The organism is Pseudomonas sp. R4-84, from assembly GCF_054130985.1.
Genome location: NZ_CP096390.1, coordinates 5,538,158 through 5,594,605 on the forward strand (window position 1 = coordinate 5,538,158; position 56,448 = coordinate 5,594,605).

General features: G+C 60.4%; 52 protein-coding genes (1 of these 52 running past the window's edge). 27 read left to right on the forward strand and 25 right to left on the reverse strand.

All coding sequences use genetic code 11. The annotated features are described in order from the left end of the window. From trkA to def, 4 genes are all read right to left on the reverse strand, one after another. Positions 1 to 356, reverse strand: partial view of a Trk system potassium transporter TrkA gene (trkA, locus tag M1D68_RS24995; protein ID WP_420765993.1) — the beginning only. 1,018 nt of this gene lie to the left of the window's left edge; the window shows 356 of its 1,374 coding nt (coding positions 1-356); its start codon is at positions 354 to 356; the stop codon falls past the left edge of the window. A 24-nt stretch (positions 357 to 380) separates the two neighbouring features. Then, positions 381 to 1,691 (reverse strand): 16S rRNA (cytosine(967)-C(5))-methyltransferase RsmB, encoded by a 1,311-nt coding sequence (rsmB, locus tag M1D68_RS25000; RefSeq protein ID WP_434561416.1) that lies wholly within the window; start codon positions 1,689 to 1,691, stop codon positions 381 to 383. Continuing rightward, entirely contained in the window at positions 1,688 to 2,647 is a 960-nt protein-coding gene (gene fmt, locus M1D68_RS25005; protein ID WP_457968787.1) for a methionyl-tRNA formyltransferase, read from the reverse strand. The genes rsmB and fmt overlap by 4 nt, the downstream gene beginning before the upstream one ends. 71 nt (positions 2,648 to 2,718) lie before the next feature. After that, on the reverse strand, positions 2,719 to 3,225 hold the full coding sequence (def, locus tag M1D68_RS25010; RefSeq protein ID WP_053126951.1) for a peptide deformylase: 507 nt from the start codon (positions 3,223 to 3,225) through the stop codon (positions 2,719 to 2,721). Positions 3,226 to 3,380: 155 nt separating this feature from the next. Between def and M1D68_RS25015 the strand changes: the two genes are divergently transcribed. The 3 genes from M1D68_RS25015 to M1D68_RS25025 all read left to right on the forward strand — a co-directional run bounded on the left by M1D68_RS25015 (position 3,381) and on the right by M1D68_RS25025 (position 6,199). After that, positions 3,381 to 4,406 carry a LysM peptidoglycan-binding domain-containing protein gene (locus tag M1D68_RS25015; protein ID WP_434608623.1) on the forward strand — a complete coding sequence of 342 codons (1,026 nt, stop codon included), beginning with the start codon at positions 3,381 to 3,383 and terminating at the stop codon, positions 4,404 to 4,406. Between the two features lie 80 nt (positions 4,407 to 4,486). After that, on the forward strand, positions 4,487 to 5,581 hold the full coding sequence (dprA, locus tag M1D68_RS25020; RefSeq protein ID WP_457968789.1) for a DNA-processing protein DprA: 1,095 nt from the start codon (positions 4,487 to 4,489) through the stop codon (positions 5,579 to 5,581). 60 nt (positions 5,582 to 5,641) lie between these two features. Continuing rightward, positions 5,642 to 6,199 (forward strand): L-threonylcarbamoyladenylate synthase, encoded by a 558-nt coding sequence (locus tag M1D68_RS25025; RefSeq protein ID WP_457968791.1) that lies wholly within the window; start codon positions 5,642 to 5,644, stop codon positions 6,197 to 6,199. A 267-nt stretch (positions 6,200 to 6,466) separates the two neighbouring features. Here M1D68_RS25025 and M1D68_RS25030 read toward each other — a convergent pair whose 3' ends face one another. Continuing rightward, positions 6,467 to 7,444 carry an NADPH:quinone reductase gene (locus M1D68_RS25030; RefSeq protein WP_434608628.1) on the reverse strand — a complete coding sequence of 326 codons (978 nt, stop codon included), beginning with the start codon at positions 7,442 to 7,444 and terminating at the stop codon, positions 6,467 to 6,469. A 162-nt stretch (positions 7,445 to 7,606) separates the two neighbouring features. Here M1D68_RS25030 and hemF point away from each other — a divergent pair, with 162 nt between their 5' ends. Both hemF and aroE read left to right on the forward strand, forming a co-directional pair. Then, on the forward strand, positions 7,607 to 8,521 hold the full coding sequence (gene hemF / locus M1D68_RS25035) for an oxygen-dependent coproporphyrinogen oxidase (protein ID WP_434608630.1): 915 nt from the start codon (positions 7,607 to 7,609) through the stop codon (positions 8,519 to 8,521). A 13-nt stretch (positions 8,522 to 8,534) separates the two neighbouring features. Further along, positions 8,535 to 9,356, forward strand: coding sequence for a shikimate dehydrogenase (gene aroE, locus M1D68_RS25040; protein WP_457968793.1), 822 nt, complete (start codon positions 8,535 to 8,537; stop codon positions 9,354 to 9,356). A gap of 79 nt (positions 9,357 to 9,435) precedes the next feature. On the opposite strand, the gene M1D68_RS25045 is transcribed toward aroE, so the two are convergent. The 3 genes from M1D68_RS25045 to betC all read right to left on the reverse strand — a co-directional run bounded on the left by M1D68_RS25045 (position 9,436) and on the right by betC (position 13,669). Then, entirely contained in the window at positions 9,436 to 11,004 is a 1,569-nt protein-coding gene (locus M1D68_RS25045; protein ID WP_434608635.1) for a SulP family inorganic anion transporter, read from the reverse strand. A 212-nt stretch (positions 11,005 to 11,216) separates the two neighbouring features. Beyond that, a complete protein-coding gene (gene choX / locus M1D68_RS25050; RefSeq protein ID WP_457968795.1) occupies positions 11,217 to 12,137 on the reverse strand; it encodes a choline ABC transporter substrate-binding protein in 921 nt (306 codons plus the stop codon). Positions 12,138 to 12,160: 23 nt separating this feature from the next. Next, positions 12,161 to 13,669 (reverse strand): choline-sulfatase, encoded by a 1,509-nt coding sequence (betC, locus tag M1D68_RS25055; protein WP_457968797.1) that lies wholly within the window; start codon positions 13,667 to 13,669, stop codon positions 12,161 to 12,163. Positions 13,670 to 13,783: 114 nt separating this feature from the next. On the opposite strand from betC, the gene M1D68_RS25060 reads away from it, so the two are divergent. Next, entirely contained in the window at positions 13,784 to 14,734 is a 951-nt protein-coding gene (locus M1D68_RS25060; protein ID WP_420766005.1) for a choline sulfate utilization transcriptional regulator, read from the forward strand. Between the two features lie 5 nt (positions 14,735 to 14,739). Here the strand turns inward: M1D68_RS25060 and M1D68_RS25065 are convergent, their stop codons facing one another. Next, on the reverse strand, positions 14,740 to 15,399 hold the full coding sequence (locus tag M1D68_RS25065) for an NAD(P)-dependent oxidoreductase (RefSeq protein ID WP_420766006.1): 660 nt from the start codon (positions 15,397 to 15,399) through the stop codon (positions 14,740 to 14,742). 563 nt (positions 15,400 to 15,962) lie between these two features. Between M1D68_RS25065 and M1D68_RS25070 the strand changes: the two genes are divergently transcribed. The 5 genes from M1D68_RS25070 to M1D68_RS25090 all read left to right on the forward strand — a co-directional run bounded on the left by M1D68_RS25070 (position 15,963) and on the right by M1D68_RS25090 (position 22,635). Continuing rightward, positions 15,963 to 17,270 (forward strand): CitMHS family transporter, encoded by a 1,308-nt coding sequence (locus M1D68_RS25070; RefSeq protein WP_039593443.1) that lies wholly within the window; start codon positions 15,963 to 15,965, stop codon positions 17,268 to 17,270. 77 nt (positions 17,271 to 17,347) lie between these two features. Continuing rightward, complete coding sequence (locus M1D68_RS25075) at positions 17,348 to 18,115, forward strand: TerC family protein (RefSeq protein ID WP_420766007.1); 768 nt, start codon at positions 17,348 to 17,350, stop codon at positions 18,113 to 18,115. A gap of 336 nt (positions 18,116 to 18,451) precedes the next feature. Beyond that, the gene (locus M1D68_RS25080; protein ID WP_420766008.1) at positions 18,452 to 20,110 is read left to right on the forward strand and encodes a Na/Pi cotransporter family protein; all 1,659 of its coding nucleotides are present in this window, start codon (positions 18,452 to 18,454) and stop codon (positions 20,108 to 20,110) included. Between the two features lie 72 nt (positions 20,111 to 20,182). After that, the gene (locus M1D68_RS25085) at positions 20,183 to 21,571 is read left to right on the forward strand and encodes a M16 family metallopeptidase (RefSeq protein ID WP_457968800.1); all 1,389 of its coding nucleotides are present in this window, start codon (positions 20,183 to 20,185) and stop codon (positions 21,569 to 21,571) included. Positions 21,572 to 21,627: 56 nt separating this feature from the next. Then, the gene (locus M1D68_RS25090) at positions 21,628 to 22,635 is read left to right on the forward strand and encodes a DUF5924 family protein (RefSeq protein ID WP_420766010.1); all 1,008 of its coding nucleotides are present in this window, start codon (positions 21,628 to 21,630) and stop codon (positions 22,633 to 22,635) included. Positions 22,636 to 22,678: 43 nt separating this feature from the next. On the opposite strand, the gene M1D68_RS25095 is transcribed toward M1D68_RS25090, so the two are convergent. The 5 genes from M1D68_RS25095 to M1D68_RS25115 form a co-directional block, all read right to left on the reverse strand. Further along, positions 22,679 to 23,908: a nucleoside recognition domain-containing protein gene (locus M1D68_RS25095; protein ID WP_420766011.1), complete on the reverse strand. Its 1,230-nt coding sequence runs from the start codon at positions 23,906 to 23,908 to the stop codon at positions 22,679 to 22,681. Positions 23,909 to 24,098: 190 nt separating this feature from the next. Beyond that, the gene (gene gltP / locus M1D68_RS25100; RefSeq protein ID WP_420766012.1) at positions 24,099 to 25,430 is read right to left on the reverse strand and encodes a glutamate/aspartate:proton symporter GltP; all 1,332 of its coding nucleotides are present in this window, start codon (positions 25,428 to 25,430) and stop codon (positions 24,099 to 24,101) included. A gap of 692 nt (positions 25,431 to 26,122) precedes the next feature. Beyond that, entirely contained in the window at positions 26,123 to 26,587 is a 465-nt protein-coding gene (locus M1D68_RS25105) for an inhibitor of vertebrate lysozyme family protein (protein WP_434608645.1), read from the reverse strand. 1 nt (position 26,588) lies between these two features. After that, entirely contained in the window at positions 26,589 to 26,753 is a 165-nt protein-coding gene (locus tag M1D68_RS25110) for a DUF1328 domain-containing protein (protein ID WP_003177151.1), read from the reverse strand. A gap of 78 nt (positions 26,754 to 26,831) precedes the next feature. Continuing rightward, complete coding sequence (locus tag M1D68_RS25115; protein ID WP_420766014.1) at positions 26,832 to 27,119, reverse strand: hypothetical protein; 288 nt, start codon at positions 27,117 to 27,119, stop codon at positions 26,832 to 26,834. Between the two features lie 437 nt (positions 27,120 to 27,556). Here M1D68_RS25115 and algB point away from each other — a divergent pair, with 437 nt between their 5' ends. Together algB and M1D68_RS25125 are read left to right on the forward strand one after the other, a co-directional pair. Beyond that, a complete protein-coding gene (gene algB / locus M1D68_RS25120; protein ID WP_420766015.1) occupies positions 27,557 to 28,903 on the forward strand; it encodes a sigma-54-dependent response regulator transcription factor AlgB in 1,347 nt (448 codons plus the stop codon). A gap of 10 nt (positions 28,904 to 28,913) precedes the next feature. Continuing rightward, positions 28,914 to 30,704, forward strand: a complete 1,791-nt coding sequence (locus M1D68_RS25125) for an ATP-binding protein (protein ID WP_434649474.1) — start codon at positions 28,914 to 28,916, stop codon at positions 30,702 to 30,704. A gap of 7 nt (positions 30,705 to 30,711) precedes the next feature. Here the strand turns inward: M1D68_RS25125 and M1D68_RS25130 are convergent, their stop codons facing one another. The 7 genes from M1D68_RS25130 to M1D68_RS25160 all read right to left on the reverse strand — a co-directional run bounded on the left by M1D68_RS25130 (position 30,712) and on the right by M1D68_RS25160 (position 37,971). Continuing rightward, entirely contained in the window at positions 30,712 to 32,325 is a 1,614-nt protein-coding gene (locus tag M1D68_RS25130; protein ID WP_420766122.1) for an EAL domain-containing protein, read from the reverse strand. 75 nt (positions 32,326 to 32,400) lie between these two features. Beyond that, a complete protein-coding gene (locus M1D68_RS25135) occupies positions 32,401 to 33,180 on the reverse strand; it encodes an N-acetylmuramoyl-L-alanine amidase (RefSeq protein WP_434561450.1) in 780 nt (259 codons plus the stop codon). 90 nt (positions 33,181 to 33,270) lie between these two features. Further along, the gene (locus M1D68_RS25140) at positions 33,271 to 35,304 is read right to left on the reverse strand and encodes a diguanylate cyclase (protein WP_457968806.1); all 2,034 of its coding nucleotides are present in this window, start codon (positions 35,302 to 35,304) and stop codon (positions 33,271 to 33,273) included. Next, entirely contained in the window at positions 35,301 to 36,179 is an 879-nt protein-coding gene (locus M1D68_RS25145) for an endonuclease/exonuclease/phosphatase family protein (RefSeq protein ID WP_457968808.1), read from the reverse strand. Before M1D68_RS25145 ends, M1D68_RS25140 begins: the two co-directional genes overlap by 4 nt. A gap of 15 nt (positions 36,180 to 36,194) precedes the next feature. Next, positions 36,195 to 36,836 carry a thiol:disulfide interchange protein DsbA/DsbL gene (locus tag M1D68_RS25150; RefSeq protein ID WP_420766020.1) on the reverse strand — a complete coding sequence of 214 codons (642 nt, stop codon included), beginning with the start codon at positions 36,834 to 36,836 and terminating at the stop codon, positions 36,195 to 36,197. 187 nt (positions 36,837 to 37,023) lie between these two features. Next, positions 37,024 to 37,635 carry a c-type cytochrome gene (locus tag M1D68_RS25155; RefSeq protein ID WP_420766021.1) on the reverse strand — a complete coding sequence of 204 codons (612 nt, stop codon included), beginning with the start codon at positions 37,633 to 37,635 and terminating at the stop codon, positions 37,024 to 37,026. Between the two features lie 45 nt (positions 37,636 to 37,680). Continuing rightward, on the reverse strand, positions 37,681 to 37,971 hold the full coding sequence (locus tag M1D68_RS25160) for a c-type cytochrome (protein ID WP_420766022.1): 291 nt from the start codon (positions 37,969 to 37,971) through the stop codon (positions 37,681 to 37,683). Between the two features lie 191 nt (positions 37,972 to 38,162). Between M1D68_RS25160 and yihA the strand changes: the two genes are divergently transcribed. Then, positions 38,163 to 38,804: a ribosome biogenesis GTP-binding protein YihA/YsxC gene (gene yihA, locus M1D68_RS25165; protein ID WP_420766023.1), complete on the forward strand. Its 642-nt coding sequence runs from the start codon at positions 38,163 to 38,165 to the stop codon at positions 38,802 to 38,804. A 476-nt stretch (positions 38,805 to 39,280) separates the two neighbouring features. Here yihA and polA read toward each other — a convergent pair whose 3' ends face one another. Next, entirely contained in the window at positions 39,281 to 42,049 is a 2,769-nt protein-coding gene (polA, locus tag M1D68_RS25170) for a DNA polymerase I (protein WP_420766024.1), read from the reverse strand. A gap of 74 nt (positions 42,050 to 42,123) precedes the next feature. Here polA and M1D68_RS25175 point away from each other — a divergent pair, with 74 nt between their 5' ends. Both M1D68_RS25175 and M1D68_RS25180 read left to right on the forward strand, forming a co-directional pair. Continuing rightward, positions 42,124 to 42,411, forward strand: a complete 288-nt coding sequence (locus M1D68_RS25175) for a DUF2782 domain-containing protein (protein ID WP_030138994.1) — start codon at positions 42,124 to 42,126, stop codon at positions 42,409 to 42,411. 59 nt (positions 42,412 to 42,470) lie between these two features. Next, positions 42,471 to 43,421 (forward strand): homoserine kinase, encoded by a 951-nt coding sequence (locus M1D68_RS25180; RefSeq protein ID WP_457968811.1) that lies wholly within the window; start codon positions 42,471 to 42,473, stop codon positions 43,419 to 43,421. A gap of 131 nt (positions 43,422 to 43,552) precedes the next feature. Here M1D68_RS25180 and znuA read toward each other — a convergent pair whose 3' ends face one another. After that, the gene (znuA, locus tag M1D68_RS25185) at positions 43,553 to 44,485 is read right to left on the reverse strand and encodes a zinc ABC transporter substrate-binding protein ZnuA (protein ID WP_457968813.1); all 933 of its coding nucleotides are present in this window, start codon (positions 44,483 to 44,485) and stop codon (positions 43,553 to 43,555) included. A 66-nt stretch (positions 44,486 to 44,551) separates the two neighbouring features. Here znuA and zur point away from each other — a divergent pair, with 66 nt between their 5' ends. The 4 genes from zur to M1D68_RS25205 are packed head-to-tail and all read left to right on the forward strand — an operon-like array spanning position 44,552 to position 47,345. Next, positions 44,552 to 45,034: a zinc uptake transcriptional repressor Zur gene (gene zur, locus M1D68_RS25190; protein WP_434649490.1), complete on the forward strand. Its 483-nt coding sequence runs from the start codon at positions 44,552 to 44,554 to the stop codon at positions 45,032 to 45,034. After that, positions 45,034 to 45,816: a zinc ABC transporter ATP-binding protein ZnuC gene (znuC, locus tag M1D68_RS25195; RefSeq protein ID WP_420766028.1), complete on the forward strand. Its 783-nt coding sequence runs from the start codon at positions 45,034 to 45,036 to the stop codon at positions 45,814 to 45,816. The genes zur and znuC overlap by 1 nt, the downstream gene beginning before the upstream one ends. Next, positions 45,809 to 46,597, forward strand: coding sequence for a zinc ABC transporter permease subunit ZnuB (gene znuB / locus M1D68_RS25200; RefSeq protein ID WP_420766029.1), 789 nt, complete (start codon positions 45,809 to 45,811; stop codon positions 46,595 to 46,597). Before znuC ends, znuB begins: the two co-directional genes overlap by 8 nt. A 37-nt stretch (positions 46,598 to 46,634) precedes the next feature. Further along, the gene (locus tag M1D68_RS25205) at positions 46,635 to 47,345 is read left to right on the forward strand and encodes a PA5502 family lipoprotein (RefSeq protein ID WP_434561462.1); all 711 of its coding nucleotides are present in this window, start codon (positions 46,635 to 46,637) and stop codon (positions 47,343 to 47,345) included. Between the two features lie 121 nt (positions 47,346 to 47,466). On the opposite strand, the gene katE is transcribed toward M1D68_RS25205, so the two are convergent. Further along, positions 47,467 to 49,602: a catalase HPII gene (gene katE / locus M1D68_RS25210; RefSeq protein ID WP_434649495.1), complete on the reverse strand. Its 2,136-nt coding sequence runs from the start codon at positions 49,600 to 49,602 to the stop codon at positions 47,467 to 47,469. 266 nt (positions 49,603 to 49,868) lie between these two features. On the opposite strand from katE, the gene M1D68_RS25215 reads away from it, so the two are divergent. From M1D68_RS25215 to M1D68_RS25245, 7 genes are all read left to right on the forward strand, one after another. Next, positions 49,869 to 50,876 (forward strand): methionine ABC transporter ATP-binding protein, encoded by a 1,008-nt coding sequence (locus M1D68_RS25215; RefSeq protein ID WP_457968815.1) that lies wholly within the window; start codon positions 49,869 to 49,871, stop codon positions 50,874 to 50,876. Next, entirely contained in the window at positions 50,876 to 51,550 is a 675-nt protein-coding gene (locus M1D68_RS25220) for a methionine ABC transporter permease (protein ID WP_420766034.1), read from the forward strand. Before M1D68_RS25215 ends, M1D68_RS25220 begins: the two co-directional genes overlap by 1 nt. Before the next feature lie 78 nt (positions 51,551 to 51,628). Next, positions 51,629 to 52,399, forward strand: a complete 771-nt coding sequence (locus M1D68_RS25225; protein ID WP_434675621.1) for a MetQ/NlpA family ABC transporter substrate-binding protein — start codon at positions 51,629 to 51,631, stop codon at positions 52,397 to 52,399. A 201-nt stretch (positions 52,400 to 52,600) separates the two neighbouring features. After that, a complete protein-coding gene (locus tag M1D68_RS25230) occupies positions 52,601 to 52,975 on the forward strand; it encodes a lysozyme inhibitor LprI family protein (protein ID WP_434561468.1) in 375 nt (124 codons plus the stop codon). 227 nt (positions 52,976 to 53,202) lie between these two features. After that, on the forward strand, positions 53,203 to 54,327 hold the full coding sequence (locus tag M1D68_RS25235; RefSeq protein WP_457968817.1) for a diguanylate cyclase: 1,125 nt from the start codon (positions 53,203 to 53,205) through the stop codon (positions 54,325 to 54,327). 365 nt (positions 54,328 to 54,692) lie between these two features. After that, the gene (locus M1D68_RS25240; RefSeq protein WP_030139009.1) at positions 54,693 to 55,112 is read left to right on the forward strand and encodes an organic hydroperoxide resistance protein; all 420 of its coding nucleotides are present in this window, start codon (positions 54,693 to 54,695) and stop codon (positions 55,110 to 55,112) included. A 32-nt stretch (positions 55,113 to 55,144) separates the two neighbouring features. Beyond that, on the forward strand, positions 55,145 to 55,357 hold the full coding sequence (locus tag M1D68_RS25245; RefSeq protein ID WP_434608674.1) for a hypothetical protein: 213 nt from the start codon (positions 55,145 to 55,147) through the stop codon (positions 55,355 to 55,357). Positions 55,358 to 55,466: 109 nt separating this feature from the next. Here M1D68_RS25245 and M1D68_RS25250 read toward each other — a convergent pair whose 3' ends face one another. Beyond that, positions 55,467 to 56,255: an SDR family NAD(P)-dependent oxidoreductase gene (locus M1D68_RS25250; RefSeq protein WP_457968819.1), complete on the reverse strand. Its 789-nt coding sequence runs from the start codon at positions 56,253 to 56,255 to the stop codon at positions 55,467 to 55,469. Between the last annotated feature and the right edge of the window lie 193 nt (positions 56,256 to 56,448).

Consider the following 56,448-nt stretch of genomic DNA (forward strand, 5'->3'; position numbering starts at 1 on the left):
TCCACCGGGATCGCTTCGTTGTCGAACAGGTCGGCGCGGGTCAGGTAGGCCCCTTCGCGCACCCGGGCGATTTTGGTCGGGGTGTGAAACAACGTGTGGGCGACCTGGCAGGCGACCATGTTGGTTTCGTCGCTGTTGGTCACCGCCACCAGCATGTCGGCGTCGTCGGCGCCGGCCTGGCGCAATACCGTCGGCAAGGAGCCGCGCCCTTGTACCGTACGAATGTCGAGACGGTCGCCGAGGTCGCGCAGGCGTTCGCCGTCGGTGTCGACCACGGTGATGTCGTTGGCCTCGCTGGCGAGGTGTTCCGCCAGCGAGCCGCCAACCTGCCCTGCACCCAGGATGATGATTTTCATCCAGTCACTCCTATCGAATCGGTTTTAACCGCGTGCGGCGGCGATTTTGATCAGCTTGGCGTAATAGAACCCGTCGTGCCCGCCTTCCTGGGCCAACAACTGCCGGCCATGGGGCTGCTTTATGCCAGCCTGGGTGGCAATGTCCAGCTCACGGGCACCCGGCGTGCGGGCGAGGAAGGCTTCGATCACTTCGGTGTTTTCCGTCGGCAAGGTCGAGCAGGTGGCGTAGAGCAGCATGCCGCCCACGTCCAGGGTCGACCACATGGCATCAAGCAGTTCGCCTTGCAACACGGCCAATGCGGCAATGTCGTCCGGCTGCCGGGTGAGCTTGATGTCCGGATGGCGACGGATCACGCCGGTGGCCGAGCAAGGTGCGTCCAACAGGATGCGCTGGAACGGCTTGCCGTCCCACCACGCAGCCGTGTCGCGACCGTCGGCGGCGAATAGTTCGGCGTCCAGGCCCAGGCGCTCAAGGTTTTCCTTCACTCGCACCAGGCGCTTGGCTTCCAGGTCCACGGCCACCACGCCGGCCAGTTTCGGCTCGGCCTCGAGGATGTGACAAGTCTTGCCACCCGGCGCGCAACAGGCGTCCAGCACCCGTTGGCCGGGCGCCAGCTCCAGCAGGTCGGCGGCCAATTGCGCGGCTTCGTCCTGGACGCTGATCCAGCCCTCGGCGAAGCCCGGCAGTGCACGCACATCGCCGGGAGTTTCCAGCACGATGCCGTCGCGGCTGTACTGGCACGGGATGGCCGGGATGCCCGCCTCGCCCAGCAACGCAAGGTAGGCATCGCGGGTATGGTGGCGACGGTTGACCCGCAGGATCATCGGCGGGTGGGCATTGTTCGCCGCGCAGATGGCTTCCCATTGCTCGGGCCAGAAGGCCTTGAGGGATTTCTGCAACCAGCGCGGGTGGGCGGTGCGCACCACCGGGTCGTGTTCCAGTTCACCCAGCAGGGTTTCGCTTTCCCGTTGGGCGCGGCGCAGCACGGCATTGAGCAGGGCCTTGGCCCAGGGCTTTTTCAGCTTGTCGGCGCAGCCCACGGTTTCGCCGATGGCGGCGTGGGCGGGGACGCGGGTGTAGAGCAGTTGATAGAGCCCCACCAGCAGCAGCGCTTCGACGTCGGCATCGGCGGCCTTGAACGGTTTCTGCAACAGCTTCGCCGCGAGGGCCGAGAGGCGCGGTTGCCAACGGGCGGTGCCGAACGCCAGGTCCTGGGTGAAGCCGCGATCGCGATCTTCGACCTTGTCCAGTTGGGTCGGCAGGGAACTGTTCAGCGAGGCTTTCCCGCTGAGTACCGCGGCAAGTGCCTTGGCGGCAGCCAGACGCGGGTTCATGAAGCGTCCGCCGCTTGGCCGAGGACGGTGCCGACGGCAAATTTCTCACGACGGCTGTTGAACAAGTCGCTGAAGCCCAGCGCCTTGCCGCCGGGCAATTGCAGACGTGTCAGACACAATGCTTGATCGCCACACGCGACAACGAGGCCGTCCTTGCTGGCACTGAGGATTTCTCCCGGTGCGCCCTTCCCTTCGGCGCAACTGGCCGCCAGCACTTTCAGGGCTTCGCCGTTCAAGGTGCTGTGGCAGATCGGCCAAGGGTTGAAGGCGCGCACCAGGCGTTCCAACTCAACGGCCGGGCGGCTCCAGTCGATGCGGGCTTCGTCCTTGTTCAGTTTGTGCGCATAAGTGGCGAGGCTGTCATCCTGCACTTCGCCTTCCAGCGTGCCGGCGGCCAGGCCGGCAATGGCCTGGACCACTGCTGGCGGGCCGATCAGCGCGAGGCGGTCGTGCAGGCTGCCACCGGTGTCGTCGGCGCCAATGGGGGTGCTGACCTTGAGCAGCATCGGTCCGGTGTCCAGGCCTGCTTCCATGCGCATGACGGTCACGCCGCTCTCGGCATCGCCCGCCTGCACGGCGCGCTGGATCGGCGCGGCACCGCGCCAGCGCGGCAGCAGCGAGGCGTGGCTGTTTATGCAACCCAGGCGCGGGATATCCAGCACCACTTGCGGCAGGATCAGGCCGTAGGCAACCACCACCATCAAATCCGGCTCCAGCGCCGCCAGTTCTGCTTGGGCCTGGGCATCGCGCAGGGTCGGCGGTTGCAGGACTTGCAAGCCGTGCTCCAAGGCAAGCTGCTTGACCGGGCTGGGCATCAGTTTCTGTCCGCGACCGGCAGGACGATCCGGCTGGGTATAGACCGCGCCAATTTCATGGGGGCTGGCCAGCAGGGCCTTGAGGTGTTCGGCGGCAAATTCGGGAGTGCCGGCAAAGACGATGCGCAGTGGCTCAGTCATGGGAAGCTCTCAGTTACAAAGCAGTCGCAAAAAGAAAAAGGCTTGCCGCGGCAAGCCTTTGAAGAGGGGCATCAAGCGTTCTGGCGATGGATCTTCTCCAGTTTTTTCTTGATCCGGTCACGCTTGAGATTAGACAGGTAATCGACGAACAGCTTGCCGTTGAGGTGGTCGCATTCATGCTGGATGCACACCGCCAGCAGGCCTTCGGCGATCAACTCGTAAGGCTGGCCGTCGCGGTCCAGGGCTTTGATCTTGACCTTCTGCGGACGGTCGACGTTTTCGTAGAAGCCCGGCACCGAAAGGCAGCCTTCCTGATACTGCTCCATCTCGTCGGTGAGCGTTTCGAACTCGGGGTTGATGAACACCCGGGGCTCGCTGCGGTCTTCGGAGAGGTCCATGACGACGATACGCTTGTGCACGTTGACCTGGGTCGCGGCGAGGCCGATGCCTGGCGCCTCATACATTGTTTCAAACATGTCATCGACCAGCTGACGCACTTCGTCGTCCACTACAGCCACCGGTTTGGCGATAGTGCGCAGGCGCGGGTCCGGAAATTCGAGAATGTTCAAAATGGCCATAAGCTTGATAAATGCACGTGTGAAGTAAAGTCGGGTGGCTTGCCTGGCGTGTATTGGGATGCAGGCTACCGTTGTAAAACGTTGCTCTTGAAACAGAGCGAGCCACGGGGGCTCTGGCGTTTTACGCGAACGCACATAATAAAGGGATTCACCGCATGAGGAAATCACTACTCGCCCTGCTGCTCCTGGCTTCGGCCGGTATCGCGCACGGGCAAGTGCAACTTCGGGAAGGTTTTCCCCAGCAATACACAGTGGTGACGGGGGACACGCTGTGGGACATTTCCGGCAAATACCTGCGCGAACCATGGAAATGGCCCGAGCTGTGGCAGGCCAACCCGCAGATCGAAAACCCCAACCTGATCTACCCCGGCGACACCCTGTCGCTGGTCTACATCAACGGCCAGCCGCGCCTGACCCTCAATCGCGGCACCTCACGCGGCACCATCAAGCTGTCGCCTCGCATTCGCAGTTCACCGGTGGCTGACGCGATCCCGAGCATCCCGCTGCAGGCCATTAACAGTTTTTTGCTGAGCAACCGCATCGTCGACACGGCGGAAGATTTCAACAAGGCACCCTACGTCGTTGCAGGCGACGCCGAACGAGTGCTCAGCGGCACCGGCGACCGGATCTTCGCCCGCGGCGACTTTGACACGAGCCAGCCGGCCTACGGCATCTTCCGCCAGGGTAAGGTCTACACCGATCCCGAGACCAAGGAGTTTCTGGGCATCAATGCCGATGACATCGGCAGCGGTGAAATCGTTGCCACCGAAGGCGATGTCACGACACTGGCCCTGCGACGGACCACGCAAGAGGTACGCCTGGGCGATCGCCTGTTCAGCGGCGAAGAGCGCTCGATCAATTCGACTTTCATGCCCAGCGCGCCGAAATCGGACATCCAGGGGCTCATCCTCGACGTACCCCGTGGCGTAACGCAGATCGGCGCGATGGACGTGGTGACGCTGAACAAGGGGCGGCGCGACGGGCTGGTTGAGGGCAACGTTCTGGCCGTGATGAAGACCGGCGAAACCGTGCGTGACCGTATTACCGGTGCACCGGTGAAAATCCCGGACGAACGCGCCGGCCTGCTGATGGTATTCCGCACCTACGACAAACTCAGTTATGGCCTGGTGCTGTACGCCTCGCGATCGCTGGCGATACTCGACAAGGTGCGCAATCCGTAACGTGTCTCACAAGTTACCAACAGAGTTATCCACAGCTTATTCCCGCTTGAACGGGGCTATAACGATCAAGGATTGATCACATGCCATTGCCTGAATCTGCTTCGGTTCCGCCTGCGGAACTGGAGGCCCGTCTGCGCTTGCATCGCTTGCCGGAACTGGGGCCTAAACGTTTCATGACCCTGATGGAGGCTTTTGGCTCAGCGTCCAAAGCCATCAGCGCACCGGCCAGCGCATGGCGGGCGCTGGGGTTGCCGGCCACGTGCGCCGAGGCCCGACGCGCCCCGCCAATACGCGACGGTGCCGCCCACGCACTGGCCTGGCTAGACGGTCCGGCCCAGCATTTATTGATGTGGGACCAGCCTGACTACCCCGCTTTGCTCGCTCAGATCAGCGACGCGCCCCCGCTGCTGATGGTCGCGGGCGACGCCTCGATCCTGGAAAAACCGCAGCTGGCCATGGTCGGCAGTCGCCGGGCATCCCGCCCGGGCATGGATACGGCGGCGGCATTTTCTCGAAGCCTGGCCGGCGCCGGTTTTGTCATTACCAGCGGCCTGGCCTTGGGCATCGACGCCGCTGCCCATCAAGCGGCACTGGATGTCGGCGGGCAAACCATCGGCGTGCTGGGCACCGGCCTCGAAAATTTTTATCCACAGCGCAATCGACGGCTGGCGGAGGCAATGATTGCCCAGGGAAGCGCGGTGATATCGGAGTTTCCGCTGGACGCAGCGCCCAACGCCGGCAACTTCCCGCGTCGAAACAGGATCATCAGCGGCTTATCCCTCGGCGTGCTCGTGGTCGAAGCCAGTGTCGCGAGCGGTTCGCTGATCACCGCCCGGCTGGCAGCGGAACAGGGTCGCGAGGTGTATGCCATTCCAGGGTCGATTCATCATCCTGGGGCCAGAGGTTGTCACCAACTGATCCGCGACGGGGCGGCGCTGGTGGAAACTGTCGAGCACATTCTCGAAGCATTGCGCGGTTGGCAGCGGCTGCCGCTGGCCGCCGAGCCTGTGCCCGTGACCCATCCGCTGCTGCGCCTGCTGCATGCCGCACCGCTGAGCAGCGAGGCGTTGGCCGACGCCAGCGGCTGGGGTCTGCCCAAGGTGCTGGCGGCGTTGACCGAGCTGGAAATGGAGGGACGCGCCATTTGTGACAACGGTCGTTGGTTCGCACGCTAGGTTTTATGGGGAAGATCGGTAAACTGCCCACAGCCTTATTTGCGTTGCGGAGAATGTTTCATGGTCAACAGTTGGCGTGTGCAACAAGCCGCGCGAGAAATTCGCGCCGGGGCGGTGATTGCCTATCCAACCGAAGCGGTCTGGGGCCTGGGTTGCGATCCGTGGAACGAGGATGCGGTGGAGCGTCTGTTGGCGATCAAGTCCCGAAGGCCCGACAAGGGCTTGATACTCGTGGCTGACAACATCCGCCAGTTCGACTTTCTGTTCGAAGACTTCCCCGAAACCTGGATGGACCGCATGGCCAGCACCTGGCCGGGGCCCAATACCTGGCTGGTGCCGCACCAGGATCTGTTGCCGGAGTGGATCACCGGCGTGCATGACACCGTTGCGCTGCGGGTCAGCGATCATCCAATCGTCCGTGACTTGTGCTCGTTGATCGGCCCGCTGGTCTCCACGTCGGCCAACCCACAAGGCCGGCCGGCGGCGCGCACGCGCATCCGCGTCGAACAGTATTTCCGCGGCCAGCTCGATCTGGTGCTGGGCGGTAACCTGGGCGGGCGCAAGAACCCGAGCGTGATTCGTGACCTGGCGACTGGCATGGTGGTGCGCCCGGACTGACTTTTTGTCAGCACACAATCAACTGTGGGAGCGAGCCTGCTCGCGAAGGCGTCAGGTCAACCAGCATCAATGTTGGCTGATACACCGCTTTCGCGAGCAGGCTCGCTCCCACAGGGTTTTGTGTTCACGCAGTATTTATGAACACCACAAAGCAACTGTGGGAGCGAGCTTGCTCGCGATGGCGTCAGGTCAGTCAGCATAGATGTTGACTGATACACCGCTATCGCGAGCAAGCTCGCTCTCACCGGTCTTTTAGCGACCACTGGATCAGGGCAGGAGGATCGTCGACCCCGTCGTCCGCCGCGCCGACAATTCGGTATGCGCCTTGGCCGCTTCAGCCAGCGGGAATCGCTGATTGATATCCACGCTGAGCTTGCCACTGGCGATCATCCCGAACAGCTCATCGGCCATGCGCTGCAGGTTTTCGGCATTGTTGGCGTAGGTCGCCAGGGTCGGGCGGGTGACGTACAGCGAGCCCTTGGCCGAGAGAATCCCCAGGTTCACGCCGTCCACCGCACCAGAAGCATTGCCGAAGCTCACCACCAGGCCACGCGGCGCCGTGCAATCCAACGACGTCAGCCAAGTGTCTTTGCCAACCCCGTCGTACACCACTGGGACTTTCTTGCCGTCAGTCAATTCCAGCACGCGCTGTACGACGTTTTCCTTGCTGTAGTCGATGACTTCCCAGGCGCCATGGGATCTGGCGATGGCGGCTTTTTCCGCCGAGCTGACAGTGCCGATCAGTTTTACGCCCAAAGCCTTGGCCCATTGGCAGGCCAAGGAGCCCACGCCACCGGCGGCGGCGTGGAACAGAACAGTCTCGCCGCCCTTGAGCTCGTAAGTCTGACGCAGCAGGTATTGCACGGTCAGGCCCTTGAGCATTACCCCGGCAGCCTGTTCGAAGCTGATGGCCTCGGGCAAGTGGACCAGATTGGCCTCGGGCAATACGTGGACATCGCTGTACGCCCCCAGCGGACCACTGCCGTAGGCGACGCGGTCACCGACCTTGAAACGCGTGACGTCCGAACCAACGGCCTCGACCACACCCGCGCCCTCCGCACCGAGCCCCGACGGCAAGGCCGGTGGCGGATAAAGGCCACTGCGGTAATAGGTGTCGATGAAGTTCAGGCCGATGGCCTTGTTGCTCACGCGGACCTGTTGCGGACCGGGCTCGGCGGGCTGGTAATCCACGAACTCAAGTACGTCTGGGCCGCCGTGGGAACTGAACTGGATGCGTTTGGCCATCTTCACTTTCTCCTTATCGTGGGACTTTTACCAAGCCTGCTATCGGACTCCTAAGCTTGATCCACGTCAACTGTGGTGTGGGCGGATGCGGTGTTATCCTGTGCGCCCATTTTGCCGGCGGCCTTGTACGCCGAGCAGCGTAGCCCTGATCAAGGTGATGTCATGACTACTCGCACCGAGGCCGTGAAAGCCTATCTGCTGGACCTGCAAGACCGCATCTGCGCGGCACTGGAAACCGAGGACGGTGGCACTCGCTTCGTCGAGGACGCCTGGACCCGGCCAGCCGGAGGTGGCGGTCGTACGCGAGTGATCGAAAACGGCACGGTGATCGAAAAGGGCGGCGTCAACTTTTCCCACGTCTTCGGCAGCGGTCTCCCACCGTCAGCCAGTGCCCACCGGCCTGAGCTGGCCGGGCGTGGCTTCGAAGCCCTGGGCGTGTCACTGGTTATTCACCCCCACAACCCCCATGTGCCGACGTCCCACGCCAACGTGCGCTTTTTCATCGCCGAAAAGGAAGGCGAGGAGCCGGTCTGGTGGTTTGGCGGTGGCTTCGACCTGACGCCTTATTACGGCGTGGAAGAAGATTGCGTGCATTGGCACCGCATCGCCCAGCAAGCCTGCGAACCGTTCGGCCCGGATATCTATTCGCGCTACAAGGCCTGGTGCGACAGCTATTTCCACATCAAGCACCGCAACGAGCCCCGGGGCATCGGCGGCCTGTTCTTCGATGACCTGAACGAGTGGGACTTCGACACCAGCTTCGCCTTCATGCGCGCCATTGGCGATGCCTACATCGATGCCTACCTGCCTATCGTGCGTCGTCGCAAGCACGACCCGTTCACGGCCAAGCAACGGGAATTCCAGGAGTTCCGCCGTGGACGCTACGTGGAATTCAACCTGGTCTATGACCGCGGCACGCTGTTCGGCCTGCAATCGGGCGGGCGTACCGAGTCGATCCTGATGTCCCTGCCGCCGCAGGTCCGCTGGAGTTATGACTGGAAAGCCGAACCGGGCAGCGAAGAGGCTCGCCTGACCGAGTACTTCCTGCAGGATCGCGATTGGCTGGCCACGGTCTGAACGGGGATTATCAATGGACCGCTACGTTGTAATGGGTAACCCGATCGGCCACAGCAAGTCGCCAATGATCCATCGCCTGTTTGCCGAGCAGACCGGGCAGGTGCTGGACTACAGCACGTTGCTGGCACCCTTGGAGGATTTTGCCGGTTGCGCCCGGGAATTTTTCCACGAGGGCCGTGGGGCGAACGTCACCGTGCCGTTCAAGGAAGACGCCTTCCGCCTGGCTGACAGCTTGACCGACCGGGCGCAGCGCGCCGGGGCGGTCAACACCTTGAGCAAACTGGCCGACGGCCGCCTCTTGGGCGACAACACCGACGGTGCGGGGCTGGTGCGGGACCTGACCGTCAACGCCGGTTTCAGCCTCAAGGGCAAGCGCATCCTCTTGCTCGGCGCCGGCGGTGCGGTGCGCGGCGCCTTGGAACCGCTGCTGGCCGAAGCACCGGCGTCGGTGATCATCGCCAATCGGACGGTGGAAAAAGCCGAATTGCTGGCTGAGCTGTTCGCCGACCTGGGCCCGGTCTCGGCCAGTGGTTTTGATTGGTTGAAGGAGCCGGTAGACCTGGTCATCAACGCCACGTCCGCCAGCCTGACGGGCGAGGTGCCACCGATTGCCGCAAGCCTGATCGAACCGGGCCAGACGTTCTGCTACGACATGATGTACAGCAAGGAGCCGACATCCTTCTGCCGCTGGGCCCGGGAACATGGCGCGGCGATGGCGATGGACGGCCTGGGCATGCTGGCCGAGCAGGCGGGCGAAGCGTTCTACCTGTGGCGCGGGGTACGCCCGGATACGGCGCCGGTGCTGGCCGAGTTGCGTCGTCAGTTGGCGCTATAAGACTGACAGACCCTCTAGGGCTGCTTTGCAGCCCAGCGGGAGCAAGCTCCCTCGCCACTGAGTATGTCTGCCTTGTGTCCTATTCTTCGAAGTGAATCGGGCACGCCTGCGCTCCTTCCAGTTTCAGCAGTTCCTCCACCACCTGCGGCCTTGCCCCACGCAAGGTCAGGCTACGCCCCTGGCCACGTAACCGCCGGGCTTCCTGATGGAGCATTTCCACGCCCGAATAATCGATGAAGTTGATCTGCTGGGCGTCGATCACCACCCGTTGCGCCTGCATACGCTGCAAACGCACCTGCAAATAATGACTGGCGCCGAAAAAGATCGAGCCGCCCACCCGCAAGATGTCCGCCTCGCCTTCGCGGCTATGGTGCACACGTGGCTGGGAGGTGCGCTTGAGGTAGAAAAACAGCGAGGCGAGCACGCCGGCGTAGATAGCGGTTTGCAATTCCAACAACAGCGTGGCCAGGCAGGTCAGGCCCATGACCAGGAATTCGGAGCGACTCACCCGGTACAACGCCCGGATGCCGCGATGGTCCACCAGGCCCCAGGCGATCAGCAGGATGCTGCCGGCCATGGCGGGAATCGGAATGTGCGCGATCAATTTCGCGCCGGCAACGGCAAACAGCGCTACCCACAATGCCGAAAACATCCCGGCCAGGGGCGAACAGGCGCCAGCCTCGTAGCTGAGGCCCGAGCGAGTGAAGGAACCGGCTGACAACGATCCTGCGAAAAATCCTCCAACAATATTGGAAAGACCCTGCGCCCTCACCTCCTGATTCGCATCGAGCAACTGCCCGGAGCGGACCGACAGCGACCGGGCAATGGACAGACTGGTCACCAGCCCGAGCATGCCCACCGCCACGGCACCGGGCAGCAGGCGCAAGATCAATTCCAGGTCCAGCGGCAGCGGTGTGAACGGCGGCAGGCGCCCGACAAAGGCGCTAACCAACGCCACATGCCCGAACATCGCCGGCCACACCCAGACCACCAGGCTGCTGATGACCAAAGTTATCAACAGGCTTGGCCAGCGTGGCAGCAAGCGCTTGAGCACAATGCCCAGCGCCAGGGTGCCCAGTCCCAACAACAGCGAAGGCTTATCCACAGCTGCGATGTGGTTGAACAACATAAGCAAGCTTTTCAACGCCGTGGCTTCGTTCGGCAGGTCCAGGCCCAGCAGGTTCGGCAGCTGCCCCAAGGCAATGACCACCGCTGCGCCCAAGGTGAAACCCAGCACCACCGAATGCGAGACAAAATTGACCAGCGCCCCGAACCGCAACAACCCGAGCAGCCATTGGAAAATACCCGCCAAGACCGTCAGCAAGAGGATCAGCGTGATGTAGTCCTGGGTTGCCGGAACGGCCAGGGGACTGACCGTGGCGTACAGGACAATGGAGATCGCCGCCGTAGGACCGCAGATCAAATGCCACGACGAACCCCACAGGCAGGCGATCAGCACCGGCACGATCGCCGCGTACAGTCCGTACTCGGGCGGCAATCCGGCAATCAGGGCGTAGGCAATGGACTGCGGCAGCGCGAGAATCGCACCGCTGAGGCCGACAACCAGGTCACGGCCGACACTGGCGCGCGTTTGCCGGGGTAGCCAGCTCAGGAATGGAAACAGCGAATGGCGCGTGGGGATTGCCATGGGGCCTCAAGGGTGCAGTTTGCGAACGAGGGTATCAGGACAAGGCACCCTTTCTCCTGTGGCGAGGGGATTTATCCCCGCTGGGTTGCGAAGCGACCCCGGACAGTTAAACACCGTTGTCCTGACACACCGAGGCTAAACAGTGGGGTCGCTTCGCAACCCAACGGGGATAAATCCCCTCGCCACAAGAGCCGCTCGCCACACCATTATGCCTAGAGCTTGGCCTTCACCGCCGCCAGCGCGTCCTTACCGTCAACGGTCTTCACGCCATCCAGCCATTTATCCAGCACCGCCGGATTAGCCTTGATCCAGGCCTTGGCCGCGTCGGCGTTGCTGACTTTCTTGGTCACCACCTCAGCCATGATGCTGTTTTCCATTTCCTGGGTGAAGCTCAGATTGGTCAGCAGTTTGCCAACGTTCGGGCAGGCCTGTGCATAACCTTTGCGCGTCAAGGTGTACACGCTGCCGGTATCGCCGAAATATTTCTCGCCGCCCTTGAGGTAGTGCATCTTCAGTTGCACGTTCATCGGGTGCGGGGTCCAGCCGAGGAAGGTCACGAACTTCTGTTTTTTCACCGCCCGGGAGACTTCCGCCAACATGGCCTGTTCGCTGGACTCCACCAGCTTCCATTCGCCCATGCCGAAATCGTTGGTCTTGATGATTTCTTTCAGGGAAAGGTTGGCCGGGGCACCGGACCCGATGCCGTAGATCTTCTTGTCGAACTTGTCCGCAAATTTGTTCAGGTCGGCAAAGTTATGCACGCCTGCGTCCCAGACATAATCGGGCACCGCCAGGGTGAATTCGGTGCCATCAAGGTTCTTGGCCAGTTGCGTAACATCACCGTTGGCGACGAATTTGTCATAGAAGCCCTGCTGCGCCGGCATCCAGTTACCCAGGAACACATCGACCTGACCATCTTTCAGGCCGCCAAACGTAATCGGCACGGCAAGCGTATCGACCTTGGGCTTGTAACCCATGCCTTCCAGCAGGAAACCGGTGATGGCGTTGGTCGCAGCGATGTCGCTCCAGCCCGGGTCAGCCATTTTGACCGTCTCGCAGCTTTGCTCGGCCCACGCCGAAACACTGCTCAACGCCATCAGCCCGGCGGCCAGTACTGTGGATAACTTTTGCATGTGCTTCCCCTTACGTTATTGGTTTATTGGCAGGGTTGTGGATAACGGGCCTTGCGCTCCAGATCGTCCAGATCGATGTGGTTGCGCATGTACTGCTGGCTGGCGTCCACCAGCGGCTGGTGATCCCAGCTCTTGAGTTTGCCCAGGGTCAGCGCATGGGCGACGAAACGTCGACGTCGCTGGCTGGCGAGTACCTGTTGATGAATCGTCGGAATGTCCCATTTGGCCCGCGCTTCGGCGAGAAAATCAGCAAACAGCGACTGATGTTCGGGCGATTGGCTGAGGTCTTGCTGCTCCTTGGGATCGTTGCGTAGATCGAACAGCAGGCATGGATCATCCTCGCTGTAGATGAATTTCCACGGGCCGCGACGGATCATCATCAACGGACTGATGGTGCCTTCAGCCATGTATTCGCCGAAGACCTCATCATGTCCGCCCTGCCCTTGCAGATGCGGCACCAGCGAACGGCCGTCCAGTGGCAGACCTGGCTCCAGCGTACCGCCGGCCAGTTCAACCAGGGTCGGCAGCAGGTCGGCGGTGGACACAGCCGCACCGACACGGCGATTGGCGAACTGCCCCGGGGCACTGATCAACAACGGTACCCGAGCGGCCATTTCGAACCAGTGCATTTTGTACCAAAGACCCTTTTCGCCGAGCATATCCCCATGATCGCCGGAGAAGACGACGATGGTGTCGTCGATCAGCCCGGTGTCCTCCAGGGTTTGCAGCAACTTGCCGACATTGCTGTCGATGTAGCTGCACGCCCCGAAATACGCTCGACGAGCATCGCGGATCTTATCCACAGGCAGCGGCTTATCCCAAAGATCATAGACCTTGAGCAGGCGCTGGGAATGCGGATCGAGTTCAGCCTGCGCCGGGGTTTGCGGCAGTGGGATCTCGTTGTCGTTATACAAATCCCAAAATGCCTTGGGAATCGTGTACGGATCGTGTGGGTGTGTCATCGATACCGTTAGGCAAAACGGCTGGTCGCCGTCCTCGCGGATGTGGTCGAACAAGTATTGCTGGGCCTTGAACACCACCTCTTCATCGAAGTCCAGCTGATTGGTCCGCACGCACGGGCCGGCCTGCAACACCGATGACATGTTGTGATACCAGCTCGGCCGCACATCCGGCTCATCCCAATTCACGGCCCAGCCGTAGTCGGCAGGATAGATGTCACTGGTCAGACGTTCTTCGTAGCCGTGCAGCTGGTCCGGTCCGCAAAAATGCATCTTGCCAGACAACGCCGTGCGGTAGCCGAGGCGGCGAAGGTAGTGGGCATACGTCGGAACGTCCCCTGGAAAATCCGCCGCGTTGTCGTAGGCGCCAATCTTGCTTGGCAACTGGCCGCTCACCAGGGTAAAGCGTGACGGCGCGCACAACGGACTGTTGCAATACGCGGCATCGAACACCACGCCCTGGTCGGCCAGGCGGGACAGGTTCGGCAACTTGATGGGCGACGGACCATAGATCGGCAACATTGGCGCGGCCATTTGATCGGCCATGATGAAAAGAATGTTCTTGCGCTTCATGTATTCGCGGCATTCCATAGTAGGCAGTTATGCGATAGTGCTGCGATTGAGCATGTAGCCCCTGAGTTTTGGGGTAAAGCCCATGCGAGACAATGACTAGGATAAGCACAGCTTATGTATGAAGCCTTGGGTGATCTCTCCCTGGACCTGTTCCGTGTCTTCGAATCAGCGGCTCGCCAGCAAAGCTTCACCGCGGCCGCGATCGAGCTGGGCACCACGCAGCCGGCCATCAGCCAGCAGATCAAACGGTTGGAAGAACAGCTGGGCACGCGGCTGTTTGACCGCATCTATCGAGGCATCGAGCTGACTGAAGCCGGCACGCTGCTGTTCGAGCAAGTCCAGGCCGGTTTGCAAAGCATCGATGCGGGTCTGAATGCGATCACCGCCCAGCACCAGCACGAAGTGCTGCAAGTGGCGACGGACTTTGCCTTTGCCGCTTATTGGCTGATGCCTCGGCTGCATCGGTTTCACGCCGCCAATCCCCAGGTGGATGTGAGCCTGGTGACCAGCGAGCGCAACCACAACATGCTCCGTACCGATATTGACGTTGCAGTGTTGTTCGGCGATGGTCGCTTCAAACAAGGCGAAAGTCGCTGGCTGTTCAGCGAAGAAGTTTTCCCCGTGTGCAGTCCGCTGCTGCTCGGAGAACGTCCCCTGCCCTTGCCCGCCCAGGCCTTGGCGGAATTCCCGTTGCTGCACCTGCGCGCGGGCAACAGCAGCAACTGGTTCGACTGGAGTGGTGTGTTTCGCGAATTAGGCATCAACTCGCCGCCAGCGCCCGGGCAGTTGCGCTTCGACAATTACACGCTGCTCATCCAGGCGGCGATCGGCGGCCAGGGCGTCGCCATCGGCTGGCGACACCTTGTGGATAACTTGCTGGCCCAAGGATTGTTGTGTCGTCCGATCGCCCAAACGGTGCTGTCCCGGCTGGGTTATTACGTGGTCTTGCCCCAGCGCAAGCGCCGCGGTGTTCTTATCAAGTTGTTCGTGGATTGGTTGATGGAAGAACAGGCCAACAGCGCCGAGTCGCTCACTGGCTTGCCGCTGCCTTCCATCGCCGTTTGATACGCCTACACGGCCGTGACAAAACTGACGTGCTCGCCCACATGCAGGTTCAAGCGCAGCTCATCGGCGATGCCGACGGCCACGCGGTTGAGCCGCTCCAGGGTTTCGGCCAGGCCCGGCTCGAGGCTGGTACTGACCTGGCTGAAGTGTTCGATGCCCAAGCCTGGCGCGGCATAGGGCGCGTTGATCAGGGTCCACTGCAGCGTGCTGTTCTTCAGAGCATCAAGCACTTCTTCGGCGGCATGGCGCTGCAAGTCGTCGTCGGCTTGTTCTTCGTCGAGCACCGCGAAGTCACCCACCAAAAACAACCGTGAAATGTTCACCGCTTGCATGCCGGCAATCAACGCATCCACCGCCAAGACTTGCTCCACCGGGCCGGGAATCAATGTGCGCTCCACCTGCTCGCTGTTCATCGGCAATCCCGGTGCGTTCAACAGGCACACGACGGCGCTGACACCGGCGACGCTTTGCTTGACCCGCTCCGGGTCGAACAGATCGCCGGTCTTGGCCCGCAGACCCGGGCGTGGGGCCAGGGCGGTAAGGTCATCCAGAACGGCGATTACTTCATGCTGTCGTCGCAGCAGTTCAGCCATCAACGCACTGCCGAGGCTGCTCATGGCACCATAAAGCACCACTTTAATAACCGGGGTTTCCGCGTTTTTCATGGCTGGCGTTCCTTTTTTCCCGCGTGTAAAGGCTCTGACCCGCGGAAAACCAAGAGGGTTCGCCTCTTTATCAAGGATTGACCGATGCAACGGATCAAGGGCTACCACGCCCACGTGTATTTGAATCTTTCAGCCTTCAAAGTGAAACGCTGATTGCTTTTGTGGCGAGCGGATTTATCCCCGCTGGGCGCGGAGCGGCCCTGAAACCTGTCATTGCGAAATTTCAAAAGAATGCGGTCTGCTCTTTTGGGCCTGCTTCGCAGTCCAACGGGAATAAATCCCCCGCCACAAAGTAACTTCATGCGTTGGTCATACGGTCGGCCTGCGAAAGGCTGCTGAAAGCTTGCGCGATTAGGATCGCCTCACCTACCGGCAACAGACCGGTGGCCTACAACGAGCTTGCTGATGCTCGTGCGGCCTTTTTAACAACAACAATGGTGATTCTGATGTCCGCTGCTACCCATCCCGTTGCGCCCACTCCATCCGTCCGCCCCGTGCTTTGCATCCTGCGCTGACCTGACCGGTTCGCCTTTGCCCGCCGCGCCACGCCTGGAGTATTTCCCATGCTGACTTTCCTTGGCTTTGCCATGGTCATCACGTTCATGTTCCTGATCATGACCAAGCGCCTTTCCGCGCTGATCGCCTTGATCATCATCCCGATCCTGTTCGCCCTGTTCGGCGGTTTTGCACCGAAGATCGGCCCGATGATGCTCGAAGGCATCACCAAGCTCGCCCCTACCGGGGTGATGCTGATGTTTGCGATTCTCTATTTCGCCCTGATGATCGACTCCGGCCTGTTCGACCCGGCCGTGCGCAAGATCCTCAAGCTGGTCAAGGGCGACCCGTTGAAAGTTTCGGTCGGTACCGCCGTTCTGGCGCTCGTCGTTTCCCTTGATGGTGACGGCGCGACCACTTACATGATCTGCGTGGCCGCGATGCTGCCGCTCTACAGCCGCATCGGCATGAGTCCAAGGATCATGGCTGGCCTGATCATCCTCGCCGGCGGCGTGATGAACATGACCCCCTGGGGCGGCCCGACCGCCCGGGCGGCCAGTGCGCTGCATGTGGATCCGTCCGACATCTTCGTGCCGATGATTCCCGCCATGTTGGCCGGCGTCGTGGCGATCCTGGCGATTGCCTACATGTACGGCAAACGCGAGCGTGCGCGCCTGGGTGAATTGCACCTGGCGGGCGACGAAATGGACCACAGCGAAATCAGCGTTTCCCAGTTCCCGGACGCCCGCCGTCCGAAGCTGATCTGGTTCAACGGCGCGCTGACCCTGGTCTTGATGTGCACCCTGATCGCCGGCCTGTTGCCGCTGCCCGTGCTGTTCATGGTGGCGTTCAGTATTGCGATGATCGTCAACTATCCGTGCCTGCAGCAGCAGAAGGACCGCGTCGCGGCCCACGCCGGCAGCGTCCTGGCGGTGGTCGGGCTGATTTTCGCGGCGGGGATCTTCACCGGCATCCTGTCCGGCACCGGCATGGTCGACGCCATGTCCAAGAGCCTGCTGGCGGTCATCCCGGACTTCCTCGGCCCGTACCTGGCGGTCATCACCGCGCTGGTGAGCATGCCGTTCACTTTCTTCATGTCGAACGATGCATTTTATTACGGCGTGTTACCAGTTCTGGCGGAAGCGGCCAGCCATTACGGCATCACTGGCGTCGAGATGGCCCGTGCCTCCATCGTTGGCCAGCCCGTCCACCTGCTGAGCCCGCTGGTTCCGTCGACTTACCTGCTGGTAGCCTTGGCCGGTATCGAATTCGGCGATCACCAGCGCTTCACCTTGAAGTGGGCAGTACTGGTTTGCCTGTGCATAATGTTCGCCGCCTTGCTGATGGGGATTTTTCCGCTGTTCAGCACTCTATAAAAGCAATGCCCGCTGCGTCGCCCCTATCGGTCAACCGAAGGCGCGGCGCGGCCTAACACTCGCTCAAAGGAACTCACATGGAATGGCTGACCAACCCGGAAATATGGGTTGCCTTCTTTACCCTGACCGCCCTGGAAATTGTCCTGGGCATCGATAACATCATCATGATCTCGATCCTGGTCAGCCGCATGCCCAAGCACATGCAGGCGCGCACCCGGATTTTCGGATTGGCGCTGGCGATGATCACGCGGATCCTGTTGCTGCTGTCGATCACCTGGGTCATGCGCCTGACCGCCGATCTGTTCGAAGTGTTCGGCCAGGGCATCTCCGGTCGTGACCTGATCCTGTTCTTCGGTGGCTTGTTCCTGCTGTGGAAAAGCTCCCAAGAGATGTACCACGCGCTGGAAGGCGAGGAAGAAAGCAGCGATGAGCCGTCGGTCAAGGGTGGCAACTTCATCTACACCATCATCCAGATCGCAATCATCGACATCGTGTTCTCCCTGGACTCGGTCATCACCGCCGTGGGCATGGTTTCCCATGTACCGGTCATGGTGGCGGCAATCATCGTTGCCGTCCTGGTGATGATGCTGGCTTCGGGCACCATCAGCACGTTCATCGACAAGCACCCGTCGCTGAAGATGCTGGCGCTGTCGTTCCTGCTGGTGGTCGGTACCGTGCTGATCGCCGAATCGTTCGACGTGCACGTGCCCAAGGGCTACGTTTACTTCGCCATGGCGTTCTCGCTGGCGGTGGAAGCGATCAACATCAAGATGCGCACAGCGATTGCTCGCAAGCGCAAGCAACAGGATCCGGTGAAACTGCGCAAGGATGTCCCGGGTCAGTAAAGATGTAGGGCAGTGAAACGAAGGGGCTCTTGTGAGCCCCTTTTTCATGCCTGCAAAAAACGCTCGAATGCAAAACCTGTGGGAGCGAGCTTGCTCGCGAAAGCGATCGCCTGAAACAAAGATGTTGGATGTGCTGCCGCCGTCGCGAGCAGGCTCGCTCCTACAGGGGGCGGGGTGTTTTCGAGGAAACTGTTTTATGACAGTTTTGTTTCAAACCCATCTTCAGCTGTGCAATGCTGGCGCCCAGACCATTCGGCAACTACAGCTTAAGTACAAGAAGTAAAACGATGTGGCACCGTCAATTTGTCCATCTGGGACGCTAACAGGGGGCTCCTCATGCTGACCCTGCTGAATCTACTTTCCGCCGTGGCCTTGCTGATCTGGGGCACGCATATCGTCCGGACCGGCATCTTGCGGGTCTACGGCTCGAACCTGCGCCATGTCATTGGCCAGAACATGTCCAGGCGCTGGCTGGCGTTCATCGCCGGCATCATGGTCACGGCCATGGTCCAGAGCAGCAATGCCACGGCGATGCTCGTCACTTCCTTCGTCGGCCAGGGCCTGATGGCATTGACCCCTGCCCTGGCGACCATGCTCGGTGCGGACGTCGGCACCGCATTGATGGCCCGGGTGCTGACCCTGGACCTGTCGTGGCTGTCGCCGCTGCTGATCTTCCTCGGAGTGATTTTTTTCCTGTCGCGCAAACAGACCCGCGTCGGCCAGATGGGCCGGGTCTCCATCGGCCTGGGCCTGATCATCCTGGCCCTGCAATTGATTGTCGAAGCCGCCGCGCCGATCACCCAGGCCCAAGGCGTGAAGGTGATTTTCGCCTCGTTGACCGGCGACATCCTGCTCGATGCCTTGGTGGGTGCGCTGTTCGCAATGATTTCCTATTCCAGCCTGGCGGCGGTTTTGCTGACCGCGACCCTCGCCGGCGCTGCGGTGATCAGCTTGCCAGTCGCCATCGGCCTGGTGATCGGTGCCAATATCGGCAGCGGCGTGCTGGCGTTCCTCAGCACCAGCATGCAGAACGCCGCCGGACGCCAGGTGGCGCTGGGCAGCCTGTTGTACAAGCTGATCGGCCTGCTGCTGATCATTCCGGTACTCGACCCGCTGGTGGGCTGGCTGGACGGCCTGGATTTCAGCCCCCAGGAAACCGTCATTGGCTTTCATTTGCTCTATAACACCGTGCGTTGCCTGGTGCTGTTGCCCAGCGTCGGACCGATGGCCAGGCTCTGTGCCTGGCTGCTGCCGGAACGACCGCAAGCCAATGGCAAAGCCACGTCACGGCACCTGGACCCCGCCGCCCTCGCCACACCAAGCCTGGCGCTGGCGAACGCTGCGCGGGAAACCCTGCGCATTGGTGATCTGATCGAAAACATGCTCGAGGCCATGCTCGGCGTCCTGCGAGGCGAGCAAACGGCGATCACTCAACAACTGCGCAGCATGAGCGATGACGTCGAAGCGCTGTGCAGCGCCATCAAGCTCTACATGGCGCAAATGCCTCGTGAAGATCTCAGTGAACAGGACAGTCGCCGCTGGGCGGAAATCATCGAGCTGGCGATCAACCTCAAACTGGCCAGTGACCTCATCGAACGCATGTTGCGCAAGGTCCAGCAGCAGAAGACCTCCCAACGCCGCTCGTTCTCTGACGTGGGCCTGGAAGAATTGGCGGGACTGCACAGCCATCTGATCGCTAACCTGCGCCTGGGATTGTCGGTCTTCCTCAGTGCCGATCGGGAAAGTGCTCGCCAATTGCTGCGCGAGAAACGGCGCTTTCGCGCGCAGGAACGACGGATGGCCCACGCCCATGTCAGCCGCTTGCAGCGCAAAGTCGTGCAAAGCCTTGAGACGAGTTCCCTTCACTTGGAACTGATCGCCGACATGCGGCGCTTGAATTCGTTGTTCTGCGGCAGCGCCTATGTGGTGCTGGAAACATCCGAGATCGGCGCCCTGTCCGCCGATGAAATGTCCGACATCACCCATTCGCCTTGAACGACTGGCGTCTCGGCCAGTCAACAAGTGTGTCCCCGGACCATGGATTTACAAGCCGCCAGGAAGCCCGCCATGCGTTGTCTGCTACTCGTCCTGCTTTTGTTCGGTTCCCTACCCGTCGTTGCCCAGGATCGCTTCCAGGTCGAGGGATATACGTTGCCCAACGGCATGCAGTTGTTGCTCAAGCCCGGCACGGAACGTGGACACGTGGCGATTCGGTTGGTGGTGGGCGTGGGCCTCGATGATTTCAGCTGCGCCGACAAGGAACTGCCACACCTGCTCGAACATGTGCTGTTCAGCGGCGTCGACGATACCGGCGAGGGCGGCCTGGAAGAGCGCATGCAGGCGCTGGGTGGCGAATGGAACGCCTTCACCAGCAACGCCGACACGACGTTTGTCATCGAGGCGCCAGCGCGCAATCAACGCAAAGTCCTGGACTTGTTGCTGGCATTGCTGACCCGTACCCGAATTGACGCAAAGAATCTGGAAGCGGCCAAACGGGTGGTAGAGCGCGAGGATGGCGGCCATTACACCCATCTGCAACGCTGGCTCGACCGCCAGGACCTGGGCCACAAAGCCAGCAACCAACTGGCCGTGGAACTGGGCTTGCGTTGTGCGGAACGGGCCGAGGTCGAACGCTTTACCGTCGCCCAACTGGAACAGGTGCGCAAGGCTTGGTACGCGCCCAATAACATGACGTTGATCGTCGTAGGTGACCTCGATCGACTGCTGCCGGCCTATCTGGAACGCGCCTACGGCGAGCTGGAACCGGTCGAACCCAGCGTCCATGAACCGCTGGCGCAGATCCGCTACAGCGCGGTGACCAAGCGCAACCTGATTCGTGGGCTGGTAGGCGACAGCGCCAAGCTTCACTGGCTATTCCCGGAGCCGGTGCTGGAGCAACAACATGATGAAACCTTCGACCTGCTCAAGGATTACCTGGATTGTGCGCTCTACCGGCAACTGCGCCTGGCTGACGGCCTGTCCTATGGCCCGTGGGTGGAGCGGGACGTCTTCGGCGGCGTCGGTTTCCTGAGCCTCAACGCCGACCTGGCCCGCGAGGACCTGCCCCAGGCCGAACACGCGCTCGAGACGCTGCGCAACACGTTGTTGAGGGACGGCCTGGACCCCGAGAGTTTCGTGCGGATAAAGCGTGCCGCCATTGCCCATCAGTCCTGGGCCGTCCAAGGCAACAGCGCACTGGCCGACTATTACTGGAGCGCCCTGGGCGACTACGAAGACGGCCGTTTCGCCAACCCAGCCGAGCGCCTGCAGGCAGTCAGCCTGGAACAGGCCAACCTGGCTCTGCGTGAGCTGCTCAAGGACCCAGGCTATTTGCGCATCGAGAAGCCGCTGCTCAGCGATGACGAACTTGTCTGGACACTCGGCGGGTTGGTGGCGGTTCTGCTGGGGCTGGTGGCCTGGCTGATACGGCGCAGGCATCGACGGGACCCGGAATGAATTCACAGTGGTACCCTGTCAGGGATTTTTCCTACGACTTAGCGTGAACCTGCCGAATGCCGAACCTGACTCATTTAATCCAGCGCATTATCGAACTGATGAAGCGCTACCCAGGGGTCATCGCGCTCGGCGGCTTCATTTCCGGGGTCGGCAGTTTCATGCTGGTGGATCGCCAGCAAGGCCTGGCGACCTGGATCGCCATCATGATGCTGGTGAGCTGGCTCTGGCTGATGCTGGAGAACAGCCTGACCCGGTTGTTCACACGGATTTTCAAACGGGAAATTCCCCAGCCGCTGTTGCGTTACGCCACGCAAATGATTCATCAGGAAAGCTTGTTTTTTGTCTTGCCGTTTTTCTTCATCACCACCACCTGGAACAGCAGCCAACTGATCTTCACTGGCCTTCTCGCGGCGGCGGCATTGGTCTCGATCACCGACCCCCTGTATTACAAATGGCTGGCGCCGCGGCGATGGGCTTTCCTGGCGTTGCACACCCTGACGCTGTTCGCGGCGTTGCTGACCGCGCTGCCAGTGATCCTGCACCTGACCACCGACCAGAGCTTCAAGCTGGCACTGGGCATCGCCATGCTGTTGTCATTCCCGAGCCTGGCTTCGATCTTTCCGATCCGTACCGTGCGCAACGCCCTGGCCATCTTGTGCATCACCTTGGGCATTGGCGCCGCCGGTTGGGTGCTGCGCTCCTGGGTACCACCCGCCACGCTCTGGATGACCGAGGTGGCGATCAGCACCCAAGTGGAAGATCGCACGCCTGGCGCCAGCCTCAAGGAAGTCAGCGCCGCCCAGATTCGTAGCAATGGCCTGTACGCCTACACCGCGATCAATGCGCCGCGAGGCCTGGACGAGCGGATCTACCATGTCTGGCAATTCAACGGCAAAGAAGTGGACCGCATCGCTTTGGACATTCACGGAGGGCGCAAGGAAGGCTATCGCGCCTGGACCCACAAGCAGAATTTCCCAGGCGACCCGACAGGCAAATGGCAAGTGCGGGTGCTGACCGAGAATGGCCAGATGATCGGCGTGCTGCGGTTCAAGGTGACGGAATAAAGGGCTCGTCAGGCCCTATCGCGAGCAGGCTCGCTTGCACAGGTCAGCCAAAGAACCAGTAACAAACCCCGATCGCCGCCACCACACCGGCCAGCTCCGCCAGCAGGGCACAACCCACCGCATGGCGCGCTCGCTGGATGCCCACCGCGCCGAAATAGACCGCTAGCACATAGAAGGTGGTTTCGGTGCTGCCCTGGATCGTCGCCGCCACCAGGGCAGGGAAGCTGTCTACCCCAGAGGTCTTCATGGTTTCGATCAGCATCGCCCGGGCGGCGCTGCCGGAAAACGGCTTGACCATGGCAGTGGGCAACGCATCGACGAAACGCGTGTCCCAGCCAGCCCACTGGGCCAGGTGCCGAATACCGTCCAGGCCGAAATCCAGCGCTCCGGAAGCCCGCAGCACACCGACGGCACACAGCATCGCCACCAGGTACGGCAGCAGGTTCTTGGCAACATCGAACCCTTCCTTGGCGCCTTCAACGAAGGTTTCGTACACCTTGACCTTGCGCAGCGCGCCCACCACCAGGAACAGGATGATCAAGCCAAACAAAGTCAGGTTCCCGAGGATCGAGGACAGCCCCGCCAGCGCCGTGGCCGAAAGCGTGGCCAGCAGCGCCATGAAGCCGCCCAGCGCCAGCGCGCCCGGGACCAGGTAGGCGAGGACCACCGGATCCCACAGGCGCAGACGCTGCATGAATGCCACGGACAGCAGCCCCATCAGGGTCGAGGCACTGGTGGCGAGCAGGATCGGCAAGAACACCAGGGTCGGGTCCGGCGCGCCTTGCTGGGCGCGGTACATGAAGATGGTCACCGGCAGCAAGGTCAGCGACGATGCATTGAGCACCAGAAACAGAATCTGCGCATTGCTGGCGATGGTCGGGCTGGGATTCAGATCCTGCAGGGCGCGCATGGCCTTGAGGCCGATGGGCGTGGCGGCATTGTCCAGGCCCAGGCCATTGGCCGCGAAATTGAGGGTGATCAGGCCAATCGCCGGGTGACCGGCTGGGACTTCCGGCATCAAACGAAGAAACAGCGGCCCGAGGGCCTTGGCGAGCCAGTCGACGATGCCGGCTTTTTCAGCGATGCGCAGGAACCCCAGCCAAAGGGTCAGGGTGCCGAACAGCAGGACCATGACTTCCACCGACAGCTTGGCCATGGCAAATATGCTTTCCACCATGGCGGCGAAGATCCCGGCGTTGCCGCCAATCAGCCACTGCGCCAGTGCGGACACGGCTGCCACGATAAAGAAGCCAAGCCACAGGCCATTGAGCATCGGTTAAGTCCCCCGGAAGATGCGGCGAATGATAGCGGGGCTGGCCGAAACGACAAACCCCGGATTTCTCCGGGGTCTGGTTGGCTTGATGTTGCATGTGCCGCCACCATCGCGAGCAGGCTCGCCCCCACAATGATTGAGTGATCTCTGTGGGAGCGAGCCTGCTCGCGATGGGGCCTTAAGGCATGCCTCAGCGGCTGGAAGTTTCCCCTGCCGGCAACGGCTCCTTGCTGCGCCAGTGCGGCAAAGAATTCCAGTAGCGCTGGCCCTTGGCATCGTCGTACATGCCTTCCCAACGGGAAATGACCAACACGGCCAAGGCGTTGCCGATCACGTTCAGCGCCGTACGGGCCATGTCCATGATGCGGTCGACACCGGCGATGAACGCCAGGCCTTCCAGTGGAATGCCAACGCTGCCCAGTGTGGCCAGCAGCACCACGAAGGACACGCCCGGCACACCAGCGATGCCCTTGGAGGTCACCATCAAGGTCAATACCAGCATCAACTGCTGGCCGATGGACAGGTCGATGCCATAGAGCTGGGCGATGAAGATCGCGGCGATGCTCTGGTACAGCGTCGAACCGTCGAGGTTGAACGAGTAGCCGGTAGGCACTACGAAACTGCAGATAGCCTTTGGCGCCCCATACGCTTCCATCTTTTCGATAACCCGCGGCAACACCGTTTCGGAACTGGCGGTGGAGTAGGCCAGCACCAGCTCATCCTTGAAGATGCGCATCAGCTTGATCACCGAGAAGCCGAACACCCGAGCGATCAGGCCCAGCACCACGAAGGCGAAGAAGGCGATGGCGACATAAACCAGGATCACCAGCTTCGCCAGCGGCAACAGGGAAGCGAAACCGAAGTTAGCCACCGTCACGGCGATCAGGGCGAACACACCGATTGGCGCGTACTTCATGATCATGTGGGTGACTTTGAACATGCTCTCCGACACGCCCTGGAACATCTTCACCAGAGGATCGCGCAGGTCCGATTGCAGGCTGGACAAACCAAGGCCGAACAGGACGGAGAAGAAGATGATCGGCAACATTTCGCCGCGAGCGACGGCCGCGAAAATGTTCGACGGGATCAGGTTGAGGATCGTCTGGACAAACGCATGCTCATGCTGGACCTCGGCCGCCGTGGCCTGGTATTTGGAGATATCCACCGTACCCAGGGTGCTCATGTCGATGCCGTTGCCCGGCTGGAAGAAATTCGCCAAGAGCAGGCCGACGACGATGGCGATGGTGGTCACGATCTCGAAATAGACGATGGTCTTGAAGCCGATCCGCCCGAGTTTCTTGGCGTCGCCTACGCCGGCGATGCCAACGATCAGCGAGGAGATCACGATGGGAATCACGATCATCTTGATCAGACGGATAAAGATATCGCCTGCCGGTTGCAGCACGTTGCTGATCCACCAGGCCTTTTCGGCACTGAAATGGTTGAGCAGCGCGCCGATTGCAATCCCGAGCACCAGACCGATGAGGATTTGCCAGGCGAGGCTTAGTTTTGCCTTCTTCATATCATTACCCTTACTTCAGTTTGACTCGGACAGTCGCATCAACGGACCGCCAGACGGCGGTTCGAACCCATGCCGCTGCCCCGTATAAGGTCACCCTGAGCGCCAAAGGCAGCTCACCAGCAGGCGAAAAAAGGCGCAACTATTGCGATGCAAGGGGGGATCGTCTAATGCCGTAAACGCCTACCCTATGCCGAATCGGCATGAGTTTTACAAAACGAAACGTGCGTCCCAAACAGTTCGAGTACGCCATTGGAGCAGGCAAAAGTGCCGTGATGCGGCCATTTCAGCGTAGCCGGGCGTTATTCGGATTGCTTCGAAAGACGATGGATGGAGCGGGTCGAAGCTCCGGTCGGAGACAAGAACCCTGGCACTCATTCTCCGATATACGGTAACGGTTCGAGCTCGTGGGGAACAAACTGGACAATGTGTCGCGGCCGGATGGCAGATATTGGCGCAAGAGCAGCGAGACGCTCTAGCGTGGGGATAAGCTCTACGCAAGTTCGCCAAGCCGTCACGACTTCGCGAACTTGCGTCGCAGCTTTTACCTGACCCGGCCCTTTCGCAGGCACCCCTTGTGCCCGTAGGTCACTCCGACCCTGTATGGTCAGAACGTCCCAGCCCCCTGGTCATGCTTCGGCCCTCCTCGGGCTTCGCAGAGAGAAAAGCAGCGTTGCTCTTCCCGCTTCAAGAAATCAGTACCAGTTAGGATCTTTCTTGAGCTGTTCCATTAACAGTTCTTGCATACCTTCATCGGGATTGCCAAGAAAGCGATAGTCCGCGTGACGGGTCGGCGACTTATCGGCCGGCAGGCCTGCGGGCACCTCCACCAACAGGGCATAAGCTTCGTCTTTATCGAAGCTGAAGGCGACGAACAGGCGTTTGCTCTTGCAAGTGGCCTGAGTCTCGCACAACGGCCCGACCAGATACTTGTCGCCGTCCTCTTCGACCGCGTTCATTTGCTCTGCATCGCCCGTCAGGTTCATCACCCATTCGGGCAGACGTTCTTCCTTCTTGACGACCTGCTGCCAAGTCTCGCGATATTGCGTGTCCGACTGCAGCAATTGGTTGACCCGCATTTGACCGTCGTTGGCAGCCATTGCCATGGCACTGCCGCCCAACAGCAGGGCGGCGGCCAGTCCTTTAAGAGTCACGCTCATGTCAGCCTCGGCCACGACGGCCAAAGAAGAACGATGCGATGAACATCACCAGGAACACGACAAAGAGAATCTTGGCGATGCCCGTGGCGGTGCCTGCGATACCACCGAAGCCCAATACAGCGGCGATGATGGCAATAATCAAGAAGGTAATAGCCCAGCTCAACATGGTGATTCTCCTTACGCTTTTCTATTTAGTAACGAATCTGGCAATGATGGTTCCGGTGCAACGGACGACCGGTTCGAATCAGAACACCCAGCGCTCTTCACGAGGCATTTCCGAGAGAGGCTGCGCCTGGTCAACTTCCATCATCCGCATCGAAGCGGATTCCTGCGCCAGCGTACTGGCGGCACTGAAATGGGTTTGCGGGGCACGGTAGGTGGATACCAGTGGAGCTTCCGGCTTCTGGCTTTCATGCCAGAGCATCAATTGCTGACCCGCCACGAGCGTGACCAGCAACGCGACAAAAGCCCACAGCCCCTGCTGGATATGCAGGCGGGTAATGCGAAATTGGGCGGCAACTTGACGATTCATCCTGAAACTCCTCCCCACCCTAGCGGTGATCTGGTTGAGGCGCCCTCAGCGCCACGTTGACCAGAACATTGCAGCTGGCATGCCAGATTTTTTATGACAATAAAACCCTTTTAAATCAAAGAGTTAGGAAGACAGCAACCATTCGCGGGAGCGCATCCTGCACGATGGGCCTGGCGAGCGTCGTGCGTTATGCACGAATTGAGATAAAGGTCTGCGGCCGATTTCTTTTTTGAATTGCGGGTCGGAAACGGATGTCGGAATGAGCGAGCCGAACCGTTGTCGCCGGCAGCGCTAAAAATTGGCCGAAAATCAGTCTTTTAGACGAAGGAGGTCCACAGATTCCGATTCGGTGGGTAATATTCGATCAGAATGGACCATGCAACTTGCCCGATTTTTCTGACACTAATCATCATCATTCATTAAGGAGCGTAGGAAAGATGGAATCCGCCACCGAGCATCAAGGCCGCATTCTGCTGGTAGACGACGAGTCCGCCATCCTGCGTACCTTCCGTTATTGCCTGGAAGACGAGGGCTATAGCGTCGCTACCGCCAACAGTGCCGCACAGGCCGAAGCCTTGCTGCAACGCCAGGTATTCGACTTGTGCTTCCTGGATCTGCGCCTGGGCGAAGACAACGGTCTCGACGTATTGGGACAGATGCGAATCCAGGCACCCTGGATGCGCGTCGTTATCGTGACAGCTCATTCCGCCGTGGACACGGCCGTCGACGCGATCCAGGCCGGCGCCGCCGATTATCTGGTCAAGCCTTGCAGCCCGGACCAACTGCGGCTGGCGACCGCCAAGCAACTGGAGGTACGCCAACTGTCCGCCAGGCTCGAAGCCCTGGAAGGAGAAATGCGTAAGCCTAAGGACGGCCTGGACTCCCACAGCCCAGCGATGAAGGTTGTACTCGAAACCGCTCGGCAGGTTGCCAGCACGGACGCCAATATCCTGATCCTCGGCGAGTCCGGCACCGGGAAGGGCGAACTGGCGCGGGCGATCCACGGCTGGAGCAAGCGCGCGAAGAAGTCCTGCGTCACCATCAACTGCCCATCGCTGACCACCGAACTGATGGAAAGCGAGTTGTTCGGCCACAGCCGCGGCGCGTTCACGGGTGCCAGCGAAAGCACGCTGGGGCGGGTCAACCAAGCGGACGGCGGCACGCTGTTTCTTGACGAAATTGGCGATTTTCCCCTCGCGTTGCAGCCAAAATTGCTGCGTTTCATCCAAGACAAGGAATACGAGCGGGTTGGCGATCCGGTGACCCGACGTGCCGACGTCCGCATCCTCGCCGCCACCAACCTCAATCTGGAGGACATGGTGCGCGATGGACGGTTTCGCGAGGACCTCTTGTACCGCCTGAACGTCATTACCCTGCACCTGCCACCCCTGCGCGAACGCGCCGAGGACATCCTGACCCTCGCCGATCGCTTCCTGGCGCGCTTCGTCAAAGAATACGCGCGTCCGGCACGGGGCTTTAGCGATGAGGCACGCGAAGCGCTGCTAGGCTACCGCTGGCCGGGCAATATTCGCGAGCTGCGCAACGTGGTCGAGCGCGCCAGCATCATCTGCCCTCAGGAGAAAGTTGAAATCAGTCACTTGGGCATGGCCGAGCAACCGATCAACAACGCTCCGCGTATCGGTGCCGCGCTGAGTCTCGACGAACTGGAGAAGGCGCACATCGGTGCAGTGCTCGCCACTGCCGACACCCTTGACCAGGCCGCCAAGACCCTGGGCATCGACGCGTCCACGCTGTATCGCAAACGCAAGCAATACAACCTGTGAGCAGCACCTTATGAAACTGGCGATGAAGCTGCGCACACGGTTGTTCCTCAGCATTTCGGCGCTGATCACAGTGGCGCTGCTAGGGCTGTTGCTGGGACTGGTCAGCGTAATGCAGATGGCCAACACCCAAGAACAATCCGTTCGCGACAACTTCGTGCTGCTGGACCTGGGCCTCAAGCTCCGTCAGACACTGGGCGACCAGTTGATGATCATGCTCGACGAAACCCCCAACCTGGCGGCGCTGGAAGCGTCCAAGCGCCAGTATTTCGAGTTGCTGGACGAAGGCATCGCTCAGGAACAGCGATCGGACGAACCCGCCAGCAGCTTCAGCCGCGCCAGAGCCGACTACATCAGCTTTCTCGCGGCTTTCGATGCTTCTCTCCAGCAACCCAAACATCTTGCCAACATTCAGGCGCTCACCGATAAGTTCAACGTATTGCGTGGAGGCTTGATCGAGGGCTATCGCCATGCGCTGAACAAAATCAGCGAAACCCAGGACCGCGCCCGCGAACGTGCTCTATTGATTTCAGGCCTGCTGGGGCTGGTGGGGCTGGCGGTGCTGATCATCGGCTTCGTGACGGCCCATGGCATCGCCCGGCGCTTTGGCGCGCCGATCGAGGCGTTGGTCGCGGCGGCTGACGATATAGGTCAAGGCAATTTCGAAGTGACGCTGCCAATCTCCTCGGCGGCGGAGCTGAACTTGCTGAGCCGGCGCTTCGGCATCATGGCCCAGGCGCTGCGCGAACATCAGGCGACCAATGTGGAGGAGCTACTCGCCGGCCAGCAACGCCTGCAAGCGGTACTCGACAGCATTGACGATGGCTTGTTGATGATTGACCGCCAAGGTCGGCTCGAGCATCTCAACCCCGTGGCGCAACGCCAATTGGGCTGGGACCAGGAGCGACTGGGACAAGGGCTCGGGGAAGCGCTTGGACGGGTCGAGCTGGACGACGAGTTGCAGCTGGTCCTGCGCGGCGGCACACAAGAGCGGGCGCCGGACGACCTGAGCATCGAAGTCGATGGCGAGTCGCGTGTGCTGACCTACAGCCTCACGCCGGTCATCCATACCCAAGGGCAGATTCTCGGCGCGGTGATGGTGCTGCATGACGTCACCGAGCAACGCGCCTTCGAACGGGTGCGCAGTGAATTCGTCCTGCGGGCCTCCCACGAATTGCGCACCCCCGTGACGGGCATGCACATGGCCTTCGGACTGCTGCAGGAGCGCATGCATTTTCCTCGAGAGTCCCGTGAAGCGGATCTACTCAATACCGTCAACGAAGAAATGCAGCGGTTGATGCAGCTCATCAATGACTTGCTCAACTTCTCTCGCTACCAGAACGGCTTGCAGAAACTCACCCTGGCGCCATGCTCCATCGAAGAACTGTTGGAAGCCGCCAGGATGCGCTTTGCCGCACAAGCGCAAGCGAAAGGTATCGAATTACTCGTCGAGATCCAGGGTCCGCTGCCGCGCCTGCATGCCGATGCGGCGCAACTGGACCGAGTGCTGGACAACCTCATCGATAACGCGATGCGCCACACCAACGATGACGGCCAGATCCGATTGCAAGCCCGACGCCACGGCGAGCGGGTAATCATCAGCGTCGAAGATAACGGCGAGGGGATTGCTTATGGCCAGCAAGGACGGATCTTCGAACCCTTCGTCCAGGTTGGGCGCAAAAAGGGCGGCGCCGGCCTCGGCCTGGCCCTGTGCAAGGAGATCGTCCAGCTTCACGGTGGACGCATGGGCGTGTACTCAAGGCCAGGGCAGGGCACCCAGTTCTACATGGCCCTGACGGTCTGAGGGCGCTTCACGCCTCGTCATCCATGCGTCGCCCGACCAGACGGCGACCGCGAGTGATCAACTCGATGAGCTGCACCGCGCTGAGCGCGTGGGCAAACAACCAACCCTGACCGAACTTCACGCCCTCGCTGCTCAAATAAGACGCCTGTGCCTCGTGCTCGATGCCTTCGGCGATAACCTTGAGCTCCAGCGCGTGGGCCATGCGGATGATGTGCGGGGCCACGCCACTGCTGGCGGCGTCGTGCCCCAGCGCGTCGATGAACGCCTTGTCGATCTTCAGGCAATCCACCGGCAGTGTCTGCAAGTAAGCCAGGCTGCAATAGCCGGTGCCGAAGTCATCGATCAATACCTGATGCCCTACGTCGCGCAACGATTGCAGGTTATCGCGAGCGACGAGCACGTCGACCAGGCCACGCTCGGTGACTTCGAAGGCAATCTGGTGCGCCGACACACGATGCATCGCCAGCAGCCGGGCGATCACATCGCCGATGCGCGGCACCATCACGTCGCAGGCTGCCAGGTTCACGGAAATGTAGAGGTGCGGATTGGCCCGCAACAGCTGGCCCAACTGGTCGAACAACCGCTGGAGGACAAAATCGGTGATCTGGCGGATCTGCCCGGTGTCCTCCGCCATCGGAATAAACAGATCCGGGCTGGTCAGGGTGCCGTCCGGCCGGCGCCAGCGCAGCAAGGCCTCGGCGCCTACGCAGTTGCGGCTGTGCAGATCGAAGATCGGTTGATAGAGCACCTGCAACTCGCCGCGTCGGATAGCACCGTGCAACTCGGCATCCATGGACTGACGCTGGCGCGCGAGTAAAAAGACTTGGAAACCAATGCCCAGCCCCAGCACCAGGCTGATAGGCAGCATCCACCAGGCGTTGGCCGGAATGCGTACGCCGTTACGGGGCGCAATCAGCACCAATTGGTATTCCGGGTTATCGGTCGGCATTCGGTAGATCAACCGATGCTTGGTGACTTGCAAAGCGTTTTTGCTTTTCGGTGGCCACGGCTCCGTCGGTGGCCAGCGCTGTTCGGTGCCTAGGACTGGAATGGCCCGCTCGCCAGCATCCAGGACGACGAGCAGGCTGCTGCCCGGCGGCAGGTCGACCACATCGGTCAGGTGGCCGCGAGACGTTGCCACTCGGAAATTTCCGCGCCCCAACATCAACGCAGCACGGTTCTCGTCGGGCTCCGTGGTGGTATTGAGCCAATAGCTGTAGGCGGGGCCCCGCAAGTCAGGCGCTCGTGCCAGCGACAAAGCGCTCTGGCGCGGACGACTGGAGCACATGCCAGAGCTGTCGATATAAGCCGCCTCGTAGACGAAGCGATAATTGAAACTCACCTGCTGCAAGGTGGCGATCATGTCGTCGTTACAGCCACGCAGCGGTTGTGCCTGCAGGTCATCGAGGCTTTCGCGCAGTTGGCCGAAAAGTTGTTCCAGGCGCTGCAGGAAACGCTCGCCTTGGGCATTCATCTGATCGCTTTCACGCTGTTGGATCTGTTGCATGACGACAAACAGGCTGCCCGCCAGCAACAACACGGTACTTAGGGCAGCCGCCGTCATCGCCAGGAAAATAGGGCGATGGAGCCAGCTCTGCAGGGTTTCGCGCGCAGCCGTCATCATCAGTAATCCGAAAGTTACCAATGAGTTATAGCTTCTGTTTTGGATTTGGTTCGATTAGTCAGACGAGCGTCATTATTTTGTCTGATTGAGCACCTGCAAAATCGCCGCGCTTTGCGCGTCTGGCGAGCCATCGAACCGGGCCGGCCGGTAGCGCATCTGGAAGGCGGCCAGTACCTGGTGGGTGGCGACATCCCATTCGCCGGTGCGAGGTGTCGGGTAGCCAAGGCGGGCCAGCTCGGCCTGGAACCAACTGGCGGCCGGCAACTGATCGCCATAGGCAGCCTGCTGGCGCGCGACCGCTCCCTCGTCCGGCCAGACGCCCAGGCCTGCCTGCGCGAGTCGCTTCCAGGGAAACAACGGACCGGGATCCAGCTTGCGGTTGGGGGCAATGTCGCTATGGCCAATGATATTGACCGGGTTGATCGCGTTACGCCGGGTGATGTCCTTGAGCAAGGCGATCAACGATTGCACCTGAGCTTCGCTGTAGGGGTACCAGAGGCGGCCGGTTGCCGTGTCGATATAGCCCGGATTGACGATCTCGATCCCAATGGAGCTGGAGTTGAGCCAGGTCCGGCCTTGCCACTCGCTTTCCCCGGCGTGCCAGGCGCGCCGGTTTTCGTCCACCAGCTTGTAGATGGTCGCGTCCTTATCGTCCCCTATCAGGTAGTGAGCGCTGACTTCGCCGTGGGTCAGCAGGGACAACGAACGTTCAAGCGAAGCCGAGGTGTAGTGCACCACGATGTATTGGGCACGGCTGTCGTGGTTGACCGATGGATGGCTGGTATCGAGCCGGGGGCCGCTCGCACAACCGGCCAGTAGGAGCAGCGAAGCAAGAAGCGGGATAAGTTTCATGGCAAAGAACATGCACGCAGGAAGATAATGCAACAGTGTAACGTATCACCTAGGGATGATCCGATGCCCTTAATAAAATGGAACAATTGCTCAGCCTAGCTCCACTCGGTTACGCCCGGCATTTTTTGCCCGATACAACGCCTCATCGGCTCGTTTGAGCACCAGCTCGCTGCGTTCCCCCGGCTTGAAGGCCGTCATGCCCATCGACACCGTGATTATCACTGGCTCGCCCTTGAAATGAAACGGACAGGCCTCGATGGCCGCGCGCAATACCTCGGCCAGTTTTGCGCCGGCCGCGAGAGGCGTGTCTGGCACCAGAAGGACGAACTCCTCGCCGCCAAAGCGGGCGATGAAGTCACTACCGCGGATACGCTTGCGCAGGACCGAGGCAATGAGCTTGAGTACACGGTCGCCGGCCAAGTGACCGTAGTTGTCATTGATCCGCTTGAAGTGATCGAGGTCGAGCATGGCGATCAACAGGCTATTGCCGTGCCGCTGCCACTGGTCGACTTCCCGTTCGAGACGCTCGCTCCAGGCTGCGCGGTTGGGCAGGCCGGTCAGCGGATCGATCAAGGCCTTTTGCCGCTGCTCCTCCAGGTTCTCGCGCACGATCAGAGCGTCCTGCTCCATCAACGCAACGCGCTCGGCCAGGCTTTTCAGGCGAATCGAAACGTCCTTCTCACGCTGGTCACGCTGCTTGCGATGTTCATCCATCGTACCCAGCAGCCCTTCCAAATGGTTTTCCAGCACTTGCTTGAGGCCTTCCAGGTCATCGGCTTGCTGCATGCTGCTCTGCAGGCCATCCACTTGCTCGCGGATCTGGGAGTCCATTTCCCTGGAGGCCGAAAGATTGTCGGCATGGTCATCGCTGGCGGCTTGCAGCGTGCTTTGGAATGACTCCAGACGATCGTTGAGTCGTTGCAGATAAGCTTCAAACTCGTGCTGGCCGCTGTCAGTGATCGCCAACATAAGCACCGCCAGATCGTCGAGGATCGGCAACAACTCATACCAGTTCAAACCGTTGCGCAAACGCTCTCGCATGGCTTCCGCCTGGGGCCGATGACGCTCGGGCAACGTCAGATCGCCAAGCAAGCCCAGCAGGGTGTCTTCGATATGCCTGGCGACCGAGCTGTAGGAGGGTTCCGGCGAGTCTGGCAGGGCGTAATGAGCCTCATCGGGATCGACCGAGGCGGGGAGCTCGACGGGCTCTTCGACAGCAAGGGGTATTTCCTCAAGCGGCTGCGTTGACGCCTCTGGCACCAGCTCGTCCGGGTTTTCCAGCACGGTACCGGGTTCGGCGTGCTCGGCGAGGACCGGGGATGGTTCGACGGCGGCCTGGGCTACCTGGGTGCTGGCTTCCGGCTCGGGCTGCGGTGCAGGCTCGTCTTGCGGTTCATCTGCCGGCTCCGTTACCGCGTCCGGCCCCGTTTCTGGCACGGTGGCTGCGTGGTCTTGCTCCGCTAATGGGGCGGGGGCAGGTGCGATGGATACCGTCTCGACTGCCGGTTGCGCAGGCGCCAGCGCCGCGGCATCCGTCTCAGGCGTCGGGCTGGACCGGGCCGGCTCGGACGGCTGGGGCTGGACGGACACCTCATCGTGACCGTGCCCACCGAACAGCCGTTGCAGCAGACCGGGCCGGCTCGGCTGATCCGGCGTTTCCAACGCGCTCAGCGCCTTGCCCTGCAAGCCGCTCAATTCGCTGAGCAACAAAGGGATTTCCCGCGCCTGGCCGACCCGGGCGTCCAATTGCTTGGAGAACTTCTTCAATGGCCGGCTGACTTCCTTAGGCAGCGGCAAGGATTGCAACTGGGCGACCAACGCGGTCAACGCGGCGCTCATTTGGTCCACACGCGTCTCGCGACGCTGTTCGGAATCGAGTACGGCTTTCTCCAGGCGCGGCAGCAAGGCGGCGAGGGCGGCGTCCATGTCGTCGGTGCGCACCACCTCGCGCATCTCTTTCATGCACTGGTCTACGGCCCGGTCGGTACCCTCGGCGGCCAAGGTGCTGCGCACCAGGCCTCGACGCAGCAAGTCGAGCCGAGCGTCCCAGCGGCGCTCAAGCTTTTCCTGTTGTTCGATGCTCTTGAGGTACTTCTCTCTCCAGCGTTCGGCGTCGTCGCTCATTCATCGGGTCCGCAAGGGGAAGGACTCAGCGCAGGGAATGCGTCGGCCGTGAGCGAACCCGGCAGACGTATCTCGACCGCGACCGGCAGGTGATCGGAAATGGGCTGGGCCAATACTTCGACGCGTTCGAGGGTCAAGGTCGGGCTCAGCAGGATATGGTCCAGGCAGCGCTGGGGGCGCCAGCTGGGAAACGTGGCTTTGAGCTGCGGGGCGAGCAGGCCAAGGTCGCGCAGAGGCGACGTCTGGAGCAAGTCATTGGCGTGGGTGTTCATGTCGCCCATCAGCACCTGGTGCTTGTAGCCGCCGATCAGTTCGCGAATGTAGGCCAACTGCATCGTTCGGGTGCGAGCCCCGAGAGCCAAGTGCATCATCACCACAATCAGCGCCTCCGGACCTTCGCCGAAGCGCGCCAGGATCGCTCCACGCCCCTTGGGGCCTGGTAGCGGATGGTCTTCGATCGCCCACGGTCGCAGGCGACTCAGCACGCCGTTGCTGTGCTGGCCGAGCCGGCCGAGGTTGCGATTGAGTTGTTGGTACCAGTAGGGGAACGCACCAAGATGGGCAAGGTGTTCGACTTGATTGATGTAGCCGGAGCGCAGGCTTCCGCCATCGGCTTCCTGCAAGGCAACCAGGTCGAAGTCTTTCAGCAGGTCGCCTATCTTTTGCAGGTTACCGGCGCGTCCCGTATGGGGTAGCAGATGTTGCCAGCCCCGGGTCAGGTAGTGCCGGTAGCGCTCGGTGCTGATGCCGACCTGGATATTAAAACTGAGCAACCGCAGGCGGCTGTCCGCCGGCAGGCCCGTGGAGGCGACATGGTGCTCGTTGACCCGCGGTTCGTGCAGGCCAACGATGCGCTCGGTACTCCAGCGGGCCATGGCCGTGGGCCGGGCTTAGTTGGCAGCAGCCTTGGTGGCCGCTCGCTCTTTGGCGATCAGCGTGTCCGCCAGTTGCAGCGCTTCGTTCGCGCCGCCAGCGGAGCCGATGTCAAAGCGGTATTTGCCATTGACGACCATGGTCGGTACGCCGGTGATTTCGTATTTCTTCGCCAGCTCACGGGCCTTCTTGATCTGTCCCTGAATAGCAAAGGAATCAAACGTGGCCAAGAACTTATCCTTGTCGACGCCCTGGGTCGCGAGGAACTCAGCCATGTCTTCTTTCTTGGTGAGCTTCTTGCCTTCTTTCTGGATCGCGTTGAACACCGCAGCGTGAACCTGATGCTCGACGCCCATGGCCTCGAGGGTCAGGAACATCTGGCCGTGAGCGTCCCATGGGCCGCCGAACATGGCGGGAATGCGCACGAAATTCACGTCCGAAGGCAGCTTTTCAGCCCATGGATTGATCACAGGCTCGAATGCGTAGCAATGCGGGCAGCCGTACCAGAACAGCTCCACGACCTCGACCTTGCCAGGCACTGCTACCGGCACGGGGTTGGCCAATTCGACATAAGGCGCGGCGGGTGCTTCAGCTGCTTGGGCAGTCACGCCGAACAGGCTGGCGGCGACGAGCGCGGCGCTGATGATCAGATTACGCATGCTTTACTCCTGGACAAATGAGGTGGCCTCGCGAGGCGTGTTTTTCAGACAGGGCCCGGCGGGTTCAGTTTCGCTAGTGTAACGGCAGCGGCCACAAAAAAGGGCGGCCAAAGCCACCCTTTTGATGTTTGCATCGATAGATTAATCGGGCGTTAACGTTGCAAGAGATGTCCCCCTTGCAACGGCCTCAGTGCAGGCCCTGGATGTAGCTGGAAACGGCCGCGATGTCTTCGTCGCTCAGCTTGCGAGCAATCGTACGCATGGTCATCGCGTCGCCATCGTTGGCGCGACCACCTTCTTCCTTGCGGAAATCGGTGAGTTGCTTGGTGATGTACTGGGCATGCTGGCCGCCCAGGTGTGGGAAACCGGCAGCGGCATTGCCCTTGCCGTCAGGGGAGTGGCACCCGGTGCAGGCTGGCAGGCCTTTTTCCAGGTTGCCACCGCGGAACAGCGCTTCGCCGCGAGCCACTAGTTTTGGATCGGCGGCGCCAACGCTGCCCTTCTGGCTGGCGAAATACGCCGCGAGGTCCGCCAGATCCTGATCGTTCAGGTTGTTCAGCAGGCCGGTCATTTCCAGGACGACACGCTTGCCATCCCTGATTTCCTTCAACTGCTTGGTCAGGTAGCGCTCACCCTGGCCCGCCAGTTTTGGAAAGTTGGGCGCCATGCTATTGCCATCCGGACCGTGGCAGGCCCCGCATACGGCCGCTTTCGCCTGACCGGCGGCGGCATCGCCAGCGGCGTGGGCTACGCCGGTTATCCCCAAGGTCAACAGCAGACTCACGATCAGTTTGTTCATCAGCTAATCCAACTACGGCTAAGGGTTAAGAGTTATGGACCGGGCTTACTCGCTCATCCACTGGATGATGGCTTGGTAATCCTCGGCACTGCAGTCCATGCACAAACCACGCGGCGGCATCGCCTTGAAACCCTGGGTCACGTGTTGCACCAGCGTCCCCATACCTTTCGCCAACCTCGGCGTCCAAGCTTCCTGGTCACCCTTGCGAGGCGCCATGGGTAGTTGGCCGGAATGACAGGCACCACAAACACGGTTGTACACAGCTTCCGGATCCTGTGTAGCCTGAGCGCTGTAAAGCGGCATCAAGACACCGGCAGCTAGCAGCCATTTCGTCATAAAACGACCTTTTCAGGGTTGGGAACGAGCTGCGTTCTGATGCGCAATTCAGTTCTATCGCTCCCGTGAGCTTCATCCTACGCTGGGACAAAGCGCACACAAAATCTGCGGCATTATATACTGGCGTCACTGAAACGGAAACGACACAGCTTGCCGCGTCCATTCCCGACGCCGCCCACATCGGAAATCCCATGCAACTGAAGAACCCCATCCTTGGCCTGTGCCAACAGTCCACCTTCATGCTCAGCGCTGCCAAAGTCGATCAATGCCCTGACGACGAAGGTTTCGAAGTGGCTTTCGCCGGACGTTCCAACGCTGGCAAGTCCAGCGCGCTGAACACCCTGACCCATGCAAGCCTGGCGCGCACCTCGAAAACCCCGGGTCGCACACAGCTCTTGAACTTCTTCAAGCTAGACGATGAACGCCGTTTGGTCGACCTGCCGGGCTACGGTTATGCCAAGGTGCCAATCCCGCTCAAACAGCACTGGCAACGACACCTGGAAGCTTACCTGGGTAGCCGCGAGAGTTTGAAAGGCCTGATTCTGATGATGGATATCCGCCATCCGATGACCGACTTCGACCTGCTGATGCTCGACTGGGCCGTTGCCAGCGGCATGCCGATGCACATCTTGCTGACCAAGGCCGACAAGCTCACTTACGGCGCGGCAAAGAACACCCTGCTCAAAGTGCAATCGGAGATCCGTAAGGGTTGGGGCGACACGATTACTATCCAGTTGTTCTCTGCCCCCAAGCGCATGGGGCTGGAAGAGGCCTACACGGTATTGGCCGATTGGATGGAGCTGGCGGACAAGGGCGGCGAGGCGGCTGAATAGCCAAATCGCAGGCAAAAAAAAACCCCGGACTTCGTATGGGGAGGGGGAAGTTCGGGGTCCAAGTTCCGGACCGCTAGGGCGGGGTCCAGATATCTGCCAACACTTAACACAACATAGGAGCATTGAAGGGCTTCACCAGCCATTCAGAATCTCTGAGTGGTAATTCACAACTTTAGTTCAGATTATTTTGGAAATAACTGTAGGAAATTTCAGAGCTAACGAGGCCACGCCTGGGTTTGCGGTGATTCAATGCGGTATCGATTGCCTGGGCTGTCGCTATCGCGAGCTTGCTCGCGATGGCCATATCCCTATCCTGACACCAATCCCCTGTGGCGAGGGAGCTTGCTCCCGCTGGCCTGCGCCGCAGGCCCCTGCATTTTTCCAGTAGACCGCATCGCCCGGTTTACGACTGCTGCGCAGCCGAGCGGGAGCAAGCTCCCTCGCCACAAGAGCTCGGAGGTTTCAGCACGGAAGAATCAGTGTGCCTCGTCCCAGTTATTGCCCACGCCCACCTCCACCAGCAGCGGGACGTCCAGCGAGGCCGCGGCGCTCATGTGCTGGCGGATTTCCACACTCACCTGGTCGACCAGGTCTTCACGCACTTCCAGCACCAGTTCGTCGTGGACCTGCAGGATGACTTTCGCATCCAGCCCTGACGCGCTCAGCCAGCCATCCACGGCAACCATGGCTTTCTTGATGATGTCGGCCGCCGTGCCTTGCATCGGCGCGTTGATGGCGGTGCGCTCGGCGCCTTTGCGCAGGGCCGGGTTTTTCGCGTTGATGTCCGGCAGGTATAACCGGCGACCGAAAATGGTTTCGACGAAACCTTGTTCGGCGGCCTGTGCGCGGGTGCGCTCCATGTACTCCAGCACACCGGGATACCGGGTGAAGTAGCGATCGATGTAAGCCTGGGACTGCTTGCGATCGACACCGATCTGCTTGGCCAGGCCGAAGGCGCTCATGCCGTAGATCAAACCGAAATTGATTGCCTTGGCGCTGCGTCGTTGATCATGGGTCACCGCCTCCAGCTCTACGCCGAACACTTCGGCAGCAGTGGCGCGGTGCACGTCCAGGTCGTTGCGAAAGGCATGGAGCAATCCTTCATCCTTAGCCAGGTGCGCCATGATCCGCAGCTCGATCTGCGAGTAGTCCGCCGCCAACAGCTTGTAGCCTTTGGGCGCGACGAATGCCTGACGAATCCGACGGCCTTCCGCGGTGCGGATAGGAATGTTCTGCAGGTTCGGGTCTATGGATGACAAACGCCCGGTCGCGGCGACGGCTTGCTGGTAGTTGGTATGGACGCGTCCGGTGCGGCTGTTGATCTGCTCCGGCAGGCGATCGGTGTAGGTGCTCTTGAGCTTGCTCAACGAGCGGTACTGCATCAGCACCTTGGGCAGCGGGTAATCCTGCTCCGCCAGCTCGGCAAGCACTGCTTCGGCGGTCGATGCCTGGCCCTTGGCGGTTTTGCTGAGCACCGGCAAGCCGAGCTTTTCGTACAGGATCACGCCCAATTGCTTGGGCGAGCCCAGGTTGAATTCCTCACCGGCAATGGCAAACGCCTCACGCTCCAGCGCCACCAGTTTGTCACCCAGCTCGACACTCTGTACGCCGAGCAGGTTGGCATCCACCAGCGCCCCTTGGCGCTCGATGCGCGCCAGGACCGGCATCAACGGCATTTCGATCTCGTTGAGCACCTTGCCCAGGCTTGGCGTGACGGCCAGTTTTTCTTGCAAGGCCTGGTGCAGGCGGAAGGTCACGTCGGCGTCTTCGGCCGCGTACGGGCCCGCCAGCTCAAGTGAAATCTGGTCGAAGCTCAGCTGTTTGACGCCTTTGCCGGCGATGTCCTGGATATCGGTCTTGCTCTGCCCCAAATATTTCAGCGCCAGGCTGTCCATGTCGTGACGGGTCGCCGTGGAATCCAGTACGTAGGACTCCAGCATGGTGTCGAAGACGATGCCCTGCACCAGGATGCCGTTGTTTTGGTCGCCATCGATGGCGCAATTAGCCAGGATGTTGGTTTCGAACTTGGCATGCTGACCGACTTTGAGCTTGTGCGGATTTTCCAGCAAAGGCTTGAGCGCCTTGAGCACTGTGTCGCGATCCAATTGCTCCGGCACGCCCATGTAGGAATGGGTCAGCGGGATGTAGGCCGCCTCGAAAGGGGCCACGGAGAACGACAACCCCACCAGTTGAGAATGCTGCGCATCCCCACCATTGGTTTGTGTCACCAGGGAAAACAGCGGCGCCTGCTCCAGCTTCGCCAGCCACGCATCGAAGCTGGCCTGATCAAGGATGACCTCGTACTTCTTCTCGATACCCGCCGCCGGCTCTTCGGTGACTTCCACGATATCCTGGCCGGCACGCTTGGCGTCGCGCTGGTTCTCTTCGAACCAGCTCTTGAATTCCAGCAGCGTATACAACTCGGCGAGCTTTTCGTGATCCGGCGAGCCCATCTGCAGGTCGTCAAGGCCGATATCCAGGGGCACGTCTGTCTTGATGGTCGCCAGTTCGTAGGAAAGAAACGCCATTTCCTTGTGTTCTTCCAACTTGGCAGCCAACGTCTTGGCGCCGCGAATCGGCAGCGTGGCAACGATGTCCAGTTGCGCATACAGCTCGGTCAGGCCGCCGTTGACGCCTACCAACAGGCCGGACGCGGTCTTCGGCCCGATACCCGGAACGCCCGGGATGTTGTCGGAAGAATCGCCCATCAACGCCAGGTAATCGATGATCTGCTCTGGAGCGACGCCAAACTTCTCCTTCACGCCAGCCACGTCCAGCGCACTACCGGTCATCGTATTGACCAAGGTAATGTGCCCATCGACCAGTTGCGCCATGTCCTTGTCGCCAGTGGAGATCACCACAGGCCGGTCGGCGGCGGCACTGCTACGGGCCAGGGTGCCGATCACGTCGTCGGCTTCGACGTTGTCCACGCACAGCAGTGGGAAACCCAGGGCCTTGACGCTGGCGTGCAGCGGTTCGATCTGTACGCGCATGTCGTCGGGCATGCTTGGGCGGTTGGCTTTATATTCAGCGTACAGGGCATCGCGAAATGTCCCGCCCTTTGCGTCGAATACCACCGCGAATGGGCTGTCCGGATACTGCTTGCGCAGGCTCTTGAGCATGTTCAGCACGCCCTTGACCGCACCGGTCGGCAGGCCTTTGGAGGTGGTCAGCGGTGGCAGCGCGTGAAAGGCGCGGTACAGATAAGAAGAACCGTCCACCAGGACGAGGGGGGCTTGGCTCATGAGCAGGATCAACCTTTTCGGCGGGTCCGGGGCTAGAATAGCGGGACCGTTGACGACAAAGGGACAAGGTTATCATGCGTACACTAAATCGCCTGTTACTCGCTGGTTTGTTTGCATTCACCCCGATAGCCGTCATGGCGGCGGATGACGCACCCTCGGCGGACCCGGATGTCACCATCCGCACCGAAGGCGATAAAACCATCCAGGAATATCGGCAAAACGGCTTTTTGTACGCGATCAAGGTCACGCCCAAGAACGGCAAGCCTTATTTCCTGGTTCGCGCCGACGGCACCGATGCAAATTTCATCCGCTCGGACCAGCCGGATATGCTGATCCCTTCGTGGAAAATCTTTGAGTGGTAATGCCGCTCTCGACTTCAACCGGCGCTCGCTGAAGAGCGCCCGTACTGGCAGTTTTAACCATGTCTGTGTTCACGCCCCTGGCTCGGCCCGAGCTGGAAACCTTTCTCGCCCCTTACGGGCTCGGCCGCCTGCTTGACTTCCAGGGGATTGCCGCTGGCAGCGAAAACACCAATTTTTTCATCAGCCTTGAGCGGGGCGAATTCGTCCTGACCCTGGTCGAGCGCGGCCCGGTGCAGGAAATGCCGTTCTTCATCGAGCTGCTGGACGTGCTGCACGACGCCAACCTGCCGGTGCCCTACGCACTGCGCACCACCGACGGCGTTGCGTTGCGTGAACTGGCCGGCAAACCGGCACTGCTGCAACCGCGCCTGGCCGGCAAGCACATCAAGCAGGCCAATTCGCAGCATTGCGCGCAGGTCGGCGAATTGCTCGCACACCTGCACCTGGCGACACGCGACAAAATGATCAAGCGCAAGACCGATCGCGGCCTCGACTGGATGCAGGAGGAGGGTGCCAAGCTGTTGTCGCGCCTCGATGCCGAAGCCCATCGGCTGCTGGAAACAGCGCTGGACGAGATCTCGCTGCAAAAGGTCGGCATCCTCGCGCTGCCTCGCGCCAACATCCACGCGGACCTGTTCCGCGACAACGCGATGTTCGAAGGCACGCACCTGACCGGATTGATCGATTTCTACAACGCCTGCTCCGGGCCGATGCTTTATGACGTCGCCATCGCCTTGAATGACTGGTGTTCGGACGATGACGGCGTGCTCGACGGTCCCCGGGCAAGAGCACTGCTGGGGGCCTACGCCGCGCTACGGCCGTTCACCGCCGCCGAGGCGCAGCTGTGGCCGACCATGCTGCGCGTGGCGTGCGTGCGGTTCTGGTTGTCGCGGTTGATCGCCGCCGAATCGTTTGCCGGGCAGGATGTGTTGATTCACGATCCCATGGAGTTCCAGCAGCGCTTGGCGCAGCGGCAGACGGTTCATGCGGGGTTGCCGTTCGCCCTATAACAGCAGGCCGGCGCGAAGGCTTTTGTGGCGAGGGAGCTTGCTCCCGCTCGGTTGCGCAGCGACCGCAAGATTTTTAGGGCCGCTTCGCGCGCCCAGCGGGAGCAAGCTCCCTCGCCACAAGAGCAGTGGGGTTATAACGACTCCAGACACCCCGCCAGATCATTGCCCAACTTTTCCAACAGCTGCTCATATCCTTGCGCCGTCGCCGGGGTGTAGCCGCCCAGTGCGTCCAGCTCCGCCAGTTTCACCGGCAACCCGGCCACCAGGGTTTCGGCCAGGCGCGGGCGCAACGGCGGCTCGCTGAAGACGCAGGTCTTGCCTACCGCTTGCAAGCGCGTGCGCATCGCCGCCACATGCTGGGCTCCGGGCTGCACTTCGGCGGCCACGGCGAACACACCGGCGTGCTTGAGGCCGTAAGTGTCTTCGAAATAATCGAACGCCTCGTGGAAGACAAAATAAGGTTTGCCCACGACCCCGGCCAGGCGGGCCTTGAGGCGTGTATCCAACGCATCGAGACGCTGGTTGAAGCCCTTGAGGTTGCCTTGGTAACGGGTAGCGTTCGCCGGATCCGCAGCGCTCAGGTCAGCCGCCATCCTGGCGGCGATCACCCGCGCATTATGCGGCGAAAGCCACAGGTGGGCATCCACGGTGCCGGGGCGGTGGTCGTGATCGTGGTCATCGCCCTGATCATGGTCATGATCCTCGTGGGACGCGCTGTCCTCGGCGAAATGACGCAACTTGAGCCCCGGCAAGTCCTGGACCGCGATGGAAGGCAAGGTACGACCGTTCAGCACACGCGGTAGGAAACCTTCCATGTCTGGGCCGATCCAGTAGAGCAAATCCACCGATTGCACCTTGCGTACATCGGATGGCCGCAACGCATAGTGATGGGGCGAAGCCCCCGGCGGTAGCAATACCTGCGGAACTGCCACGCCGTCCTGCACCGCGGCGGCAATCAATTGCAGCGGCTTGATGCTGGTGAGTACCTTGACGTCCGCCTGGACCGGGCCGATCAGCAGAAAACTTGCGACAAAAGCGACAAAGAGCGAAAAAATTCGGGACACGATGACCACTCGGAGAGACGAGAACGGGTAACATAATAACGTCTCTCACCAAACTCGTCGCTGCCCATGCCTATTACACCCCTTGCCAGTCGTCCCCACGATCACTCCCACTGCGTGCACAGCGCACTGTCCGAGGCCGACGCCATCTGCGCGCGCCAAGGGTTGCGCCTGACCGCCCTGCGTCGCCGCGTGCTGGAATTGGTCTGGCAAAGCCACAAGCCGCTGGGTGCATATGACATCCTCGCGGTGCTCAGCGAGCAGGACGGCCGACGGGCCGCGCCGCCGACCGTCTACCGTGCGTTGGACTTCCTGCTGGAAAACGGCTTGGTGCATCGCATCTCGTCGCTGAATGCCTTCGTCGGCTGCAACCACCCGGAGCACACCCACCAGGGCCAGTTCCTGATCTGTCGCGAATGTCATGCGGCGATCGAGCTTGAACAAAAGTCCATCAGCGACGCGATCATCGCCAGCGCCAGGGAGGTCGGCTTCGTGGTCGACACCCAGACCGTCGAAGTGGTCGGTCTCTGCTCCGGCTGCCAGGGGGCCTGATGAGCAACGCGTTGATCCGCCTCGACCAGGTGGCCGTGACGTTCGCCGGGCAGAGCGTGCTGGACAACATCCATTTAAGCGTCGAACCGGGGCAGATCGTGACCTTGATCGGCCCCAACGGCGCCGGCAAGACCACCCTGGTGCGCGCCGTGCTGGGTTTGCTCAAGCCAAACAGCGGCAGCGTCTGGCGCAAACCCAAGTTGCGCGTCGGCTACATGCCGCAAAAACTCCACGTCGATCCGACCTTGCCGCTTTCGGTCCTGCGCTTCCTGCGCCTGGTACCAGGCGTCGATCGCGAGCGAGCCTTGGCGGCGCTGAAGGAAGTCGGCGCCGAGCAAGTGATCGACAGTCCGGTGCAAAGTGTTTCCGGGGGCGAGATGCAGCGTGTATTGCTGGCCCGGGCCCTGCTGCGCGAGCCGGAGTTATTGGTGCTCGACGAGCCCGTGCAAGGCGTCGATGTCGCGGGACAGGCCGAGCTATACAGCTTGATCACCCGCCTGCGCGACCGCCATGGTTGCGGCGTGTTAATGGTCTCCCACGATCTTCATTTGGTCATGAGCACCACCGACCAAGTGGTGTGCCTCAACCGCCACGTCTGCTGCTCCGGCCACCCCGAACAAGTCAGCGGTGATCCAGCATTCGTCGAATTGTTCGGAAAGAACGCACAGAGCCTGGCGATTTATCACCACCACCATGACCATGCCCATGACCTGCACGGTTCGGTGGTCAGCGCCCCTTCTGCTTCCAATCATGTTCATGGAGACGGCTGCAAGCATGGCTGATTTTCTGTTGTATGCCCTGCTTGCAGGCTTGGCCCTCGCGCTCGTGGCTGGTCCACTGGGCTCGTTCGTGGTCTGGCGGCGCATGGCATATTTTGGCGACACCTTGTCCCATGCGGCGCTCTTGGGCGTGGCCCTGGGTTTCCTGCTGGACGTCAGTCCCGCAGTGGCCGTTACCGTCGGCTGCCTGTTGCTGGCGGTGGTGCTGGTGACCCTGCAACAGCGCCAGCCGCTGGCGTCCGACACGTTGCTGGGCATCTTGGCCCCCAGCACCCTGTCCTTGGGATTGGTGGTGCTGAGCTTCATGCGTGACGTCCGTATCGACCTGATGGCCTATCTGTTCGGTGACCTGCTGGCGATCAGCCCGGCGGATCTCTCTTGGATCCTTGGCGGCAGCGCGGCGGTACTGGCGTTGCTCGTGGCGCTGTGGCGTCCGCTGCTGGCGGTCACGGTCCATGAGGAGCTGGCGCGGGTCGAAGGTTTGCCCGTGGTGGGCCTGCGATTGGCGCTGATGCTGTTGATCGCGGTTGTCATTGCGGTGGCGATGAAGATCGTCGGTGTGTTGCTGATTACTTCGTTGCTGATCATTCCGGCGGCTGCGGCACAGCGTCACGCTCGCTCGCCCGAGCAGATGGCCCTGGGCGCGAGCCTGCTGGGCATGCTCGCCGTATGTGGCGGGCTGGCACTTTCATGGTTCAAGGACACCCCGGCCGGCCCGTCCATCGTGGTCAGCGCCGCGGCGTTGTTTCTGCTGAGTTTTGTCCTACCCCGTCGAGGGGTGTAGACTTGCTCGCTTTTTGCGCAAATAGAGAGTCGCAGGAATGAAGCCGTTCGCCTCCCGTTATCTGCTCCTTGTCGCGTTTTCCCTGCTGGGCGCCTGCCAGAGCACGCCGCCGGTCACCCAAGCCCCTGATACGCGGGGTCCGGCCCTCGCGCAGCTGCAACAGAGCCTGGCCGGCAATGAATTGGCCACCGCCGAAGATCAATTGGCAACGTTGCAGGCTCAATCGCCGGAAGACCCATCGTTGGAGCCTTACCAGCGTCAACTGGCCGAGGCGTACTTGCGCCGTAGCCAGATCGATCTGCAGAAAGGCGATGTAAATGCCGCCGCCACGGCCCTTAGCCGAGCTCGCGCCCTGATGCCAAAGGCGCCGGCGCTTACCGGCGAAGTCAACAGCGCGATTGCCGAAGCGCGTAAAGCCGACCTGGAAAAAGCCGAGGCCGATCTCAAGGCCGCCGAAGCCAAGCCGGTCGCCAAAATGATCGATCCGAGCGCACCCAGCACAACAGTCGCGTTGAATCTAGGTGATATTCGGCAAATGCGTCATCAACTGGACGCCATCGCCGCAGATATTGTGAATTTCAAGTGTGATGTCAGCATCCAGGTGCCGCGCACCGATGATTACCCTTGGTTGGCCACATTGCTGAGCAAACGAGTCAAGAAGCTAGATCCTGGGTTCGATCTGAAACTGCGCAAGCAAATTTTACGCAACGTGCCTGCGCAGTTGGTTCTAACTCCGCGCAAGCCCTGACAAAGCCTCGTCGGAACGCTGCCCGTAGCACGCTCGCTTCCCATGAGTTTAGTGAACGACTACTAACCCCCGTGGGAGCGAGCTTGCTCGCGATAGCGTCCCGGCGGACAACAAATTTCCTTTAGGCCGGAACCGCCTTGGCCTTAGCCTCCCGCGCCCAAACCCGATGTTGAGCAATCGCGTCAAAAAACGCCTGGAACTTGCTCGCGTCAGCATCCGGAATCAACCCTGCGTCCGCCTCTAGCTTCAACAACACCAACAACTGCCGGGCTTCGCCATGCAGCGCAATGGCCTTGAGGTGTTTGTAAGCTTCCAACAGGTAGTGCAACGCCACTCCATCGGCACTCAAGGCTTTGATCGACTCCACGCCACCCGGTACAAACACCGCGTCGAAGGCAATCGACGGCAGGCCTTCCATCGAAGCATCCACCGGCAGCGTTTGTCCGTTGGCCGCCGTCACTGGAGCGGACGTCGGACCAAGGATCTTCGCGTGGGCGCCTTCTGCCTCCAGCGCCTTTTTGAGCGCATCGATGATCGCGCCGTCGACGCCATTCGCCACCAACACCGCGACCTTGCGTGTCTTGATGTCGCCGGACAGCAGGTTCGCCTGGCTCAATGCCGGGGACTGCTGCAACGAAGGCGTCGGAACATCAACCGTACAGGCGGTGGGCGCCGGCAAGCCGAGGTTTTTCGCAACGCGCCCGGCCAACTCCAGATCGATATTGGCGAGAATCTCGTTTACCTGCCTCGCCCTGATGAACTCGCGCTCCACCTTGCCCAGCTCGAAGCTATAGGCCGCGATAATGTGCTCTTGTTCGTGGGCGCTCATGCTCTTGTAGAACAGCCGAGCCTGGGAGAAATGATCACCGAACGAATCGCTGCGCTGGCGGATCTTGTGGGCGTCGATACGCTCCGGATAGCTTTCGAAACCGCCATCTTGAGGACCTGGCGGGGTTTCCTTCGGCCAGCCACCGTCGATGGAGTTCGGCTCGTAGGACGCGCGCCCTTTATCGATGGTGGTGCGGTGCATCGCATCACGTTGGCCGTTGTGCACGGGCGTGATGGCGCGGTTAATAGGCAGCTCATGAAAATTCGGGCCGCCGAGTCGGCTGATCTGCGTATCGGTGTATGAAAACAGCCGTCCTTGCAGCAATGGGTCGTTGGTGAAGTCGATGCCCGGCACGATATGTCCTGGGCAGAACGCAATCTGCTCCACCTCGGCGAAGAAGTTGTCCGGGTTGCGGTTCAGTACCATCTTGCCCAACGGGGTGATGGGCACAAGTTCTTCTGGGATGATCTTGGTCGGGTCGAGCAAGTCGAAGTCGAATTTATGCTCGTCTTCCTCGGCAACGATCTGAACGCCGAACTCCCACTCGGGGTAGTCGCCCATCTCGATGGATTCCCACAGATCGCGACGGTGATAATCGGTGTCCTTGCCTGCAAGCTTCTGGGCTTCGTCCCACACCAGGGAACAAGTGCCCGCCTTGGGCCGCCAGTGGAACTTGACGAAGCTGCTGCGCCCTTCAGCGTTGATCATACGGAAGGTGTGCACGCCAAAACCCTGCATCGTGCGCAGGCTCTTTGGAATCGCCCTGTCGGACATGGCCCATATCACCATGTGAGCAGATTCCGGAACCAATGAGACAAAATCCCAAAAGGTGTCGTGGGCCGAGCCACCGGTGGGGATTTCGTTATGGGGCTCGGGTTTCACCGCGTGGACAAAATCTGGAAATTTCACCGCGTCCTGGATGAAAAATACCGGCATGTTGTTGCCCACCAGGTCGAAGTTGCCCTCGTCGGTGAAAAATTTCACGGCAAAACCGCGCACGTCCCGTACGGTGTCACCGGAACCGCGTGGACCCTGCACGGTGGAAAAACGCACGAACACAGGCGTTTTTTTATTGGGGTCTTGCAGGAAACCAGCCTTGGTCAGGGCCGCATGTGATTCATAGGCCTGAAAGTAGCCATGGGCACCGGTCCCGCGGGCATGGACGATGCGCTCCGGGATCCGCTCATGGTCAAAGTGCGTGATTTTCTCACGCATGATGAAATCTTCCAGCAACGATGGCCCACGGGCGCCGGCACGCAGGGTGTTCTGGTTATCGGCGATTTTTACGCCCTGGTTTGTGCGCAGCGCCTGTTCCGTGGCATCGGAGCGAAACTGCTCCAGGCTTTCGAGCTTGGCGTTGGTGTTGGTGCGATCCAAGGTATCGGTCCCGGCCAGTTGGCTAGGGGCGGCAGGCTTTTTAGTGCTCATCAGGCGTGACTCCTCGTTGCGATCCCCGCCGTGGCCAGGACCCGTGAGTTCGATGCGCCAGGCACGGTACCTGGGCATGTTTTGAGTTGCCTAATGAGTGACCAGTACCGTTTCGCTGTGTTCCTTTTTAATGTCCTTTGATCGCCTTATTGCCAATTCGCTGGTTCAATCTCAAATAAATGCTAAGAACCCCTATAAGGACAGGCTAAAATGCGCGCCCGGCTTACCGCTGATCCTTTTTCAACGCGCCCCACAAGGTTCGCTACGTGATCGAGTTTCGAAACGTCCATAAAACCTACCGGGTTGCCGGTAGGGATATCCCCGCCCTGCATCCGACCAGCCTGACAATCGAGAACGGTCAGGTCTTCGGCCTCATCGGCCATTCCGGAGCAGGAAAAAGTACTCTGCTGCGCCTGATCAATCGCCTGGAAGATTCCACGGGCGGCAAGATCATCGTCGATGGCGAAGAAGTCACCGCCCTGGACGCCAGCGGCCTGCGCCGTTTCCGTCAACAGGTCGGGATGATCTTCCAGCACTTCAACCTGCTGGCATCCAAGACTGTCGCCGACAACGTGGCGCTGCCGCTGACGCTGGCAGGCGAATTGTCCCGCAGCGAAATCGACCGGCGCGTCGCCGAGCTGCTGGCGCGGGTAGGGCTTTCAGACCATGCCCGCAAATACCCGGCGCAATTGTCCGGCGGCCAGAAGCAGCGCGTCGGCATCGCCCGTGCCCTGGCGACCAAACCCAAGATCCTGCTTTGCGACGAGGCCACCAGTGCCCTTGACCCGCAGACCACCGCCTCGGTGCTGCAATTGCTGGCGGAGATCAACCGCGAGCTGAAGCTGACTATCGTTTTGATCACCCATGAAATGGACGTGATCCGCCGAGTGTGCGATCAAGTGGCGGTGATGGACGCTGGCGTAATCGTCGAGCAAGGCCCGGTGGCCGACGTGTTCCTGCACCCCAAGCACCCGACCACCAAACGTTTCGTCCAGGAAGACGAGCAGATCGACGAAAGCGAACAGCGCGACGATTTCGCCCACGTCCCAGGACGCATCGTGCGTCTGACGTTCCAAGGCGATGCGACCTACGCGCCGTTGCTCGGCACCGTCGCCCGGGAGACCGGCGTGGACTACAGCATCCTGGCGGGACGTATCGACCGCATCAAAGACACCCCCTACGGGCAACTGACCCTCGCCATCACCGGCGGTGACATGGAGGCGGCGTTCGCCCGCTTCACCGCGGCCGATGTCCACATGGAGGTGCTGCGCTAATGGAACTGTTGAGTTCGTTCTTCTCCAATATCGACTGGCTGGAAATCTGGCTGGCCACCGGCGACACCTTCCTGATGCTGTTCGGTTCGCTGCTGTTCACCGTGCTGCTCGGCTTGCCCCTGGGCGTGTTGCTGTTTCTGTGCAGCCCGCGCCAGTTGCTCGAAGCCCGCGGCGTTTATGCGCTGCTGTCGCTGGTCGTAAACATCCTGCGTTCGCTGCCATTCATCATCCTGTTGATCGTGATGATCCCGTTCACGGTGTTGATCACCGGCACCTCCCTGGGCGTGGCCGGCGCGATCCCACCGCTGGTGGTCGGCGCCACCCCGTTCTTCGCTCGCCTGGTGGAAACGGCACTGCGCGAAGTGGATCGCGGCATCATCGAAGCGACCCAGGCCATGGGCGCCACCACGCGGCAGATCATCGTCAACGCCTTGCTGCCGGAAGCCCGCCCGGGCATTTTTGCAGCGATTACGGTGACAGCCATTACGCTGGTGTCCTACACGGCCATGGCCGGTGTGGTCGGCGCCGGTGGTCTGGGCGACCTGGCGATCCGCTTCGGTTACCAGCGTTTCCAGACCGATGTCATGGTCGTCACCGTGGTGTTGCTGCTGGTGCTGGTTCAGGTTCTGCAAACCGTGGGCGACAAACTGGTTGTGCATTTCTCTAGAAAATAAGGCCTCGCGCCAATAAAACCATGAGCCGGCCATTCGCTGGCGGCGTCGAGAGCAGGCGCCTAAAAAGGAGTTAGCTGAATGAAAAAACTACTGGTTGCCTTCGCTGCCGCCGCAGCGTTCTCTGCCCACGCCGATACCCTGACCGTCGCGGCCACGCCGGTGCCGCATGCGGAAATCCTCGAATTCGTCAAACCGGCGCTGGCGAACGAAGGCGTGGACCTCAAGGTCAAGGTCTTCACCGACTACATCCAGCCGAACGTACAGGTTGCTGAAAAGCGCCTGGACGCCAACTTCTTCCAGCACCAGCCGTACCTGGATGAGTTCAACAAGGCCAAGGGCACGCACTTGGTGAGCGTGGCGGGTGTGCACCTGGAGCCACTGGGCGCGTATTCGAGCAAATACAAAAAGCTGGAAGAACTGCCAGGCGGCGCCAACGTGGTGATTCCTAACGACGCCACCAACGGCGGCCGTGCGCTGTTGCTGTTGGCGAAGGCTGGGGTGATCAAGTTGAAGGATTCGAACAATATCCTGTCGACCACCAAAGACATCGTTGAAAACCCGAAGGACCTGAAGTTCCGTGAGCTGGAAGCCGCGACCATTCCGCGGGTACTGACCCAGGTGGATCTGGCGCTGATCAATACCAACTATGCGTTGGAAGCCAAGCTTGATCCTTCCAAGGATGCGTTGGTGATTGAAGGTAACGACTCGCCTTATGTGAACATCCTCGTTGCCCGTCCGGACGACAAGGACAGTGAAGCGATGAAGAAGCTGGTGGCGGCTTTGCATACGCCGGAAGTGAAGAAATTCATTCTGGAGAAGTACAAAGGGGCAGTTTTGCCGGCGTTTTGAGCTGATCAGGTGGCAAAAAAACGGGGCTGCGTGGGAATGCAGGCCCGTTTTTTTATGCTTGGAATAAAGAGCTAAAACAACAAGCTGGTTGCCGCTCGGTAAAGAAATGGCTGAATCAAATACTTTTATTGTTTTACAAACCCTCATGATAAATTCGCGCCGCAACCTCTAATCAATAGAGGGCATTCAGGGAGAGAAGTAGTGATCAAGTCTTTGTTGGTTGGGGCATTGCTGGCAACGGCATCGGCATCGGCGTCTGCGATGAGTTGCGATAATCCTAGAAACGCCTATGACAGAACCTATTGCGCATCGCTGAAAATGGTTCAGTCAGATCAGGACATCAATGATCAATACAAGAAGACGATGAGCGCGCTGAATCCGGATCAAAAGAAAAAAGTGAAAGCCGCTCAGATCCAGTGGATCAAGACTCGTGACAACGCCTGTTCCAACGATGGCCTGCTCTACTTGGACTGTGCCAATGAGAAGACTGAGGCGCGTATCGTCATACTCAAGGCTATCGAGCGCGAATGCCGTGCCGCCGGTTGCGACGACGCGAAGCTGTCGCAGGTCGAGTAATCCGCTAGCATTGAGCGCATCGGGTTGCAGTCGTAGCCACGAAAAACCCGACGTGAAGCGTCGGGTTTTTTCTTTAGCAGGTTGAGCCGCTGTCACGGCCCAGCGGAAGCAAGCATCCTCGCCACTAAGTTCGGTGCAATTGGGGCTGTGGGCTTAATTCAGTTGTTTGCGCTAATGGCAGGGTGCCACAATCGCCTTCTTCGCTGCGTCATAATCAGGTGGTTCAAATGGATGGCCCAAGATTGCGCAATGGCCAGGATTTTGTAATAGCCGAGCAGGTTCGAACAGATCGGTTGCAGCAACTGTTTCGCCAGTCTGTTTCTGCGGTTTTCGGTAGTTACCTGGCTGCCATCATGTTGAGTTGGCTGTGTTGGGATCGGTTTGACCACAGCACTATCGCTTGGTGGCTATTAATCCTGACCGCATCGACGCTGTTGCGTATCGCGATGTTCATAGCCTATCTGCGCAGCGACGAAAGTGAGCGTACGCCACAACGCTGGGAGCGCAGGTACTGGGTCACGCTAGTGCTATCCGCCAGCATCTGGGGCGGTGGTGCGTTCGTGCTGATGCCAGCGGACGATCTGTTGTCCCAGGCACTGGTCATGCTGTTTACCGTGGGCATGTCTGTCAGTGCGGTGTCCTGCTATTCGGCTTACCGCGATATGACCCTGGCCTCCATTGGCCTGGTGCTGTTCCCGTGCACCGTCTGGCTGCTCTTTCAACCGTCTCCGATTCAAGTCGGCATGGCACTTTCAATCTTGGTGTTCGCGGCATTTGCCGCTCGCGCCACGCACAAAATGTCCCAAGCCCTGGAAATTGCCTTTCGTCTCACCCGTGAGATGGAACAGGCAAACAGCATCTCCACCCGTGCCGCACAAACCGATGAACTGACCGGCCTGAAGAGTCGGCGGGCTTTTTTTGAGCATGCCCAGCAGCTCTATGATGAATGTAAGAGCAACCGGTTAGGGTTGTGCGCAGTCATGCTGGATATGGATCACTTCAAGCACATCAACGACACCTACGGCCACCAAGTCGGGGATCAGGTTTTACGCGAGATGGGGACGGTGATCAGTTCGTCGTTTCGGGCGACGGATATACATGGCCGGCTCGGTGGGGAAGAGTTCGCCATTCTGCTTCCAGACACTTCAATCGAGGTCGCTACCCAGATTGCAGAACAGCTCATCGATGCCATTGCGGGTTTGATGATCGAGCCTGTTCACGGCATATCAGCCAGCCTCGGCGTCGCGTCGACGGAGGCCTGCAATAAGGATCTCCATAGCTTGATGAACGATGCGGATAAGGCCCTGTATCGGGCAAAAGCGCTGGGGCGTAATCGAGTGGCTGTTGCTTAGCCGGATTGGCTTTGCATCACCAGTCGGAATTTGATGATGCCCATGCTCTACGGGGCATGATCAAGAATCCATCATTTGCTTGTGATGTTCCTCTCTTCGAAGGCCTGCAATTGCGCTGGCCCTTTTGACTTTCCCCTAATGGCTCCTTCCTCCGATTCCCTCACGGCGCGCACGTGCTGACGCGACTGTGACGGCTGAAAATAAATATTCATAGATATCAACGGGTTAACCAAAAGCAGGGAAATATTTTGAAATTTACCTTGCGCGCTAATTATTCATGCATTAATTTTAACGTCACTGGTTAGCGCACAAACATTTGGCGCAAACAAAAATCGATCCAATCAATCAGCAAATGAGGAAACACCATGAACGTTCTTTACACCGCAGTCGCAACCTCCACCGGTGGCCGTGATGGCCGTGCTGTTTCCAGCGACAAAATTCTCGACGTGAAACTGGCCACTCCAAAAGCCTTGGGCGGCGCCGGAGGGGAAGCTACCAACCCCGAGCAATTGTTCGCAGCGGGTTACTCGGCCTGCTTCATCGGCGCGCTGAAATTTGTCGCCAGCCAAAGCAAACGCAGCATTCCGGCTGACGCTTCGATCACGGCCCATGTCGGCATTGGCCAGATCCCTGGTGGTTTCGGCCTGGACATCGACCTGCACATCAGCCTGCCAGGCCTGGATCAAGCCGATGCTCAAGCGCTGGTCGATGCGGCTCACCAGGTTTGCCCGTACTCCAACGCGACACGCGGCAACGTCGACGTTCGTTTGCACGTCACCGTCTAACTCACTTCCTCCACGAATAAAAGGATCTGGACATGAACACTCTTAGCAAAATACTCGTTGGCTCGCTTCTGGCTCTGTCCCTCGGCAATGCGTTCGCGACTCCCTTTGTTCAACCCACGTTCGCTGAGGGGGGGTCGGATCGGCTGATCGAAAGCCGGGTCGCTGAAGGCGGCTCGGATCGGCTGATCGAAAATCGCGTAGCCGAAGGTGGTTCGGATCGACTGATCGAAAACAGAGTGGGTTGAACTACCCGTTCATCGTTAAAAAACGGTCGAATCCTCCTATGTACTTCCAAAATAGAAACGCCGCTTATCTCTCACGAGAAGCGGCGTCTTTGCAATGTGTCAGGGCAGCCTAAACGATGCTATCCACCACGCCACCATCCACACGCAACGCCGCGCCGGTGGTAGCCGAGGCCTGTTCCGAGCTGGCGTAGATGATCATGTTGGCGACTTCCTCTACCCGTGCCGCGCGCTGGATGATCGAGGTGCTGCGATGCTCGTTGACGAAGTCTGCCGCGACCTTTTCCAGGCTTTCCCCGCTGCGCTCGACGTCTGCCTGGAGCATCTGGGCAACGCCTTCGGAAAGCGTCGGCCCAGGCAACACCGAGTTCACCGTCACGCCAGTGCCGGCGAGGCGTTTGGCCAGGCCGCGAGCGATGGACAGTTGCGCGGTTTTGGTGAAGCCGTAGTGGATCATGTCGGCGGGAATGTTCACGCCCGATTCCGACGAGACAAATACAATCCGCCCCCAACCGCGCTCGACCATACCCTGTGCATAAGCCCTGGAAACACGCACACCGGACATCACGTTGGTTTCGAAGAAGCGCTGCCATTCGCTGTCCGGCGTTTCGAAGAAGTCTTGCTGTTTGAAAATGCCCAGGTTGTTGATGACGATATCGAAGCTGGGGTGCTTGGCGATGAGTGTCTGGCAACCTCGCTCGTTACTGAGATCGCCCACAAAGCCTGTGGCCTTGGAGGAAAGATCACCCAACCGCTGCAACGCATCCTCCACGCTGCTCTCGCTGCGACCGTTGATGACCACATGGGCGCCGGCTTCCAGGAAGCCTTTGGCGGTCGCGAAACCGATACCGCTGGTGGAACCGGTGACCAGGACGTGACGTCCGGTGAAGTCGATGTTCATGAGGGGACTCCTTGATTGATGAACCATAGGAAGTGCGATCGTTCTGGCTGGACGGTCATCCAATGGACTAGAGATGGCTTTGCAATCCCAGCGTTTCCGATACCACAGGCGTTTAATCATGGACACGATTGAGGCTTTGCGCCTCCTCGTGATCAGTCAGCCGTCAGGAAGCCGACCATGCCGCCAGCTCGTA

Bases quoted from the DNA above. Each gene is read 5' to 3' on its own strand.
- rsmB (WP_434561416.1), bottom strand. From the start codon at position 1,691: ATGAACCCGCGTCTGGCTGCCGCCAAGGCACTTGCCGCGGTACTCAGC.
- fmt (WP_457968787.1), bottom strand. From the start codon at position 2,647: ATGACTGAGCCACTGCGCATCGTCTTTGCCGGCACTCCCGAATTTGCC.
- def (WP_053126951.1), bottom strand. From the start codon at position 3,225: ATGGCCATTTTGAACATTCTCGAATTTCCGGACCCGCGCCTGCGCACT.
- M1D68_RS25015 (WP_434608623.1), top strand. From the start codon at position 3,381: ATGAGGAAATCACTACTCGCCCTGCTGCTCCTGGCTTCGGCCGGTATC.
- dprA (WP_457968789.1), top strand. From the start codon at position 4,487: ATGCCATTGCCTGAATCTGCTTCGGTTCCGCCTGCGGAACTGGAGGCC.
- M1D68_RS25025 (WP_457968791.1), top strand. From the start codon at position 5,642: ATGGTCAACAGTTGGCGTGTGCAACAAGCCGCGCGAGAAATTCGCGCC.
- M1D68_RS25030 (WP_434608628.1), bottom strand. From the start codon at position 7,444: ATGGCCAAACGCATCCAGTTCAGTTCCCACGGCGGCCCAGACGTACTT.
- hemF (WP_434608630.1), top strand. From the start codon at position 7,607: ATGACTACTCGCACCGAGGCCGTGAAAGCCTATCTGCTGGACCTGCAA.
- aroE (WP_457968793.1), top strand. From the start codon at position 8,535: ATGGACCGCTACGTTGTAATGGGTAACCCGATCGGCCACAGCAAGTCG.
- M1D68_RS25045 (WP_434608635.1), bottom strand. From the start codon at position 11,004: ATGGCAATCCCCACGCGCCATTCGCTGTTTCCATTCCTGAGCTGGCTA.
- choX (WP_457968795.1), bottom strand. From the start codon at position 12,137: ATGCAAAAGTTATCCACAGTACTGGCCGCCGGGCTGATGGCGTTGAGC.
- betC (WP_457968797.1), bottom strand. From the start codon at position 13,669: ATGAAGCGCAAGAACATTCTTTTCATCATGGCCGATCAAATGGCCGCG.
- M1D68_RS25060 (WP_420766005.1), top strand. From the start codon at position 13,784: ATGTATGAAGCCTTGGGTGATCTCTCCCTGGACCTGTTCCGTGTCTTC.
- M1D68_RS25065 (WP_420766006.1), bottom strand. From the start codon at position 15,399: ATGAAAAACGCGGAAACCCCGGTTATTAAAGTGGTGCTTTATGGTGCC.
- M1D68_RS25070 (WP_039593443.1), top strand. From the start codon at position 15,963: ATGCTGACTTTCCTTGGCTTTGCCATGGTCATCACGTTCATGTTCCTG.
- M1D68_RS25075 (WP_420766007.1), top strand. From the start codon at position 17,348: ATGGAATGGCTGACCAACCCGGAAATATGGGTTGCCTTCTTTACCCTG.
- M1D68_RS25080 (WP_420766008.1), top strand. From the start codon at position 18,452: ATGCTGACCCTGCTGAATCTACTTTCCGCCGTGGCCTTGCTGATCTGG.
- M1D68_RS25085 (WP_457968800.1), top strand. From the start codon at position 20,183: ATGCGTTGTCTGCTACTCGTCCTGCTTTTGTTCGGTTCCCTACCCGTC.
- M1D68_RS25090 (WP_420766010.1), top strand. From the start codon at position 21,628: ATGCCGAACCTGACTCATTTAATCCAGCGCATTATCGAACTGATGAAG.
- M1D68_RS25095 (WP_420766011.1), bottom strand. From the start codon at position 23,908: ATGCTCAATGGCCTGTGGCTTGGCTTCTTTATCGTGGCAGCCGTGTCC.
- gltP (WP_420766012.1), bottom strand. From the start codon at position 25,430: ATGAAGAAGGCAAAACTAAGCCTCGCCTGGCAAATCCTCATCGGTCTG.
- M1D68_RS25105 (WP_434608645.1), bottom strand. From the start codon at position 26,587: ATGAGCGTGACTCTTAAAGGACTGGCCGCCGCCCTGCTGTTGGGCGGC.
- M1D68_RS25110 (WP_003177151.1), bottom strand. From the start codon at position 26,753: ATGTTGAGCTGGGCTATTACCTTCTTGATTATTGCCATCATCGCCGCT.
- M1D68_RS25115 (WP_420766014.1), bottom strand. From the start codon at position 27,119: ATGAATCGTCAAGTTGCCGCCCAATTTCGCATTACCCGCCTGCATATC.
- algB (WP_420766015.1), top strand. From the start codon at position 27,557: ATGGAATCCGCCACCGAGCATCAAGGCCGCATTCTGCTGGTAGACGAC.
- M1D68_RS25125 (WP_434649474.1), top strand. From the start codon at position 28,914: ATGAAACTGGCGATGAAGCTGCGCACACGGTTGTTCCTCAGCATTTCG.
- M1D68_RS25130 (WP_420766122.1), bottom strand. From the start codon at position 32,325: ATGACGGCTGCGCGCGAAACCCTGCAGAGCTGGCTCCATCGCCCTATT.
- M1D68_RS25135 (WP_434561450.1), bottom strand. From the start codon at position 33,180: ATGAAACTTATCCCGCTTCTTGCTTCGCTGCTCCTACTGGCCGGTTGT.
- M1D68_RS25140 (WP_457968806.1), bottom strand. From the start codon at position 35,304: ATGAGCGACGACGCCGAACGCTGGAGAGAGAAGTACCTCAAGAGCATC.
- M1D68_RS25145 (WP_457968808.1), bottom strand. From the start codon at position 36,179: ATGGCCCGCTGGAGTACCGAGCGCATCGTTGGCCTGCACGAACCGCGG.
- M1D68_RS25150 (WP_420766020.1), bottom strand. From the start codon at position 36,836: ATGCGTAATCTGATCATCAGCGCCGCGCTCGTCGCCGCCAGCCTGTTC.
- M1D68_RS25155 (WP_420766021.1), bottom strand. From the start codon at position 37,635: ATGAACAAACTGATCGTGAGTCTGCTGTTGACCTTGGGGATAACCGGC.
- M1D68_RS25160 (WP_420766022.1), bottom strand. From the start codon at position 37,971: ATGACGAAATGGCTGCTAGCTGCCGGTGTCTTGATGCCGCTTTACAGC.
- yihA (WP_420766023.1), top strand. From the start codon at position 38,163: ATGCAACTGAAGAACCCCATCCTTGGCCTGTGCCAACAGTCCACCTTC.
- polA (WP_420766024.1), bottom strand. From the start codon at position 42,049: ATGAGCCAAGCCCCCCTCGTCCTGGTGGACGGTTCTTCTTATCTGTAC.
- M1D68_RS25175 (WP_030138994.1), top strand. From the start codon at position 42,124: ATGCGTACACTAAATCGCCTGTTACTCGCTGGTTTGTTTGCATTCACC.
- M1D68_RS25180 (WP_457968811.1), top strand. From the start codon at position 42,471: ATGTCTGTGTTCACGCCCCTGGCTCGGCCCGAGCTGGAAACCTTTCTC.
- zur (WP_434649490.1), top strand. From the start codon at position 44,552: ATGCCTATTACACCCCTTGCCAGTCGTCCCCACGATCACTCCCACTGC.
- znuC (WP_420766028.1), top strand. From the start codon at position 45,034: ATGAGCAACGCGTTGATCCGCCTCGACCAGGTGGCCGTGACGTTCGCC.
- znuB (WP_420766029.1), top strand. From the start codon at position 45,809: ATGGCTGATTTTCTGTTGTATGCCCTGCTTGCAGGCTTGGCCCTCGCG.
- M1D68_RS25205 (WP_434561462.1), top strand. From the start codon at position 46,635: ATGAAGCCGTTCGCCTCCCGTTATCTGCTCCTTGTCGCGTTTTCCCTG.
- katE (WP_434649495.1), bottom strand. From the start codon at position 49,602: ATGAGCACTAAAAAGCCTGCCGCCCCTAGCCAACTGGCCGGGACCGAT.
- M1D68_RS25220 (WP_420766034.1), top strand. From the start codon at position 50,876: ATGGAACTGTTGAGTTCGTTCTTCTCCAATATCGACTGGCTGGAAATC.
- M1D68_RS25225 (WP_434675621.1), top strand. From the start codon at position 51,629: ATGAAAAAACTACTGGTTGCCTTCGCTGCCGCCGCAGCGTTCTCTGCC.
- M1D68_RS25235 (WP_457968817.1), top strand. From the start codon at position 53,203: ATGGATGGCCCAAGATTGCGCAATGGCCAGGATTTTGTAATAGCCGAG.
- M1D68_RS25240 (WP_030139009.1), top strand. From the start codon at position 54,693: ATGAACGTTCTTTACACCGCAGTCGCAACCTCCACCGGTGGCCGTGAT.
- M1D68_RS25245 (WP_434608674.1), top strand. From the start codon at position 55,145: ATGAACACTCTTAGCAAAATACTCGTTGGCTCGCTTCTGGCTCTGTCC.
- M1D68_RS25250 (WP_457968819.1), bottom strand. From the start codon at position 56,255: ATGAACATCGACTTCACCGGACGTCACGTCCTGGTCACCGGTTCCACC.